This is a genomic window from Plantibacter sp. MMLR14_011 (assembly GCF_001865025.1).
Lineage (GTDB): Bacteria > Actinomycetota > Actinomycetes > Actinomycetales > Microbacteriaceae > Plantibacter > Plantibacter flavus_A.
In genome coordinates this window covers 165,482-220,030 of the sequence record NZ_MJGW01000028.1, presented here as the reverse complement: position 1 = coordinate 220,030, position 54,549 = coordinate 165,482, and the positions used below count along the sequence as shown (strand labels likewise).

At 69.5% G+C, this 54,549-nt stretch carries 58 protein-coding genes (2 of these 58 only partly in view); 27 read left to right on the top strand and 31 right to left on the bottom strand.

Annotation, left to right across the window (positions count from 1 at the left end; genetic code table 11):
• The 8 genes from BIU99_RS12315 to BIU99_RS12280 all read right to left on the bottom strand — a co-directional run.
• Nucleotides 1-113: the 5' portion of a CdaR family transcriptional regulator gene (locus tag BIU99_RS12315; protein WP_064295396.1), read on the bottom strand. 1,396 nt of this gene lie to the left of the window's left edge; the window shows 113 of its 1,509 coding nt (coding positions 1-113); the start codon lies at nt 111-113; the stop codon falls past the left edge of the window.
• On the bottom strand, nt 110-1,150 hold the full coding sequence (locus BIU99_RS12310) for a DUF917 domain-containing protein (protein ID WP_064295395.1): 1,041 nt from the start codon (nt 1,148-1,150) through the stop codon (nt 110-112). The genes BIU99_RS12315 and BIU99_RS12310 overlap by 4 nt, the downstream gene beginning before the upstream one ends.
• 9 nt (nt 1,151-1,159) lie before the next feature.
• On the bottom strand, nt 1,160-2,308 hold the full coding sequence (locus BIU99_RS12305) for a DUF917 domain-containing protein (protein WP_064295394.1): 1,149 nt from the start codon (nt 2,306-2,308) through the stop codon (nt 1,160-1,162).
• Complete coding sequence (locus BIU99_RS12300; RefSeq protein WP_064295393.1) at nt 2,305-3,408, bottom strand: DUF917 domain-containing protein; 1,104 nt, start codon at nt 3,406-3,408, stop codon at nt 2,305-2,307. Before BIU99_RS12300 ends, BIU99_RS12305 begins: the two co-directional genes overlap by 4 nt.
• Nucleotides 3,405-4,958: a hydantoinase/oxoprolinase N-terminal domain-containing protein gene (locus BIU99_RS12295; RefSeq protein ID WP_064295392.1), complete on the bottom strand. Its 1,554-nt coding sequence runs from the start codon at nt 4,956-4,958 to the stop codon at nt 3,405-3,407. Before BIU99_RS12295 ends, BIU99_RS12300 begins: the two co-directional genes overlap by 4 nt.
• An 81-nt stretch (nt 4,959-5,039) precedes the next feature.
• Complete coding sequence (locus BIU99_RS12290) at nt 5,040-6,392, bottom strand: cytosine permease (protein WP_071261444.1); 1,353 nt, start codon at nt 6,390-6,392, stop codon at nt 5,040-5,042.
• A 139-nt stretch (nt 6,393-6,531) separates the two neighbouring features.
• Nucleotides 6,532-7,260: an alpha/beta hydrolase gene (locus BIU99_RS12285; RefSeq protein ID WP_071261443.1), complete on the bottom strand. Its 729-nt coding sequence runs from the start codon at nt 7,258-7,260 to the stop codon at nt 6,532-6,534.
• Between the two features lie 62 nt (nt 7,261-7,322).
• A complete protein-coding gene (locus tag BIU99_RS12280; protein WP_071261441.1) occupies nt 7,323-7,610 on the bottom strand; it encodes a hypothetical protein in 288 nt (95 codons plus the stop codon).
• Between the two features lie 53 nt (nt 7,611-7,663).
• On the opposite strand from BIU99_RS12280, the gene BIU99_RS12275 reads away from it, so the two are divergent.
• Entirely contained in the window at nt 7,664-8,221 is a 558-nt protein-coding gene (locus BIU99_RS12275) for a GNAT family N-acetyltransferase (protein ID WP_071261439.1), read from the top strand.
• 169 nt (nt 8,222-8,390) lie between these two features.
• A complete protein-coding gene (locus BIU99_RS12270) occupies nt 8,391-8,594 on the top strand; it encodes a hypothetical protein (protein ID WP_124768057.1) in 204 nt (67 codons plus the stop codon).
• 43 nt (nt 8,595-8,637) lie between these two features.
• On the opposite strand, the gene BIU99_RS12265 is transcribed toward BIU99_RS12270, so the two are convergent.
• The 7 genes from BIU99_RS12265 to BIU99_RS12235 form a co-directional block, all read right to left on the bottom strand.
• A complete protein-coding gene (locus tag BIU99_RS12265; protein WP_071261438.1) occupies nt 8,638-9,618 on the bottom strand; it encodes a cyclase family protein in 981 nt (326 codons plus the stop codon).
• On the bottom strand, nt 9,599-10,390 hold the full coding sequence (locus BIU99_RS12260; RefSeq protein ID WP_071261436.1) for an IclR family transcriptional regulator: 792 nt from the start codon (nt 10,388-10,390) through the stop codon (nt 9,599-9,601). Before BIU99_RS12260 ends, BIU99_RS12265 begins: the two co-directional genes overlap by 20 nt.
• Before the next feature lie 65 nt (nt 10,391-10,455).
• Entirely contained in the window at nt 10,456-11,574 is a 1,119-nt protein-coding gene (locus BIU99_RS12255; protein ID WP_083397327.1) for an extracellular solute-binding protein, read from the bottom strand.
• An 89-nt stretch (nt 11,575-11,663) separates the two neighbouring features.
• Nucleotides 11,664-12,800, bottom strand: a complete 1,137-nt coding sequence (locus tag BIU99_RS12250) for an ABC transporter ATP-binding protein (RefSeq protein WP_217634996.1) — start codon at nt 12,798-12,800, stop codon at nt 11,664-11,666.
• An 8-nt stretch (nt 12,801-12,808) separates the two neighbouring features.
• Nucleotides 12,809-13,699 (bottom strand): ABC transporter permease, encoded by an 891-nt coding sequence (locus BIU99_RS12245; protein WP_083397326.1) that lies wholly within the window; start codon nt 13,697-13,699, stop codon nt 12,809-12,811.
• Nucleotides 13,696-14,574 (bottom strand): ABC transporter permease, encoded by an 879-nt coding sequence (locus tag BIU99_RS12240; RefSeq protein WP_071261433.1) that lies wholly within the window; start codon nt 14,572-14,574, stop codon nt 13,696-13,698. Before BIU99_RS12240 ends, BIU99_RS12245 begins: the two co-directional genes overlap by 4 nt.
• 4 nt (nt 14,575-14,578) lie before the next feature.
• Nucleotides 14,579-15,346 (bottom strand): IclR family transcriptional regulator, encoded by a 768-nt coding sequence (locus BIU99_RS12235; protein WP_071261432.1) that lies wholly within the window; start codon nt 15,344-15,346, stop codon nt 14,579-14,581.
• Between the two features lie 207 nt (nt 15,347-15,553).
• Between BIU99_RS12235 and BIU99_RS12230 the strand changes: the two genes are divergently transcribed.
• The 8 genes from BIU99_RS12230 (at nt 15,554) to BIU99_RS12195 (ending at nt 24,071) form a co-directional block, all read left to right on the top strand.
• Entirely contained in the window at nt 15,554-16,474 is a 921-nt protein-coding gene (locus BIU99_RS12230; RefSeq protein WP_083397325.1) for a DUF6282 family protein, read from the top strand.
• Nucleotides 16,474-17,406 carry a 3-keto-5-aminohexanoate cleavage protein gene (locus tag BIU99_RS12225; protein WP_071261430.1) on the top strand — a complete coding sequence of 311 codons (933 nt, stop codon included), beginning with the start codon at nt 16,474-16,476 and terminating at the stop codon, nt 17,404-17,406. The genes BIU99_RS12230 and BIU99_RS12225 overlap by 1 nt, the downstream gene beginning before the upstream one ends.
• A gap of 48 nt (nt 17,407-17,454) precedes the next feature.
• Complete coding sequence (locus BIU99_RS12220; RefSeq protein ID WP_083397324.1) at nt 17,455-18,372, top strand: hypothetical protein; 918 nt, start codon at nt 17,455-17,457, stop codon at nt 18,370-18,372.
• A 2-nt stretch (nt 18,373-18,374) separates the two neighbouring features.
• Entirely contained in the window at nt 18,375-19,160 is a 786-nt protein-coding gene (locus BIU99_RS12215; protein WP_071261429.1) for an HpcH/HpaI aldolase/citrate lyase family protein, read from the top strand.
• A 79-nt stretch (nt 19,161-19,239) separates the two neighbouring features.
• Nucleotides 19,240-20,019, top strand: a complete 780-nt coding sequence (locus BIU99_RS12210; protein ID WP_071261427.1) for an SDR family NAD(P)-dependent oxidoreductase — start codon at nt 19,240-19,242, stop codon at nt 20,017-20,019.
• 57 nt (nt 20,020-20,076) lie between these two features.
• Nucleotides 20,077-21,309 (top strand): iron-containing alcohol dehydrogenase, encoded by a 1,233-nt coding sequence (locus tag BIU99_RS12205; RefSeq protein ID WP_071261426.1) that lies wholly within the window; start codon nt 20,077-20,079, stop codon nt 21,307-21,309.
• Nucleotides 21,306-22,775: an NAD-dependent succinate-semialdehyde dehydrogenase gene (locus BIU99_RS12200; protein ID WP_071261424.1), complete on the top strand. Its 1,470-nt coding sequence runs from the start codon at nt 21,306-21,308 to the stop codon at nt 22,773-22,775. The genes BIU99_RS12205 and BIU99_RS12200 overlap by 4 nt, the downstream gene beginning before the upstream one ends.
• A gap of 108 nt (nt 22,776-22,883) precedes the next feature.
• Nucleotides 22,884-24,071 carry a cobalamin-independent methionine synthase II family protein gene (locus BIU99_RS12195; protein ID WP_071261422.1) on the top strand — a complete coding sequence of 396 codons (1,188 nt, stop codon included), beginning with the start codon at nt 22,884-22,886 and terminating at the stop codon, nt 24,069-24,071.
• Between the two features lie 21 nt (nt 24,072-24,092).
• On the opposite strand, the gene BIU99_RS12190 is transcribed toward BIU99_RS12195, so the two are convergent.
• A complete protein-coding gene (locus BIU99_RS12190) occupies nt 24,093-25,001 on the bottom strand; it encodes a cation diffusion facilitator family transporter (protein WP_064295386.1) in 909 nt (302 codons plus the stop codon).
• Nucleotides 25,002-25,070: 69 nt separating this feature from the next.
• Nucleotides 25,071-25,283: a DUF2945 domain-containing protein gene (locus BIU99_RS12185; RefSeq protein WP_064295385.1), complete on the bottom strand. Its 213-nt coding sequence runs from the start codon at nt 25,281-25,283 to the stop codon at nt 25,071-25,073.
• 147 nt (nt 25,284-25,430) lie between these two features.
• Between BIU99_RS12185 and BIU99_RS12180 the strand changes: the two genes are divergently transcribed.
• Nucleotides 25,431-25,637 carry a hypothetical protein gene (locus BIU99_RS12180; RefSeq protein ID WP_071261421.1) on the top strand — a complete coding sequence of 69 codons (207 nt, stop codon included), beginning with the start codon at nt 25,431-25,433 and terminating at the stop codon, nt 25,635-25,637.
• A 50-nt stretch (nt 25,638-25,687) separates the two neighbouring features.
• Nucleotides 25,688-26,962, top strand: coding sequence for a threonine/serine exporter family protein (locus tag BIU99_RS12175; RefSeq protein WP_071261419.1), 1,275 nt, complete (start codon nt 25,688-25,690; stop codon nt 26,960-26,962).
• Between the two features lie 51 nt (nt 26,963-27,013).
• On the opposite strand, the gene BIU99_RS20415 is transcribed toward BIU99_RS12175, so the two are convergent.
• The 3 genes from BIU99_RS20415 to BIU99_RS12155 all read right to left on the bottom strand — a co-directional run bounded on the left by BIU99_RS20415 (nt 27,014) and on the right by BIU99_RS12155 (nt 28,846).
• The gene (locus BIU99_RS20415) at nt 27,014-28,102 is read right to left on the bottom strand and encodes a GrpB family protein (protein ID WP_083397323.1); all 1,089 of its coding nucleotides are present in this window, start codon (nt 28,100-28,102) and stop codon (nt 27,014-27,016) included.
• An 85-nt stretch (nt 28,103-28,187) separates the two neighbouring features.
• Entirely contained in the window at nt 28,188-28,493 is a 306-nt protein-coding gene (locus BIU99_RS12160; protein WP_071261530.1) for a helix-turn-helix domain-containing protein, read from the bottom strand.
• A gap of 5 nt (nt 28,494-28,498) precedes the next feature.
• Complete coding sequence (locus BIU99_RS12155; protein ID WP_071261417.1) at nt 28,499-28,846, bottom strand: type II toxin-antitoxin system RelE/ParE family toxin; 348 nt, start codon at nt 28,844-28,846, stop codon at nt 28,499-28,501.
• 174 nt (nt 28,847-29,020) lie between these two features.
• Here BIU99_RS12155 and BIU99_RS12150 point away from each other — a divergent pair, with 174 nt between their 5' ends.
• On the top strand, nt 29,021-29,605 hold the full coding sequence (locus BIU99_RS12150) for an NADPH-dependent FMN reductase (protein ID WP_083397322.1): 585 nt from the start codon (nt 29,021-29,023) through the stop codon (nt 29,603-29,605).
• Between the two features lie 25 nt (nt 29,606-29,630).
• Here the strand turns inward: BIU99_RS12150 and BIU99_RS12145 are convergent, their stop codons facing one another.
• Nucleotides 29,631-30,746, bottom strand: a complete 1,116-nt coding sequence (locus BIU99_RS12145; protein WP_071261416.1) for a zinc-binding alcohol dehydrogenase family protein — start codon at nt 30,744-30,746, stop codon at nt 29,631-29,633.
• A 100-nt stretch (nt 30,747-30,846) separates the two neighbouring features.
• On the opposite strand from BIU99_RS12145, the gene BIU99_RS12140 reads away from it, so the two are divergent.
• The gene (locus BIU99_RS12140) at nt 30,847-31,413 is read left to right on the top strand and encodes a TetR family transcriptional regulator (RefSeq protein WP_071261415.1); all 567 of its coding nucleotides are present in this window, start codon (nt 30,847-30,849) and stop codon (nt 31,411-31,413) included.
• 66 nt (nt 31,414-31,479) lie between these two features.
• Here the strand turns inward: BIU99_RS12140 and BIU99_RS12135 are convergent, their stop codons facing one another.
• The gene (locus tag BIU99_RS12135) at nt 31,480-32,625 is read right to left on the bottom strand and encodes a hypothetical protein (protein WP_071261414.1); all 1,146 of its coding nucleotides are present in this window, start codon (nt 32,623-32,625) and stop codon (nt 31,480-31,482) included.
• A 73-nt stretch (nt 32,626-32,698) separates the two neighbouring features.
• Between BIU99_RS12135 and BIU99_RS12130 the strand changes: the two genes are divergently transcribed.
• Nucleotides 32,699-33,277, top strand: a complete 579-nt coding sequence (locus tag BIU99_RS12130) for a hypothetical protein (RefSeq protein ID WP_139205424.1) — start codon at nt 32,699-32,701, stop codon at nt 33,275-33,277.
• A gap of 29 nt (nt 33,278-33,306) precedes the next feature.
• On the opposite strand, the gene BIU99_RS19970 is transcribed toward BIU99_RS12130, so the two are convergent.
• Both BIU99_RS19970 and BIU99_RS12120 read right to left on the bottom strand, forming a co-directional pair.
• Nucleotides 33,307-33,576 carry a hypothetical protein gene (locus BIU99_RS19970; protein ID WP_175484387.1) on the bottom strand — a complete coding sequence of 90 codons (270 nt, stop codon included), beginning with the start codon at nt 33,574-33,576 and terminating at the stop codon, nt 33,307-33,309.
• A gap of 70 nt (nt 33,577-33,646) precedes the next feature.
• The gene (locus BIU99_RS12120) at nt 33,647-34,693 is read right to left on the bottom strand and encodes a LacI family DNA-binding transcriptional regulator (protein WP_071261412.1); all 1,047 of its coding nucleotides are present in this window, start codon (nt 34,691-34,693) and stop codon (nt 33,647-33,649) included.
• Nucleotides 34,694-34,852: 159 nt separating this feature from the next.
• Here BIU99_RS12120 and BIU99_RS12115 point away from each other — a divergent pair, with 159 nt between their 5' ends.
• The 5 genes from BIU99_RS12115 (at nt 34,853) to BIU99_RS12095 (ending at nt 40,753) form a co-directional block, all read left to right on the top strand.
• Nucleotides 34,853-36,148, top strand: coding sequence for a sugar ABC transporter substrate-binding protein (locus BIU99_RS12115; protein ID WP_064295792.1), 1,296 nt, complete (start codon nt 34,853-34,855; stop codon nt 36,146-36,148).
• Nucleotides 36,149-36,224: 76 nt separating this feature from the next.
• A complete protein-coding gene (locus BIU99_RS12110; protein ID WP_064295793.1) occupies nt 36,225-37,142 on the top strand; it encodes a carbohydrate ABC transporter permease in 918 nt (305 codons plus the stop codon).
• Between the two features lie 2 nt (nt 37,143-37,144).
• Complete coding sequence (locus BIU99_RS12105; protein ID WP_371263800.1) at nt 37,145-38,068, top strand: carbohydrate ABC transporter permease; 924 nt, start codon at nt 37,145-37,147, stop codon at nt 38,066-38,068.
• A gap of 2 nt (nt 38,069-38,070) precedes the next feature.
• The gene (locus BIU99_RS12100) at nt 38,071-40,053 is read left to right on the top strand and encodes a glycoside hydrolase family 127 protein (RefSeq protein WP_071261411.1); all 1,983 of its coding nucleotides are present in this window, start codon (nt 38,071-38,073) and stop codon (nt 40,051-40,053) included.
• Nucleotides 40,054-40,105: 52 nt separating this feature from the next.
• Complete coding sequence (locus BIU99_RS12095; protein WP_083397321.1) at nt 40,106-40,753, top strand: DUF805 domain-containing protein; 648 nt, start codon at nt 40,106-40,108, stop codon at nt 40,751-40,753.
• Between the two features lie 36 nt (nt 40,754-40,789).
• Here the strand turns inward: BIU99_RS12095 and BIU99_RS19965 are convergent, their stop codons facing one another.
• Both BIU99_RS19965 and BIU99_RS12090 read right to left on the bottom strand, forming a co-directional pair.
• On the bottom strand, nt 40,790-40,933 hold the full coding sequence (locus BIU99_RS19965) for a hypothetical protein (protein WP_153303341.1): 144 nt from the start codon (nt 40,931-40,933) through the stop codon (nt 40,790-40,792).
• Between the two features lie 22 nt (nt 40,934-40,955).
• Nucleotides 40,956-41,399 (bottom strand): YciI family protein, encoded by a 444-nt coding sequence (locus tag BIU99_RS12090; RefSeq protein WP_064295980.1) that lies wholly within the window; start codon nt 41,397-41,399, stop codon nt 40,956-40,958.
• Nucleotides 41,400-41,613: 214 nt separating this feature from the next.
• On the opposite strand from BIU99_RS12090, the gene BIU99_RS12085 reads away from it, so the two are divergent.
• The gene (locus BIU99_RS12085; RefSeq protein WP_064295795.1) at nt 41,614-41,817 is read left to right on the top strand and encodes a three-helix bundle dimerization domain-containing protein; all 204 of its coding nucleotides are present in this window, start codon (nt 41,614-41,616) and stop codon (nt 41,815-41,817) included.
• A gap of 20 nt (nt 41,818-41,837) precedes the next feature.
• Here BIU99_RS12085 and BIU99_RS12080 read toward each other — a convergent pair whose 3' ends face one another.
• A complete protein-coding gene (locus BIU99_RS12080) occupies nt 41,838-42,026 on the bottom strand; it encodes a hypothetical protein (protein ID WP_064295796.1) in 189 nt (62 codons plus the stop codon).
• A 188-nt stretch (nt 42,027-42,214) separates the two neighbouring features.
• Here BIU99_RS12080 and BIU99_RS12075 point away from each other — a divergent pair, with 188 nt between their 5' ends.
• Complete coding sequence (locus BIU99_RS12075) at nt 42,215-43,015, top strand: sugar phosphate isomerase/epimerase (protein WP_071261410.1); 801 nt, start codon at nt 42,215-42,217, stop codon at nt 43,013-43,015.
• A gap of 210 nt (nt 43,016-43,225) precedes the next feature.
• On the opposite strand, the gene BIU99_RS12070 is transcribed toward BIU99_RS12075, so the two are convergent.
• On the bottom strand, nt 43,226-44,515 hold the full coding sequence (locus BIU99_RS12070) for an HNH endonuclease signature motif containing protein (RefSeq protein WP_071261409.1): 1,290 nt from the start codon (nt 44,513-44,515) through the stop codon (nt 43,226-43,228).
• A 228-nt stretch (nt 44,516-44,743) separates the two neighbouring features.
• A complete protein-coding gene (locus tag BIU99_RS12065; RefSeq protein WP_071261408.1) occupies nt 44,744-46,780 on the bottom strand; it encodes a beta-galactosidase in 2,037 nt (678 codons plus the stop codon).
• Nucleotides 46,781-47,008: 228 nt separating this feature from the next.
• On the opposite strand from BIU99_RS12065, the gene BIU99_RS12060 reads away from it, so the two are divergent.
• The 5 genes from BIU99_RS12060 (at nt 47,009) to BIU99_RS12040 (ending at nt 52,927) form a co-directional block, all read left to right on the top strand.
• Complete coding sequence (locus BIU99_RS12060) at nt 47,009-48,310, top strand: ABC transporter substrate-binding protein (protein ID WP_064295800.1); 1,302 nt, start codon at nt 47,009-47,011, stop codon at nt 48,308-48,310.
• A gap of 60 nt (nt 48,311-48,370) precedes the next feature.
• Nucleotides 48,371-49,357 (top strand): carbohydrate ABC transporter permease, encoded by a 987-nt coding sequence (locus tag BIU99_RS12055; RefSeq protein WP_079000704.1) that lies wholly within the window; start codon nt 48,371-48,373, stop codon nt 49,355-49,357.
• A 4-nt stretch (nt 49,358-49,361) separates the two neighbouring features.
• Nucleotides 49,362-50,264, top strand: coding sequence for a carbohydrate ABC transporter permease (locus BIU99_RS12050; protein WP_079000706.1), 903 nt, complete (start codon nt 49,362-49,364; stop codon nt 50,262-50,264).
• A 73-nt stretch (nt 50,265-50,337) separates the two neighbouring features.
• Nucleotides 50,338-51,351 (top strand): LacI family DNA-binding transcriptional regulator, encoded by a 1,014-nt coding sequence (locus tag BIU99_RS12045; RefSeq protein ID WP_071261407.1) that lies wholly within the window; start codon nt 50,338-50,340, stop codon nt 51,349-51,351.
• A gap of 139 nt (nt 51,352-51,490) precedes the next feature.
• A complete protein-coding gene (locus BIU99_RS12040; RefSeq protein ID WP_083397320.1) occupies nt 51,491-52,927 on the top strand; it encodes a glucose-6-phosphate dehydrogenase in 1,437 nt (478 codons plus the stop codon).
• Between the two features lie 84 nt (nt 52,928-53,011).
• Here the strand turns inward: BIU99_RS12040 and BIU99_RS12035 are convergent, their stop codons facing one another.
• Nucleotides 53,012-54,193, bottom strand: coding sequence for an alcohol dehydrogenase catalytic domain-containing protein (locus BIU99_RS12035; RefSeq protein WP_071261406.1), 1,182 nt, complete (start codon nt 54,191-54,193; stop codon nt 53,012-53,014).
• Nucleotides 54,194-54,283: 90 nt separating this feature from the next.
• Nucleotides 54,284-54,549 carry the final stretch of a LysR family transcriptional regulator gene (locus tag BIU99_RS12030; RefSeq protein ID WP_071261405.1) on the bottom strand. 658 nt of this gene lie beyond the right edge of the window, so the window shows 266 of its 924 coding nt (coding positions 659-924); its start codon lies beyond the right edge, outside the window; it ends in the stop codon at nt 54,284-54,286.

The window sequence follows — 54,549 nt, the reverse complement described above, 5'->3', positions numbered from 1 at the left end:
TTCGTCTCGACCACCACGCCGGCCCAATTGGCGTCGGCCGGGCCGGCGACGAGCCGCACGCCACCATTGTCGGGGTGGGCGAGGAGTGCGCCCAGCTGCAGGCGATCGCTCATGCCGGGACCTCGTCGAGCTCGTTCAGGCCGTAGGCGGACGGGAGTACATGGCGGAGTCGCTCCGGGGAGCCGGACCACCATTCCGGACCGTCGACCCGGATGACGGCGACGTGCCTCGCCATCGAGATCGCCGTGACCTCGAGGATGTCCCGGGAGACCGCGTCGACCACGACGATGAGGTCCGGCGCGGCGGCTTCGAGTCGTCCGTCCGTCATGAACGCGAGCGTCTCGGAACGGGCGACGAGACGGTGCAGCGCGCCACTGCTCCCGTCGATCCCGAAGGTGAGGACGTGCGGGTCCCGGGAGTCCGGCTCGATGCTGCTGACCCGACCCTCCGCGAGGAGCCGTCCACCCAGCGACTCGGCCAGGGCGGTCAGCGGGCCGTCGATCCGCGCGAGGAACGCTCCGCCCAGCTCGAGCGCCCGGGCGGCGTTCCCGACGATGGCGTGCGCTTGGAGGTCGCCCACCGTGAAGCCCGCGAACACCATGCCGCCGCTCCCACCGGCCTGTACGATCGCCGCGCGGACGACGCGTTCGATGTCGAGGGCCCGCTCGGTCTCGACGAGGGCGACCCCGCCGGCACCGGTGTCGCAGGTGACGACGATGCCCGGGACCTCGTCCACGAGGATCGACATCTGGTCGAGCGAGGGGACGGCGCGTCCGGTCAGATCAGCGTCGACGATGGTCCGCCCTGCGGCGAACGCGAAGGGGGTGAGCCCGTTGACCCCGCCACCCTCCAACGAACAGATGGCCGGGATGCGGTGTCCGAGCCAGCGTTCCGCAGCTCCGATCAGCCGCCCGAACGGATCCGTGCCGGGGAGGCGCTCGCTGAGCAGCATCGTGGAACCGACGAAGCCGACGGCGAGACACGGGGTCTCCGGATCGAGGTCGTCGACGCTGTGGAGGTCGAACGGCCAGGCGCGCTCGTCGCGGAGCGCCAGCTCGAGCATCGTCGTCGCGCCGCCACCTCCCGAGCCCAGGATCGCGAACCCCGTCGCCAGGGCGGGGAGGCGATCGCGCTCGAGGAGGGTCGGCATGCCCTCAGCCTAGGCTCGGACCGCCTGACCAGCGGCGAACGCATCCGCGGCTTCCGCAGCCGCCGCCTCGCCCTCGACCGGGACGAACGGCTCCGTCAGCCCGAACGCGCTCGGCCCGAAGGCGCGCAGCGCGTCCGGCGTGCGCATGAGTGCCGGCGTCGAGATCCCGAGGACCCGCACGCGTTGGCCGTAGCGGAGGCCCTCTGTGGTGATCGGCTCGGCGGTCTCGTGGTCGACGATGCAGATGAGGTCCGGCACGATCGCGACGACCTCGCCGTTCCACCGGGCGATGAGGTTCTCGTTCTGGAACGAGATCTCGAGGCGTTCGGAGCTCGACGGGTCGGCCGACCAGATGACGGCCGTGCCCTTGGCGAAGCCCTCGGTGGTGCGGCGCTCGACGTCGGCCACTTTCCCGACGAACAGCTCCCGGACGTGGGAGTAGAGCGTCGTGGACAGGGTGTCGGCGATGGCGGCGAACGGCGAACGGTGTTCCTCGCGGGCGATCCGGATCGCCCGGCCGAGGGCCAGCGCCATCGAGATCGTCCGCGGTACCGCGGTGCGACGCACGTCCGCCCCGCTCATCGCGTACTCGGCGATGTGGGCGACGCCGCCGAGGCGGATCGCGATACCGCGCGCCAACCACTCCATCTGCCGGTCGTCGTCGCCGGTGTCGATGATCACGCGCTCGCCGCGTTCCCCGGCGATGGCGAGCGGCGAACCGTGCACGCCGTAGACCGCGAAGGTCTCCATGGAGAGCTCCGGGAAGGCCCGGCCCATGCCGTCGGCGTCGACGACCGGCAGCCCGGTCTCGGCGGCCACGATGAGCGGGATCATCGAGTTGATGCCACCGCACTCGATCGGCATGGTCGCGTCGGCGGTGCGCCCGAGGTGTTCCTCGAGCGTCCGTAGGGCGAGGGTCGGTTCGAAGCCGGCCGGGATCTTCTCGACCATGACCGTCGGAGCGCCCATCTGCGCGGTGGGGATGACGAAGAGGTCGTCGGCGAGCTCGTCGGGGTCGAGGATCGTGATGGAGCGGTCGCCGAGCACCTGTTTCACGAGCATCATGCCGATGTACGGGTCGCCGCCGCCACCGGTCCCGAGGAGCGTGGCGCCTCGGGCGAGGTCGGGCAGGTCGTCCGCGGTCAGCGTCCAGCTCATGCGGCGACCTCCGGCGAGTCAGGCGCAGGCGTCTCGGCCGTGCCGTCGAAGCGGTGCGACGGCACCTCGTACCCGAAGTACCCCGGCCCGACCATCGCGAGCGCCTCGGGGCTGTGCCAGCGGTCGTCGCTCGGTGCCGAGATCACGCGGACGCGCTGCCCGTACCGGAGCCCCTCGGTGGTGATGGGCTCGCCGGAATCGTGCTCGAGCACCATGATGAGGTCGGGCGTCGTCACGAGGGTGACGCCGTCGAGTGCCGCCATGAGGTGCTCGTTCTGGAACGACAGTTCCAGGCTCGCGTCGACGCCGTCGATGCGGGCTCGACCGCGGGCGAACCCGGTGGTGGTCGCGCGCTCGACGTCGACGACCTTGCCGGAGAACAGCTCGCGACCGCCGAGCAGCCGCACGGTCCGCTCCACAGGGTCGGCCTTCTCGGCTCGGGCCGCTTCGATGCCGTCGCCGATCTCGCGGCACAGCGACAGCGAATCGGCGACGAGCGCCTCGCGCGCCTGCGCACCGGACATCGGGAAGCCGGAGATCATGACCGAGCAGCCCATCTCGACACAGGCGACGCGGGCGATGCGTTCCGTCCAGCTGTTGTCGACGGTCGTGAGGACGCCCGTGTTCCCCTTCTCGTCGCTGAACGCGAGCGGGGAGGCGTCGATCCCGTACAGGGTCGGGAGCACCATCTGCAGCTCGGGGAAGGCCCGCCCCATCCCGTCGGCGTCGATGAGGGGGAGTCCGAGCGCTGCGGCCGCGGCGATCGGGATGGTCGAGTTCACGCCGCCGACCTCGGCGCACGCGATGTGCGTGACCGGGCGACCGAGGGACGCGCTGAGGGCGTGGACCGGTGCGACGACCTCGGTGAGGCTCGGCAGCTTCTCGACCATGACGGTCGGGGCGCCCATCATCGCGACGGTGAGGACGAGCGCGTCCCCGGGGACCTCGTCGAGGGTGACGACGGTGACGTCGCCGTGCTCGCGGAGCGCCTGCGCGGCGAGGAGCGCGCCGATGTACGGGTCGCCGCCGCCGCCGGTCCCGAGGACGGCCGCGCCACGGGCGAGGCCGGGGATGAGCTCGGCCGAGATGGTCCAGCTCATCGGAGGCCTCCCATGTCGAGGTCGCCGACGGCCTTCACCCGGATGCGCGTGGCGTTCCCCGGGAGATAGGGGATCGGGACCTCGTCGAAGTCGACGATCGCGACCGACGCGGGGGAGGCGCCGGCCGCGATCGCCTTGTCGATCGCCTCGGCACGGACCTCGGCGATCGCCTCCTCACGCCGGCCGGGTTCGATGGCGTAGACCTTGTCGATCTCGCCCCCGACCTGCGCGATGGAAGCACCGATGGCATTCGCCACGGCGTAGTTGTCGGGCCGGTGGACGGCGCCGAAGATGGGGAGTTCGTCGGAGAGCAGGATCGACCCACCGCCGACCGCCACCACGGGGATCGGCTCTGGGGACGTGCGCATGCGGTCGACGGCCTCGGCGATGCGTTCGCCGATCCGCTCGAGGACGCGCTCCACGAAGGCCGGGTCGAGGTGCGCGACCTTCGACGCGTCACCGATCGACGCGCGACCGGCGGCCACGGCGATGTCCGTCGCCGTGAGGGTGCTGCCGCCGAAGACGAGGGCCTCGGTCATGAGCTTGTACCCGACGGACGCCGGCCCGACCTCGGCGGTCTCCTCATCGACGATGCTGCCGCCGCCGATCCCGATGGACAGGACGTCGGGCATGCGGAAGTTGGTGCGGATGCCGGCGACCTTGACCTCGTTCGCCGTCTCGCGAGGGAAGCCGTTGATCAGCAGCCCGATGTCCGCCGTGGTGCCGCCGATGTCGACGACCGCGCAGGTCGCGAGTCCGCTCGTCAGTGCCGCCCCGCGCATCGAGTTGGTGGGGCCTGAGGCGAAGGTCGCGACCGGGTAGAGGCGCACGTAGTCCTCGTCCATGAGCGTGCCGTCGTTCTGGCTGAGGAAGATGGGCGCCTCGATGCCCTGCTTCCGGACGGCGGCGGTGAGCCCATCGACGATCTCCGAGGCGAGCTCGCGCAGGGCTGCGTTGATGATCGTCGCGTTCTCGCGTTCCAGGAGGCCGATGCGCCCGATCTCGTGCGAGAGCGAGATGGCGACGTCCGGGCCGAGGACCTCGCCGACGATCCGCGCCGCCTCGACCTCGAGGTCGTGGTTGACGGGGCTGAAGACGGAGGAGATCGCGACGGAGCGGATGCCGTTCGCACGCATGTCCTCGGCGTGTGCCCGCAGCTCGTCGGGGTCGATCGGCGAGATGGGGCGTCCGTCGAACTCGTAGCCGCCGTGCGCGAGGTAGCTGCGTGCACTGATCGCCTCGACGAGCTCGGCCGGCCAGTCCACGAGGGGCGGCAACGCGCGGGTCGCCGGGAGCCCGAGCCGCAGTGCCGCGGTGGGTGCGAGCCGCTTGGCCTGCACGAGGGCGTTGATGAAGTGCGTCGTGCCGATCATCACCGCGGTGATCTGATCACCGTCGAAGTGGTGGCCGCTCCGCAGTTCGCCGATCGCCTGGACGATCCCGTCGGTCACGTCCGGGGTGGTCGCGTGCTTGACGGCCGCCAGGGTGGTGGTGCCGTCCATGAGCACGGCGTCGGTGTTGGTGCCGCCGACATCGATACCGATGTGCATATGAGGGGTTCGCTTTCTGTTGGTGCGGTGGAGCGGTGTGCGGTGGAACGGTCTGACGGGGTGGAACGGACGTCCCGCAGGTTAGCTCGAGGCGGTGGCGGGGCTGTCCGTCGTCACGTCCGCCTCGATCTGGGAGGTGTGGGCGACGCCGACACCTCGGACCAGGCCGAGCTTGCCGGCGGCGATGTACAGCACCATCGAGAGGATGAGCGACAGGACGGCGGGGATGCCCCAGGTGACGAAGTAGCCGGTGATCGCGGACACGGCCCAGATGATGATGGTCGCCGGGACGATGCGCGGGGCGGTCGTGGGGAGGCGGCCCGAGGCGCGCGTCTCGTCGAGCTCGCCGCGCCAGCGCTTCACGATGAAGTACTCGGCGACCATGATGCCGGCGATGGGCGGGAAGGCGACGCCGAGGATGATGAGGAAGCCGGAGAACTGCCCGAGGATGCCGACCGCCGCGAGGATGGAGCCGACCACACCGAGCACGATGGTGGTGGTCACGCGGTTGAGGTTCTTGCCGAACGCGGTCGAGATGAAGTTGACCAGGCCGAGCGTCGACGAGTACAGGTTCCAGTCGTTGATCTTGAGCGTCCCGGTGATGACGATGATGAGGCCGATGAGGCCGACCGAGGACGTCACGATCGCGACGACGTTGCCAGAGGCGGCGGCGTGGGCGAGCAGGACGCCCGAGAGGCCGATGACGAATTCACCGAGCGAGACGCCGACGACGGTCTGCTTGATGACGTCGGCGCGGGACCGGTTGAAGCGGGTCATGTCGGCGGTGATGATGGCGCCGACGATGAGGCCGCCCGCGACGATGCCGGTGCCGGCCCAGACGCTCATGGTGGGGCCGGGTGCCGGGCCGGTGACGAGTTCCATGAAGTCGTGCTGGGTGGGTTCGCTGATGATCGACCAGCCGACGAGGATGAGGAACAGCGGGACGGTGATGTTCGCGAGCCACTGCATGCCCTTGAACCCGTAGGCGACGATGGCGGTGACGGCGAGGCCGAAGATGAGGCTCCAGGCCCAGACCGGCATGAAGCCGGGCAGGAGGGCGTCGAGCGATTCGGCGGAGATCGCGCTCTGAATGCCGAACCACCCGATGAGGCTGATGCCGATCGCGAGTCCGACGAGGGAGGCGCCGACCTCTCCGAAGCCGGTCCAGCGGGCGAGGAGCGCGGTGTTGAGGCCCTCCTTCTGGCCGATGATGCCGACGATGCACATGATCACCTCGAGGATGATCGAGCCGAGGAGCAGCGCGAGGAACGCCTCACCGAAGGTCATGCTGTAGCCGAGGGTGGCGCCGAGGAGGAACTGGGACAGGGCCGACACCTGTCCGAAGCGCTGGACGGCGATGCCGAACCAGGGCTTCTGTGCGTCGGGACGGACGCGGGACAGGGCGAAGTCGTCTGCGTGTGCCATGCGAGCCATGCTGGTCTCCAGAAGTGGGGGAGGGAGCGGTGCGGGTGGCGGCAACGTTACTGACGGCCCGCCCGCAGCAGAATGTGCATGATGCAGGAATTCGATCCTCGAACCGGCACTCTGCACAAGTGCTCCTGTCCGCTGACGCTCAGAGCGAGGCCTGGATCACCTCGAAGGTCCGTGCCCCGTCGAGCGCCGCCATGTCGTGGCGGATCCCCGGGAACCGCGTGACGGTCCAGCCCAGCTGTTCGTAGCGAGGGACGTGGCTGCTCGGAAGGACGAGCTTCGCGTCGTCCGACAGCACCAGCGTCGAGGGGACGGCCGGCGCCGCCGGGGTCACCGGATTCGCTGCGACGTCCTGCAGCACCTCCGCGACCATCGAGCGGTCCCACGCGGCATGGGCGGCCTCGGCGAGCGCGACGTTCGCGGGACCCGTCGCGGGATCCGTGCGGTCGTACAGCCAGGCCAAGAGCCGCGGCAGCCCGGGGATGCTCCAGAACAGTCGTGCGCCGAGGCCTCGGCCCGGCAGTTTCAGGCCGAACCCGGGATCGAGGTAGATCGCGCGCGCCGGACGGAGGGGGCCGACGATGTCGATGACGAGCCGCCCGCCGAGGGAATGGCCGACGATCGCGTCGAGGCCGGTCGGCAACGTCTCGACGAGGTCGGCCGCGAGCGAGGCGATGTCGTACCGCTCACCCCGGGTGCGATCGGCGCGTGGGCTGGAGCCGTGACCGCGCAGGTCGACGAGCAGGAACGTGTACCGCTCCGGGTCGGACGCTGCGACGACGTCGGTCCAGGCGGCCCCGTCGGCCAGGAACCCGTGGATGAGGGCGATCCGGACCGGTCCGTGACCGTGTTCCTCGACGTGCAGTCGCATGGCCCTCCTCCGTCGGCGCTGGGGACGACTCTACGCGGCGACGCCGCGCTGCGTCGCTGCACTCAGGAGCGCACGAGCAACCAGGCGAACGCGGCGAACGACACGAGTCCGAGTGCTCCGCCGACGATCGACCCGATGAGGCTGAAGGTGGGCCAGGGCGCTCCGGGTTGGCGACTCATCCTGATGCCCTGGGCGGCGAACAGCAGCGGCACGAAGCAGGCGAGCACCGAGAACGTCCATGAACCGCCGTCTCTCGCCGTCGCGGCGACGAGGTAGATGGAGAACGCGGCGATGGCGATACTGAGGATCGCGCACGCGCGCGCCGAGATCGGTTCGTTCTTCGCAGCCATGGGCTCAGGGTATCGAGTGGGGCAGCCGTCGACCAGACCGCAGAATGGAAGGCATGACCGACGCGACGCCGCCGACCCTGACGGAACGACTGACGCTCGCCCGCCCCACCGAGCGCGACCTGCCGGAGCTCCACGAGCTCCATGCCGACCCCGCGGTCTGGACGCACCTGCCGTCCGCCCGACACACGGCGCTCGCCGAGACCCGCGACCTGATCGAGCGGTACCAGGCCGGCTGGGAGGCGAACGGTCTCGACGTGTGGGTCGCGCGCGACACCGCGACGGGTGCCCTGGTCGGCATCGGTGGCCCGAGCCTGCGGGGAGGGCTCGCCTGGAACCTCTACTACCGTCTGGCGCCCGCGGCCTGGGGGCGCGGATACGCACAGGAGCTCATCGCGGCCGCGCGAGCCGCGGCATCGGCGTCGGCACCGGATCTGCCCGTGGTGGCGTTCCTCCTGGAGCACAACGAGGGATCACGACGGGCTGCCGAGCGCGCGGGGTTGGAGGTCGTCTGGCGTGGCCCCGACGCGGGCAACCCGGATCCCGATGCCGTGCGCCTCGTGTTCGCCGACCGGACGCTCAGCGACGAGGCGCTCCGCGTGTTCGTGGGCTGAACGACCGCTGCGCTCGATCTCAGAGGGTGTCGAAGGACGCCGCTTCCGGGCGCGACCGGGTATTTTCGGGCAAGTGGCCGTGAAACGCAATGAGCGTGCGCAGTCTGTTCACCGACTGCATTCCTCGATACGGTTGGAAGATATGTCAGCCACCGTCGAGATGGAACACATGAGTCAGGTAGAACGCGAACGCCCGCTCCTGCGCAAGGGGAGTGAGGCGAGTTTCGTCCGGTGGGCCTTCGACGGTCGCTCCTGGTGCGCCGACCTCGTGAGCGGACAGTACCGAGGCGCGACGAAGACCGGTTGGCTCTTGCAGACCGAGAACGAGCAGCGGGAACTCTCCAACCAGGAGTGGGCTCCCTGCATGGCGTGAGGACCCGCGCCTGAGTGCTTGTGCACGGGCGTCACGCGTCCGTTCACTTCATCGCGATCGCGTTCGGCGGTGAACCCACCCCGCCCGGGATGTAGAGCGGCTCACAGGTGACGAAGCACTCGTAGACGCCGTCGGCCGCGCAGTCGGCCGCGAGTTCGTCCAGCCGCCAGAGCTCGCCGAGCGCCATGCCCAGCAGGGCGATGAGTGGTCGGTGGAGCATGCCGCTGTGGTCGACTCCACGCTCGGGCGGCAGATCGTCCGGCGACCGGAAGTCGCTCTCCACGACCGGATCCGCCTCGACGGCGAGGTTGTCCGCGGCCACCAGGGCGATCTCGTGATCCCACAGCCAGCGCAGCACGGATGTCCGCTGCGCCAGCCCCGGCGACCGTCGCCACGGGGTGGCAAGGCGCTCCGCCGGCGTCTTCGCGAGGTACTGCTCGGCCCACGCGGTCCGGAGGAGGAGCAGCTCCCCGCCGCGCCAGACCACGCCCTGATGCTCGGCGATGGCATCGAGGAGCGGCGCGTCGATCGCGATCGTCGACGACGGGTCGTAGGCCCGGCCGGTGGCCTCGAAGTATCGCGGGATGTCCAGCAGCACCCCGCGACCGGCGATGCCGGCGTCGGCCCAGTTGTGCACGCCGAGACGGGTCGACGTCGCATCGTTCGCCTCCGGACTCAGGTCGTTGTAGAAGCCGTGCTGCGGGTGGCCGATGTGCCGGAGTGCATCGATCTGCGACGACGACTGGAGGTAGAAGGAGTCCAGGTAGTCGTCTCGGTGCCACTCGTTGTTCGAGAACACGTGGTGCTCGAGCGGGCGTCGGGTACCCGTCGGGTAGGGCTCGAACGCGGTGACCGGATGGTCGAGCCCGAACCGTCGACCGGTCCGGACGAGGCCGGCGGCCGCCGCGACGCGTTGCGGCGTCAGGAAGTTGACGGTTCCCAGCTCGTCGTCCGGCCCGAAGACGGACCAGCTGGATCCGGGCGGGGTCGCTCTGGTGAGCTCGTCATAGTTCGGAGTGGTCATCGGTGGATCCGTCCGGTCTGCCGCGGAGGTCGTCGCTCAACGCGGTCGTCGTGCGCAGGAGCGCGGTGATGATGGGGGAGCCGGCACTGAGGTCGGCGTCGGGGTCGGCACCGAGCAGTCCGACGGTCGCGGCGATGCCGTAGTCGTCGAACACCGGTGCTGCGGCGGTGAAGACGCCGCCGGACTGGGAGGCGATGCAGTAGCCGGAGCGACGCGCGGTGTAGACCGCCGCCTCCAGCTCGGCTCGCTGCGCCGAGGTCGACCCCTCGGTCATCCAGCCGAACGCGCGCTCGTCCGTCAGGTGCGCCAGGAACACCCTGGTCTGGGCGGCGGTCGCATCGAGCAGGGTGCCCGCCCGGACCGTCACGACGGCGGAGCGGGTGCGGTCCTCCTCGACGAGCGTGACGACCGGCCCGCGTGCTCCCCAGAGGCTGAGCACCGCCGTCATCCGGACGGCGGCACTCAGCTCGGCGAGGTGTGGTGGTGCGACCTCGGTGACCCGGCGGCGGCTCAGGGCGTGGATACCGAGCTGGAGCATGAGCCCGCCGAGGACGAAGGTGCTGCGCCGCGGGCCGCGGTCGAGGATTCCGGCGGACACCATCGATGCGCAGTAGCGGTACGCGGTGGTGCGGTTGAGTCCCAACCGCTCGGCCACCTCCGCCGCCGTCAGCTCGGTGGTGTGAGGGCCGAACAGGGAGCAGATCTGTCCGACCCGGTCCACCGCCTGGATGTCCGATCCGGATGCTTCGCCCGTTCCCTCGATGTTCGCCATGACTGAATCGTAGTTCAGCTGGAGAACATCCCCGGGTGGGTGGAGCCTCGGCGCGGGTCACGGGATCACCCCGCGAGCCAGGTGGTCAGCTTCGTCGTCGTGTCGTTGAAGTTGTCCGTGTACCAGTCGATGTCCTGGAGCACGGTCTCGCCGGTGTTGGTCGGACCGTACACCTCGACCTGCTCGGTGAACTCGTCCAGCTTCGGCTTCGCGGCCGTGTTGACGGGGGCGACCCCGAGCAGCTCCGAGATCTTCGCGACCTGCTCGGGCTCGACGACGCTCGAGATGAAGTCGACGGCGGCCTGCTTGTTCGGCGCACCCTTCGGGATGGCGAAGGCGTTCAGCGAGGCGACGGTCACGTCCCACACGATCGTCATGTCGAACCCGCTTTGGAGCAGCGGGACGAGCCTCGAGTCGGGCAGGAGGAACATGTCCACCTGGTTCGCCTCGACCGCCTGCTGCAGGGCACCCACGTTCGGTGCGAAGGTGGTGACGTCACGGATCTCGTCGAGCTTGTCGAGGGCGCGGTCCACGTCGAGCGGGTAGAGGTCGTCGGGCTTCACCCCGTCGGCGAGGAGCGGGTACTCGAGGATGCCGTTCTGCAGGTTCGTGACGATGCCCCGCTGGCCGGGGAACTGCTCGGCGTCGAAGAAGTCCGCGACCGTCTTCGGGCCCTTGCCCTTGGGGAAGGCGTCGGTGCGGTAGGCGATCGGGGTGGCGTTGATCCAGTTGCCGAGGTAGCACTCGCCGACGGTGCCTTCGACGAGGTCGGTCTGATCGACATCGCTGAGGTCGAGCTTCTCGAAGAGCGTGCCGCAGTTCTGCTGGGCCGCGTAGGGTGCCGTCGCCATGACGTCCCACTGGACGGAGCCGCTCTCGACCTGCGCCTTCACCTGGGCGACGTCGGGCGGGGAGGTGTTGACGAAGGTGACGTTCGGGTGCGCCTTCGTGTACGGCTCCTGCCAGGCCTCGATCTGCGCGTCCTGTCCGCCGCCGCCGTAACCGACGAAGGTGATCGTGGCGGCCGCGTCGTCGCCCGCTGACGATGAGCCGCTCGGGGCGGCGTCGCCGCCGCTCGCGCAGCCCGACAGCAGTGCAGTGATCGCGACGGCGCTCACGCCGATGACGAAGCGGGTGCGGGGCTTGGTGTTCCTGGTGGATCTGGAGGTGGAGCTGGGCGCCATTGTCGTCTCCTCTTGATGGGCGCTCCGACGGAGGTCGGGCGCAGGGTGGGTGTTCGGGTGTGCAGCTGGTGTTGGGCGTGGGTTGCGGCTCAGGCGGCGACGATGCGCTGCCGCTCCGGCTTCCACCAGGCGGTGACGGTGTCGCCGATCGCGTGGGCGGAGTCGAGCGCATCGATCCGGGCGCGGCCGAGCTGACCCGATCGTCCGAGATCGAGCATCGCCGTACGGTAGGAACCCATGTACTCGAGGTCACGGACGACCGCTTGCACGGTGTTGCTCCCCACGGGGACGGCGGCTGCGTCCTGGGTGATGCGCACGTCCTCCGGCCTCACGACGACCGCGCCGTGGACGCCGACGCCGGGGTGGTCGGCAACTGTCGTCGGATCGATGGACCAGGTGTTGCCCTCCCAGCCCGCCTCTGGGCCGAACGCCGATCCGCCGAGGTCGAAGACGTTCGAGTCGCCCAGGAAGGTCGCGGTGAAGAGGGTGTCCGGCTCACGGTAGAGCCGCTCCGGAGAGCCGACCTGCTCGATTCGACCGCTGTTGAACAGGGCGATGCGGTCGGAGAGGTTCATCGCCTCCTCCTGGTCGTGCGTGACGAAGACGAAGGTGGAACCCACCTCGCGGTGGATGCGCCGGATCTCCATCTGCAGCGCGCCCCGGAGGTTGCGGTCGAGGGCGCCGAGGGGTTCGTCGAGCAGGAGCGCCGCCGGGTTGAAGACGATCGCTCGCGCGAGGGCGACACGTTGCTGCTGTCCGCCGGAGAGCTGGGACGGGTAGTTGCCGTCCCGCCCTGGGAGCTGGACGAGCTCGAGCACCTCGGCGACACGGCGGGTGATCTCCGCCTTCGGCAGCTTGCGCTCGCGCAGCGGGTAGCCGACGTTCTGGGCGACCGTCATGTGCGGGAAGAGCGCGTAGTTCTGGAAGAGCATGCCGAGGTTGCGCTTGTGCGGCGGCAGGGAGCCGACGTCGGTCCCGTCCAGGTCGATGGTCCCGGCGGTCAGCGTCTCGAACCCCGCGATGAGGTTGAGCGTCGTGGTCTTCCCCGATCCGCTCGGGCCGAGCAGGGTCATGAACTCACCCGGCTGGATCGTGAGCGAGATGTCGTCCACCGCCGGGATGGCGAGACCGTAGTCCTTGGTGACGCCCGAGAGGCGGATCTGGGTGCCCTGCCGGGAGGCGGTCTCCTGGGCGGGTGCGGTGGTGTCTGATCGCGAGATGGTCACGACGGCTCCTAACGGTTCTTGGTGCGGCTGCCGATGAGCATGGGCACCAGGAAGATGACGGTGACCGCGACGACGACGAGGCTCGACGACGCGGAGATGGTGGGGTCCAGCTCGAAGGTGACGCTGTTGTACATCTGCACAGGCAGCGTTTGGAAGGTGGGTGAGCGGAGGAACAGCGCGATGACGACCTCGTCGAAGGAGGTGACGAAGGCGAAGATCGCCCCGGTGAGGACGCCGCGGCTGATGAGCGGCATCGTCACGGTGATGAACGAACGTAGGGGTGAGGCGCCGAGTGATGCGGAGGCCCGGAGCAACTTCGGGTCGAACCCGCCGAGCGCCGTGGTGACGGAGACGAGGACGAACGGCACGCCGAGCGCCGCGTGGGCCAGGACGTAGCCGAGCAGGCTGCCCGTCAGGTGCCATTGGAGGAACGACACGTACACCGCGACGGCCACGACGATGGCGGGCGTGACCATCGAGATCATCAGCAGCGTGCGGAGGAAGCCGGCGAGCCGACCGGTCAGTCGGTTCAGGCCGACCGCCGCGGCCGTGCCGACGAGCGTCGCGATGGCGGCCGCCAGGATCGCCACGAGGAAGGAGTTGCCGAGCGAGGAGAGCCATTTCGGGTCGGTGAAGAAGTTCTCGTACCAGCGGAGGGAGAACTCCGTGGGCGGGAACTGGAACGCCGACGCGGCACTGAAGCTCAACGGGATCACGATGAGCGTCGGCAGGATGAAGTACAACGCCACGAGGGTCCCGATGACGATGAGCCACCACGGCACCGGGTCGATGCCACGGTCCTTGCGCCGTGCCCGGCGCGCTTCCGGTGAAGCAGACGGTCCGCGTGCGGTGAGGACGCTGCGGGTGTCGAGGTCGTCGACGTCGCTCAGCGCGGTCATGACTGCTCCTTGCTTCGGGCGGTGCTGGTGACGCCGATGGCCGAGATGGTCCCGCCGAAGCGGTTGGCCCAGGCGACGAGGGTCAGGGTGACGACGAGGACGAGGACGCCGAGCGCCCCGGCCCCGGCGAAGTCGAGCAACTGCGTGGTCCGCTGGGCGAGCAATTGGGCGATGAGCGACTGCTGTGGGGAGCCGAGCAAGGCCGGCGTGACGTAGAAGCCGAGGCTCAACGTGAAGACGAGGATGAGGCCGGACACGACGCCGCCACGCGAGAGCGGCCAGTAGATCTTCCAAAACGCGACGAGCGGCGAGGATCCGAGGCCTCGGGCCGCGAGGAGCAGCTTGCGGTCGATGCCGCCGAGTGAGCTGTACAGCGGGAGGACCATGAACGGGAGGAGTACCTGGCTCATCGCGATCGTGACGCCGACGACGCTGCCCTGGAACGTGACGTCCCCCAGGCCGAAGAACTCGAAGGCGCTCTGCACCGGCCCACCACGCTGCAGCAGCACGATCCAGGCGTAGTTGCGCGCCATGACCGAGGTCCAGAACGGGATGAGCACGATCACGAGCAGGATCCCGCGCAGCCGCGGACCGACCCGCGTCATCAGGTACGCGTAGGGGTAGCCGAGCAGGAACGCGACGACCGTGACGATGACCGCGGTCGACGCGGTCCGGCCGAGAACCGTGAGCGTCACCCCGTCGGTGAAGAGGGAGGCGTAGTGGTCGAGGGTGAGGTCGGGGGCGCCCAGACTGCGCACGAGGCTCTGCCCGAGCGGCACCAGTAGCACCGCGGCGAGCAGGCCGAGCGCGGGCACCAGCATGAGCCAGGTCGGGCGCGGGAGTCGCCTGGTGGAGCGAGGGGAGGTGGTCGTCATGTGGTCATCCGTTCAGCATGGCGCTCAGCTGCTCGGCAGCCTCGCGGAGCATGGTCACGCGCTCCTCGGATTCCGTGGAGGACGGGAGCATGGTCGTGGTGCCCAGGACGGCCATGGCCGCCTGGACGTCGTCGGCGCCGAACACGGGCGCGGCCACCGAGGCCAGCCCGACCCGGCCGAGGTCCGCCCAGGCGATGCGATCGCGTCGCGCGAGGGCGAGCTCGGCGTACTCGCGCTGTGCTTCCGCCGGCGGCAGACCGGCGTGCAGGCGGGACACGACCGCAGGGTCGGACTGGAAGGCGAGGAGCACGCGCGACTGCGCGGCCTTGATCTCGAGCACCGTCCCGACCCGCACGGTCAGCACGATGGTGCCCTCGTTCGCCTCCTCGACGTGGCCGACGACGGCGCCGGAGCGGCCGAGGAAGCTCACGACCGCGGTGAGGCCCGTCCGATCGGAGAGCTGGCGGAGGAGCGAGGGGGCGAGGGTCATGATCTGCTGGCGCGTCGAGACGAGTCCGGAGAGTTGGTCGATGAGCGGGCCCGGGCCGTAGGAGGCGTTGAGGAACCCCGACGCCTGCATGGAGAGCAGGTATCGGTGCGCCGTCGTGCGGTTCAGGCCGAGTCGCTCGGAGACGAGCGTGGGCGAGAGGGTGCGAGTGTGCTGGTCGAACAGCGCGAGGACCATCGCCGCACGTTCGATCGACTGGATGGACCCGCGGTCGGCGTCGGGCAATGGGACCGGCTGGGTGATCCCCGCGATCGCGTCACTCATGTCACTCACCTCCTCGTCGAGGGTCGAAGCTGCTGGTGTCGATCAGTACAGCAGGTGTCTGTTCATAATGCAATCATCATTTTCGCATCATGAACAGCGCGTGTCGCTCGATCACCCTCTGGTTCCGCAACTTTCACTGGACACCGTGATCGCAATGTGCGTAATCTGAACTAAAAGTACGCAATCCGAACACAAGGAGGTTCTCGGATGCTCGCCACCGAAGACGCACTGATCCCGTCGCCCGCCCTGTTGAAGGTCCTGGACGGAGCCGTCGATCTGCACGTGCACTCCGGCCCCAGCCCGTTCCCTCGTCGGCTCAACCATGTGGAGGCGTCCTACGACGCGGCCCGCATCAACCTGCGGGCGATCCTCATCAAGTCGCACCACCACAACACCGTCATGGACCTGCTCGCCATGCAGGACCTCTTGAAGGACGCACCCACGCCGGCCTACGGCGGTGTCGCCCTGAACTCGGAGGTCGGCGGGGTCAACCCCTCCGCCGTCGCCGTCGCGATCCAGATGGGCGGTCGCGCCGTGTGGGGGCCGACGGTCTCCGCCGGCCAGCACATCCGAGCGCACAGTCACGACGACGGCTTCCCCACCGCGGGCTCGAACCTCGAGGAGCGGGAGGAGTCGATCTGGGCTGCGGACGGCAACGTCTCGGCCGAGACGGTCCGCGTCACCCAGCTCGTCGGCGAGGCCGGCATCATGCTCTCCGGCGGACACCTCGACGCCGAGTCGATGAAGGCGCTGTTCGCGACGGCGAAGGACAACGGCGTCACCCGGCTCCTCCTGCACCACCCGGACTTCATCGTGAACGCCTCCGACACTGACGTGGAGGAGATGCTGGGCTACGGCGCCTTCGTCGAGCACGAGATGTCGATGTACCACCCGGGCGTCCCCGCGCCCGGTTTCCCGATCAGCCGGCTGGTCGATTGGATCGAGAAGGTCGGTCCGGAGCGGACGGTGATCGACTCCGATCTCGGGCAGCTCACGAACCCTCTTCCGGTGGACGGGTACATCTACGTCATCCAGCAGTTGCTCGACCACGGGGTCGCCGAGCGCGACATCCGCCAGATGATCTGCCGGAACACGGCCTTCCTGCTGGGGCTCGAGGAGAGCAACTGATGCGCGCCGCCGAGCAGGTCATCATCAGTACAGCGGTCACAGGATCGGTCAACGTCCCCTCGCAGAGCGACCACCTGCCGCTCAGCGCCGACCAGGTCGTCGCGTCGGCACTCGAGGCGGTGGCGGCCGGCTCGGCGATCATCCACCTGCACGCCCGTCACCCCGACGGCCGCCCCGCGTGGGAGGCCGAGATCTACGAGGAGATCGTCCCACGCATCCTCGACGAGACCGACGTCGTCATCAACATCACGACCGGTGGTTCGTCGGCCATGACCATGGAACAGCGACTGGCCGGGGCGATGCGGTTCGCCCCGGAACTCGCCTCGCTCAACATGGGGTCGATGAACTTCGTCTACTCGGGGATCGCCGACAAGGTCACCGATTGGAAGCACGACTGGGAGCGCGAGTACGTGCTGAACACCTACTCGCAGCCTTTCATCAACTCCTTCGACCGCATCGAGCACACCCTGCGGGAGTTGGGCGACGGTCTCGGCACCCGCTTCGAATACGAGTGCTACGACATCGGTCACCTGTACTCACTCGCCCACTTCGCCGATCGGGGGCTCGCGAAGGCGCCCTTCCTCATCCAGGGCGTCTTCGGCATCCTCGGCGGGATCGGGGCCGACCACGAGAACCTCACGCACATGGTCGCGATCGCGGACAAGCTCTTCGGAGTCGACTACTCCTTCTCCGCCTTCGCGGCCGGGCGGGGGCAGATGCAGTTCGGAACGCACAGCGCGTGGCTCGGCGGACACGTCCGTGTCGGTCTCGAGGACAGCCTCTGGATCGGCAAGGGCGAGCTCGCGACGAGCAACGCTCAACAGGTGCGGAAGATCCGCGCCGTCGTCGAAGACCTGGGCAAGACGATCGCGACGCCCGCCGACGCCCGCCGCATGCTCCACCTCAAAGGGCTCGACCGCGTCACCCGCTGACCCGGTCCTCACACTCACGACGTCCTCCCTCTCACGCAAGGAACCCCCATGACGATGTATGCCAACGACGACATCCGCTCACGACTGGCCACGACGACACCCCCGTCCGCGTCGGCGGTCGATCCGGGCACTCCGGTGAAACCGTCGCAGTGGATCGCGTTCCATGACGTGGAACCCACGGAGACCAGTCCGGCCGGCGGTCGCACCTGGATCGCCAGAGCGGCCAACCTCGTGATCGCCTACTCCGACGCCCGCGCCGGGGACCGGCTCGCCCGCACCGGGCAGCCCGACGAGTACGCCGTCCTCCTGTACTCGGACAGCGCCGCGCTCCGGATCACGGCGGGAGCGACGGACGTCACGGTCGACGAGGAGGCGTTCGTCGTCGTCCCACCCGGCGACAGCGAGATCGAGGTCCTGGCCGACGGCCCGGTCATCCGCTTGTTCTCCACCCGCGCCGAGGACCTCCTGCAGCAGGCCTCGAACGCCGACGCGTACGCCGAACCCGACGAACGGGCCGCGCCACTCGTGCCGTGGCCCGACCCGGTCGGCGGCTTCGCGCTGCGGGTGTACCGCCTCGCCGACACCCCGATCGCCGAGGGACGGTTCGGCCGCATCTTCCGGACGACGAACCTGATGGTCAACTTCCTCGCGGAGGAGCCCGCGCCGCGCGACGCCCACAAGCTCTCGCCGCACTTCCACGACGACTTCGAGCAGATCTCCTTCGGGGTGAAGGGCCGCTTCCGGCACCACATCCGCTACCCCTGGGGACCCGACTCGGCCACCTGGCGCGAGGACGAGCACGCCGAGATCGGTACGCCGTCGATCTGCATCATCCCGCCGCCCACCGTCCACACCACGCAGGGCGTCGGTGAGCACCAGCAGCTGCTCGACATCTTCGCTCCACCGAGGGTCGACTTCTCGGCCTCCGGCTGGGTGTTGAACGCCGACGACTACCCGGCCGCGTGACCATGACGACCAAGCGCTCGAGCCGGTTCCGCGCCGCGCTCGCCGACCCCTCCGGACCCGCCCTCGGCACCTGGGTGAAGCTCCCCGCGATGGAGAGCATGGAGCTCGTGGCGCTCGCCGGTTTCGATTTCGCGGTCATCGACCTCGAACATTCGCCGTTGAGCATCGAGACGGCCTCGCAGCACATCGCGGTGGCCTTGCTGGCCGGGGTCTCACCCATCGTCCGTATCCCGTCGCTCGACGGCGGGATCGTCCAGCGGGTGCTCGACGCCGGTGCGGAGGGGATCATGCTCCCGCACGTGGACTCGGTCGAGCAAGCAGAGGCCGCCGCAGCCGCCGTCCGCTTCCCACCCCTCGGTACGAGGGGGGTCGGCAGTACGAGTCGGGCCGGTGCCTGGGGTGCGACCTCACGGGAGGAGTACCTGCGGTTCGGGCAGGAGGAGGTCGTCCTGATCGCCCAGATCGAGAGCGCCGCCGCTGCACGGGCCGCCGGCGCGATCGCAGCCGTCGCCGGTGTCGACGCCCTCCTCATCGGCGCCGCCGACCTCTCCACGAGCGAGGGCCGCAGCGAGACGGACCCGGTCGTCGCCGCGCTCATCGCCGATGCCGTCCGCGAGACCGTCGCGGCAGGGAAGCCCATCGGCAACGCGGGCGGTGCGTCGGCGGCAGCCGTCCGGGCCTCCGTCGACGCCGGCTACCGCTTCACGGTGATGAGCAACGATGCCAGTCTGCTCGGAGGCGCGGCGTCCGCGGCGGTGCAGGCGGGCCGAACGGTGCGGTACGCCTGATGACCGCAGGACACCTCTGCTCCCGATCCGACCGACTCACCGCACGCAGCTCGCAACCCATCCGCTGGAAGGACTCCTCATGACCACAGCAGCCACCACGACCCAGCAGCCCCTCCTCGCAGGCAAGGTCGTCCTCGTCATCGGTGCGAGCGCCGGGATCGGTGCCGACGCCGCGCGGGTCTTCGCGCGGCACGGTGCCTCCGTCATGCTCGTGGCGCGGACCGCAGGACCGCTCGCGGCGGTGACCGAGGACCTCATCACCGCCGGGTTCGACGCCGCGTCGACCACCGGTGACATCAGCGTCGGTGCCGACGTCGCGCGGATCGTCGACGCCACCGTGGAACGGTTCGGCAGGCTCGACGGCGCGTTCAACAACGCGGCGCTCACCCAGGCCGGTCGCCTGGACGAGGTGACCGAGGAGGACTTCGACCGCATCCTCGCCGTCAACGTGAAGGGCGTGTGGCTGTGCATGCGCGAGGAGCTCCGCGTCATGCGGGAGGCCGGAGTCGGCTCGATCGTCAACGTCAGCAGCATCGGCGGACTCCGCGGCAGCTCCGGCATGGGCGCCTACCAGGCCACGAAGCACGCCGTGATCGGCCTCACCCGCACGGCCGCACACGACAACGGGCCGCTCGGTATCCGCGTGAACGCCCTTGCGCCCGGACCGACCGAGACACCGATGCTCGACCAGACCCGCGCCGCCATCCCCGGCGGGGTGGAGGCGCGGATCGCCGCGACGCCACTCCGCAAGGCCGGGACGGGCGCCGAGGTCGGCGAAGCTGCCGCCTGGCTCCTGAGCGACCTCGCGAGTCACACGAGCGGCGTCGTCCTCCCCGTCGACGGCGGCTTCAGTGCCTGACGCCGATCACCGACCGCCCGCCCGACCCGCACCCATCGACCAGACAGGATCCCCCGCATGACCGAGACCGGAACCCTCCGGCTGCCGCCCCGCATCCACGTCGGCTTCGGCGTCCGCCACCAGCTCCCGGTCATCATCGGGGAGCACGGGAGGCGGGTGTTCGCCGTCGTGGACCCGTTCCTCGCCGGTTCACCCGACTTCGTCGCGATCGTCGACGCGCTACGAGCCGGCGGGTCCGAGGTCGTCGTGTACACCGACGTCCTTCCGGAACTCCCGGTCGACTCGCTCACCGAGGCCGGTGTCGTCGCCGCGGCCTTCGCTCCCGACGTCGTCCTGGCCTACGGCGGGGGCAGCGCGCTCGACGCAGCGAAACTCGTCGCCGTGCTCGTCGCACACGGCGGGGTGCTCGCCGACTACTACGGCGAGAACAACGTGCCCGGACCCATCCTCCCCATCGTGGCCGTACCGACGACCGCCGGGACGGGGTCCGAGGTGACGCCGGTCGCGGTGATCTCCGACCCGGACCGGGAGATGAAGATCGGTGTCTCCAGCCATCACCTCATCCCGGTCGCGGCGGTGGTCGACCCGGAGCTGACGATCGGGGCGCCGCCCTCGGTCACCGCGTACGCCGGCATCGACGCGCTCGTGCACGCCCTGGAATCGTTCACGGCAGCGGACCTGCCGCTCGACTGGGCGTCTCAGCTGCCCGTCTTCACCGGACAGAACCTCTTCGTCCGGCACCTGGCGCTCGAGGCGATCCGACGGATCGCGCCGAACCTGCCCCGGGCCGTCGCCGACGGGACGGACCGTGAGGCCCGAGAGGAGGTCGCTTACGGCAGCCTGCTCGCCGGCATGTGCTTCGGCCCGACCGGCACGCACCTCTCGCACGCGGTGCAGTACCCGGTCGGTGCGATCACCAAGACGCCACACGGGCTCGGTACCGGGCTCATGATCCCCTACGTCCTCCAAGCGTGCGTGCCCCTCATGCCTGAGCGGCTCGCAGCCATCGGCGCCGCCCTCGGTGGGACCGAGTCGGACGTGCGGGCGGCCGCGCAGGACGCCGTGGACCGGGTCGCCGAGCTCTGCCGCACCATCGGTATCCCGACGAGCCTCGCCGAGATCGGCGTCCGGGCCGACCAGCTGCCGCGCATCGCGGAGCTGACGCTGCAGTCGAAGCGACTCGTCGACATCTCACCGATCGGCTCCGACCCGGAGCTCATCGACACCATCCTCCAGGCCGCCCACGCCGGCGACCGATCAGCCCTCCGAGCAGACACGGACGCACGATGACCACCACCACACCAGCCACGACCCTCAGCACCACGCGGACGGAACCGATCGCGCAACTCTTCATCGACGGCGCCTGGCGGCCCGGTTCCGACGGAGGGACCTTCCCCGTCGTCGACCCCGCCGACGGCAGCACGATCGCCGACTTCGCCATCGCGACCCGCGAGGACTGCCTCGCCGCCGTCGAATCCGCCGCACGCGCCCAGACCTCCTGGGCAGCGACGTCCCCGCGGGAGCGCAGTGAACTGCTCAGGGCGGCCTACGAGCTCCTCACCGAGGAGGTCGAGACGCTCGCCGAGATCATGATCCGGGAGAACGGCAAGTCCTACCGCGACGCCATCGGTGAGGCGAACTACGCCAAGGAGTTCTTCCGGTGGTTCGCCGAGGAGGCCGTGCGCATCCCCGGCGACTACCGACTCTCCCCGAGTGGCGACAAGCGGATCGTCGTCGACCGGCAGCCGATCGGCGTCTCCCTCCTCATCACCCCGTGGAACTTCCCCGCCGCCATGGCGACGCGCAAGCTCGCGCCCGCGCTCGCCGCCGGATGCACGGTCATCCTCAAACCTGCGCGGGAGACGCCGCTGGCCGCCGCGTTCGTCGTCGACGTCCTTCGCCGGGTCGGCTTCCCGCCCGGCGTCGTGAGTCTCGTCACGCCCGTGCCGACCGGCCCGATCGTCGCGGAGATGCTCGCGCACCCGGCTGTGCGGAAGCTGTCCTTCACGGGATCGACGGAGGTGGGGCGGGAGCTCCTGCACGCCTGCGCCGACACCGTCGTGAGCGCATCGATGGAGCTCGGCGGCAACGCGCCGGTCGTCATCCTGCCGGGGGCGGACCTGGAGCTCACCGTCCGCGAAGCGCTGCTCGCCAAGATGCGGAACGGTGGGTCCGCCTGCACGGCGGCGAACCGGTTCTACGTCCACACGAGTGTCCATGACGCCTTCGTCGCTCGGATGGCCGAGGCGCTGGCGGAGGTCCGGGTCGGACCTGGACTCGACCACGACAACGACCTCGGAGCGCTCGTCTCGGTCCACGAACGGGACAAGGTGGCCGGGCTCGTCGATGGGGCGGTGCGCGATGGTGCCACCGTGATCCAGGGCGGCCGCAGCTCGGAGGACGGGGCGTTCTACGACGCGACGCTCGTGACCGGTGTCCGCCACGGATCGGAGATCACGACCACCGAGATCTTCGGACCGGTCACCGCCGTGGTGCGGTACGACGACATCGACGAGGCGGTCCGCATGGCGAACGACACCGTGTTCGGGCTCATGGCCTACGTGTTCGGCGAGGAGCGGGAGGCGGTCGCGGTCGCGCGCCGCCTCGAGGCGGGCATGGTGGCGATCAACCGCGGCGTCGTGAGCGACCCGGCGGCCCCGTTCGGCGGCGTCAAGCAGAGCGGACTGGGACGCGAGGGGTCGAGCGAGGGGATCCTCGAATTCCTGGAGGAGCAGTACATCGCACTGACGGCGTAGCGGGGGCAGGCTGGCGGCGTCGGGAGCGATACGGCATCGTGGGAGGCCGGACCTGCTCTCGACAGCCGCGTCCACTTCCACCTCCGCCACGCACCGAGGAGCTCACGCATGACCGACCGCATCCTGACCACGCACGCCGGGAGCCTGCCGCGCACGCCCGAGCTGACCCGGCTGCTCGTGGCCCGCGACCAGCGGCGGCCGTTCGACGGGGCCGAGCTGGAGGAGGTCACGGCGGATGCGGTGGCCTCGACGGTCGCCGCACAGCTCGCCACCGGTCTCGATCTCATCAACGACGGCGAGGTGCCGCGCGTCGGGTTCTCGACCTACGTCCTCGAACGCATCGAGGGCTTCGGCGGGGCAGGGCACCGCAAGCCGACGCTCGATTCCGTGCGGTTCCCGGACTATGCGGCGTTCCAGGCGAAGCAGATCGTCGAGGGTGCGGACGTCGCGCGGGTGTGGGATCCGCCGATGGCTCAGGGGCAGCTCGTGTACGACCCCACGCTCGCCGGCATCACCGCCGATCTGGACGGCTTCGAGCGGGAGCTCGCCGTGCAGGCGGACCAGGGACGCACACCTGCCGGCACCTTCTTCTCGGCGGCGACGCCCGGAATCGTGTCGACGACGCTGCTGCTCGACGCCGCGAACCCCTTCTACGGCGACGACCGCGCCTACGTGTTCGCGCTCGCCGAGCAACTGCGGATCGAGTACGAGGCGATCGTCGCCCGAGGTCACGTCCTGCAGCTCGACGCCCCGGACCTCGCCATGGAGCGGGTCATCCAGTTCGGTGACGCGACGCTCGAGGAGTTCCTCGCGGCCGTGGACCTGCACGTCGACGCGCTCAACCACGCCATCCGGAACATCCCCCGCGAGCAGGTCCGGCTCCACGTCTGCTGGGGCAACTGGCAGGGCCCACACCAGGACGACGTCCCGGTCGACGTGCTCCTCCCGCACCTCTACCGGGCACGGGTCGGTGCGTTCAGCATCCCGCTCGGCAACCCGCGGCACCAGCACGAGGCGCCGGCGTTCCGCGAGCATCCGCTCCCCGAGGGCGCGCTCCTCATCCCGGGGGTCGTCGACGTGACCACCAACTACCTGGAGCACCCGCAGGTCATCGCGAACCGCATCGTGGAGGTCGCCGAAGCGGTCGGTGACCCGACGCGCGTCATCGCGGGCACCGACTGCGGGCTCTCCACCTTCGCGAGTTACGAGTTCGTCGCGACCGATGTCGCGTGGGCGAAGCTCGGTGCGCTCGTCGAGGGCGCTGCGATCGCGTCGAAGCGGCTGTTCGGCGCCTGAGTCCTCGGCTCGGCGTCGCGCTCAGACGGTGATCGACGGCTCGTCGCTCACCGAGAGCGTGAGCACGGCCTTGCCGATGAGGTCGTCCTGCTCGAGGTCGCCCTCGAGTCGGCGGAGCTGGCGCGCGACGTCGTTCTCGCGGTCGTCACCGACGAGGTCGACCGACGCGACGAGGAAGAGGCGTTCCGGCCCGCTGAACTCGAGGTACAGCGCCGTGACCCGTTCGATCTCCGGGTGCGACAGGAGCGCGGTGACGGTCTGTGCGCGGTACGCGGGGCTCGGTGAGGCTCCGAGAAGATAGCGCCGGTTGCGGTTGATGAGCAGCAGCGCGACCCCGCCGAGCAGGACACCGATCGCGATCGAGCCGATCGCGTCCCACACCGGGTCGCCGGTCACCTGGTGGAGGCCGATGCCGGCACCGGCGATGATGAGGCCGAGCAGTGCTGCGGAGTCCTCGAAGAACACCGAGCGGAGCGTCGTGTTGGAGCCGTTCACGATGTAGTCGAAGAAGCCGCGGCCGTACTTCCTCGCCGTGCGCCGGCCCTCGAGGATCGACTGGGTGAAGGAGAAACCCTCCAGGAGGAAGGCGACACCGAGCACGAGGTAGCTGAGGGCGTAGTCCTCCATTGCCTCCGGTGCAGTGAGGCTCTGGATGCCGTGCTGGATCGAGACGACCGCACCGACGGTGAAGATCCCGAAGGCGGCGAACAGCGAGAAGATGTACGCGTCACGGCCATAGCCGAGCGGATGTGCGGCGTCGCGTCGCTTGTCGGCCCGTTTGTCGGCGATGAGGAGGAAGATCTCGTTCCCCGCGTCGGCCCACGAGTGCGCGGCCTCGGCCAGCATCGACGCCGACCCGGTGAGCGCGGCGACGATGGACTTGGCGATGGCGACGATGACGTTGGCCAGGAAGGCGATCACGACGGTCATGCGCCAACGCTACGCCCAGCCGGGGTGCGCCGCGTACGCCCGGACATCCGGACGACCGCGGTCAGGGCCTCAGGACTTCAGGACGCGCAGCGCGGAGCCCTTGTGGGCGGCCTTCGCGCCGGTCTTCTCGGACTCCACGATGAACGCGGGCTCGTCCTTCGACGCCGTGAAGTGCTGGCCGTCGAACTGGAAGTCCGCGGTCTTCCGCTCGACGACCTTCCCCTGCGTCCGCCCCTGCGAGGTGCCCCACGACACGCGGTCGCCCACTCGTACGTCTGCCATGCTGCCTCCTCGGCGCTCACACGCCGCGAGCGAGCGACGTGTGAGCGAGGATGCCAGCGTGACGGCGGCCGCACAAGCGCTTGCGTCGCGCGAGGGAAAGGGGATATCCCCCGGGCTCCGCGAGCCCCGCAGGTCTAGCGTGTCCCCATGGCCTCGTTCACCCCGGGAAGACCCCGACTCGCGCTCGGCATCGGCATCGTCGGAGTCGTACTCGGGGTGGCACTCATCCCGGTCGCCGTCGCGAACGCCCACGGCGAGCACGGCTTCCATTTCTGGTGGATCGTCATCGTCCCGATCTTCGGCGGCCTGTACTTCGGTGTGGCCGGAGCCGTCGCGCTCCGCAACCGCCGCTGAGGTCCGCGGCGGCCCCAGGCGTCCCTGGAATCTCGCGTACCGTTGGCGGGATGAATGACGCCGCCGCGACCGATGAGCACCGCAGGACGGCTGCGCACGCCTACAGCGCGCTCGGCTGCCTCCTCCTCGACGCCGGCACCTCCGTCACCGACGTCCGGGACTCCCTGGAGCGCGCCACGGTCGCATCGGGCGACGAGGGTCTGGCCTTCTCGGTGCTGCCGCAGCTCATCATCGTGAACGACGTGCGCACCGGTGCGGTGCTCGCGGCCGGCAACACCCACGGCGAGCTGTCGTTCCGCGGCGCGGCGCGGGCGAACCGGCTCATGCGCGAGCTCGAGCTCGGACACTGGCCGGTCGGTGACCTGCCGGCCCGCATCCAGTCGATTCGGGAGACGCCGCGCCCGCATGCGTCGATGCACTGGGTGGTCGGGAACCTGCTGCTCGCGGGAGGGCTCGCGCTGCTGTTCCGCTGCCCATGGTGGGCGATCGTCGCATCGATGCTCGTCGGCGCCTTCGTCGGCCTGGTCATCACCCTGCTGGCACGGTGGCGGGGAGCGGTCGCGATCGCCCCGTTCGTGACGGCGTTCGTGTCGACGACGCTCGTCGGGACGCTCGCATCGGCCATGGATCTCGGCCCAGTACCGCTGTTCGCCGTCTGCGCGCCGATCGCGATCCTCGTCCCCGGCGCACTCATCACCAACGCCCTGCTGGAGTTGACGGCGACCGACATCGTGACGGGCTCGGCACGCCTGATGTACGGGCTCATCGTGCTCGCCTTCATGGCGGCCGGAATCTCGGCCGGGGCGCTGCTCACCGGCCTGTCGATCGACCCCGAATCGACGGCGCTCGTGGGTCAGGTCGTCCGTGGGAGTTCGGACCTGGTCGGGTGGGAGTCGGTCCCGCCGCTGTGGTTCACGTGGATCGGCGTCGTGATGCTCGCGGCCGGGATCGGGATCGCGTTCGGCTCGGGCCGCTCCCTGACGCTGCTGACCATCTGCGTGATGGCGCTGACCTACGCGGGCATCGTCCTGTTCGCCCCGCTCGTGGGGAACGCGGTCGCGACGGGGCTCACCGCCGGGCTCGTGTTCGTCGTCGCTCGCATCGTCGAGCGGTACTCGGCGGCGGTGCCGTCCAACGTCACGTTCCAGCCGGCCCTCCTCATGCTCGTGCCGGGCACCGTGGGACTCGTGTCGCTCGCGACGCTCGAGGGCTCAGCGGTCACGGCGGCGCTGACGGTCTTCATCAGCCTCTGCGTCGGCGTCAAGACGGCGGCGGTCCTGACGGGGGTCGTCATCCCGCCGGTGCGTGCGACCGCCCGTCCCTGAGTCGCCCGGAATGGTCCGACACGGTGCCGAATTCGTGCAGACTCGGGCGAGTCAGCGGCTCCGCGCTGCCCGCGCTCGCGCCTTGATCGCGACGATGACCTCGGTCTTCGCGTCGGCGTAGTCGTTCATGTCGTCCCAGGGCCTCCCGAGCAGCTCCCGCTTGGTGCGCTCGTACAGCGCGCGGTCGTCGGCGTCGGACCGCAGGTGGTCGCGGAGGAGGAGGTACTCGCCGATCTCCGGCGCGCCCTGCTCGTAGAGGTGCACGTGGACGTCGCGCTCCGGCGTCCGCACCATCCGATGGCGGGGTTCACGGACGCGCAGCACGTAGCCGGCGGCCAGCAGGGGGTCGAGGTAGTCCTCCTCCGCGGTGATGTCCTCCACGGCGACCACGATGTCGACGATCGGCTTCGCCGCGAGTCCGGGCACCGAGGTCGAGCCGATGTGCTCGATATCGACCGTACTGGTCCGGCCCGCGTTCGTCTCGAGGGCCTCGATGATCCGTTGCCGGTGCTCCCGGTACCGTTCGGGCCACTCCGGGTCGGCCTCGTGCAGCTCGACCCGGACCGGCTCGGGGCCTCCGACCAGCTCGAGCGTCGTGACGTCCGGGCGGCGGGGGCGTCGGCGCAAGCCGCTCTGGATGGCACGGATGTTGTCGCCGAGCACTCCCGAGGCCAGCAGCCCGGTGCCGAGCGGACCCGAGGAATCCGTGCCGAGCGCCGGCAGGAGGCGGAGCGCCGACCGGACCGCGTCGCTCAGGTGGTCGAGCTGCCAGGCGATCTCGGCTGCGCCTGCTCCGGCCTGACGCAGCTCGGCGGCCTTCACCGCATAGGCGGCGGCGCCGAGCGCATGGGCTCCCATGTGCGCGACACCCGCGGCCTGCCCGGCCGACCACGCGGCGGCCTTGGCGGCGGGTGAGGACACCGCCTGCGAGGCCCGGTTGGCGACGAAGCGTCGGCGGATCTCCCCGGCGGTGTCGAGGTCGCCGGCGGCGAACGCGCGGGCGCGGGCGATCGCGTCACGTGGGCGATCGTCGTCCGGCGCCTCCGCTTCGAACAGCGGCAGGACCCGCTCGGCGCAATCGGCGGCCCACGAGGCGACGAGACGGCGGTCGGCTTCACTGAGTGACTGCGGCGAGAGCATGTTCCACCCTCGCACACCCGCCGGGTCCACCGTGGGGTGTCACCGGTTACGGCGATTGGGCCGCGAAGCGCTGGGGCCTCCTCCGTCAGGCGACCTGGACGCGCTGGTCGCCAGAGACGTACTCGATGACCAAGCCGCCGCCGACGGCCTCGAGGTACTTCCGGATCGTGCCGATCTTCGCGTTGTCGAGGTCTCCATGCTCGATCTTGGAGACCTGGCGCTGTCCGACACCGATACGCTCTGCAAGCTGAATCTGCGTCAGACCCATTGCTTCACGCAGTTCCCGTAGCTGATGCGCTCGGATCTCACCAAGCATCCGGGTTTTGTGAGCATCCACGCGTTCGCGGTCGACGGGGCGCTCCGCGAGAAGCTGCTCACGTGTCAGAGCCATGATGCTCACTCTCCTTGGGACTTCATTCGTTGTACGTGGGCGTCGAACAAGTCGTCTGCGACAGGAATGTTCTTCGTGTACCAGGACTTCCAGTTGCCGGCTTTGTCGCCGGCAACCAGCAGAATCGCCTGCCGACTGGGATCGAAGGCGAACAGTATCCTCAGTTCGGATCGCCCTGACGAGCCTGGCCGCAGCTCTTTCATGTTCTTGTGTCTGGAGGCCTTCACCGTGTCTACGATCGGACGACCCAGTTGAGGGCCGCGCTCCTCGAGCAGCTCGATCGCGGCGATGACCTGCTCGTAGGAATCCGAGTCGAGAGACGTCAACCAATGTTGTATCGGTTCGAGGTTCACGCTCCACGCAGGTTCAGTTTAGACCCTACGAGGTCTGCATGCAATGCATGCCGCGCCTGGCGGCGTGACGGACCAGACGGCGGTCGGCTTCACTGAGTGACTGCGGCGAGAGCATGTTCCACCCTCGCACACCCGCCACGCTCGCCGTGTGGGCTGCCGGGCTAGCGTAGAGGAATGGCCGCTCTGAACCTGCCCGTGATCTCCTGCAGCCTCGATCCGTCGAGTCGGAGCCGGACCCTCGCTTCGGCGAGCAGCGAGCTCCTGCGCGAGCAGGGTCATGACTCGTCCGTCATCGATCTGGCCGAGATGGAACTGCCGCCGTTCGACAACGATCGGGTCTTCGAGAGCCCTGCGTTCCGTCGACTGCATGCATTGATCACGGCTGCCGACGGCGTCGTCCTCGCATTCCCGGTCTACAACTGGGCACCGGCCGCGACGGTGAAATCGCTCATCGAGGCGACCGGCGCGACCGGCGAGGACGGCAGGGTCGCCGCCTGGTTCGACAAGGTCGTGACCTTCGTCTGCGCCGCCGGCCTGCCGCACAGCTACATGGCGACCGCCACGCTCGGGCAGTCGCTCATGCTGGACTTCAAGTGCGTCATCAACCCGTACACGGCCTACCTGTCGGAGCGGGACTGGGAGCGTCCCGACGTGCTGAAGGCGGACCGCGCCGAGCGGCTCGCCAAGACGATGACCGTACACGCGGAGCTGTCGGGGCTCCTCGCCGAGCGGAGCTACCGCTCGGTCTGGGAAGTGTGAGGGCGGAGCGCCACGGTCCCGCGCCTCACAACCGCACGACGAGCTTGCGGGCTGAGACGCCGCCGTGGAGTCGGTCGAGGGCCGGCTGGATCGCTTCGAGGCCTTCGCCGACCACCTCGGGGGCTGGCGCGCAGACGTGTCGTCCGTCGGCGAGCGCGCCCGGCAGGTAGTCCTCCCACAGCATCGGCCCGACCTCGTTGGTCATGAGCGAGCTGCCCCACACGTACCGCGCCGAGATCCCCGCCCGACGGGCACGGATCTGGAGCGCGACGTTGGCCGCCACGAGCCGGGTCATGGTGCGGACGAACGTCAGACTCGGGCCGGCCCGACGCGGCAGCGACCCGAACGACACCGACGGGCTCGCGAGTGCGACGCGGCGTGCCCCGGTGGCGGTGGCGACGGCGACGGCGGGTTCTGCGGAGCCGGTCCCGACGGCGAGGACCCCGACGACCGAGGAACCATGGAGGGCGCTGACGAGATCCGTCACGACGTTCGGGCTGCGGTAGTCGAACACGAGGTCGGCACCGAGCTCGCGCATCCGGTCGTGGTTGTGCGGCGAGGCGGTGGTCGCGACCCGGTGGCCGGAGGCGACCGCGAGCTGGATGGCGTTGCTCCCGACGCTTGTTGCGCCGCCCCAGATGACGACGGTCGTCCCGGTGGGTGTGGGGTGCTCCGAGGGGTGGGGGAGTGCGAGGTGGTCGCGCTGGAAGAGGGCGGTCGCGGCCGTGGAGATCCCGAGCGGTAGGACGACGGCGTCTTCGTCTCGCAGACCGTCCGGGATCGGGGCAGCAAGGTCCGCCCGCACGACGGTGAACTGCTGGAACCCGCCCTCGGCGTCATGGCGCCGACCGCGCTCCATGCCGACCGCGTAGGCCACGACGCGGTCGCCCACGGCGAAGCGACGGACGTCCGACCCGACGGCCACGACCTCGCCTGCGACGTCCTCACCGAGCACGGCGGGCACCGGCAGCCACCGGTACATGAGGTTCCCGGTCCGCTGCTTGACGTCGTCGAGCGGGTTCACCGCGACCGCACGGTTCCGGATGAGGAGTTCGCCCGGGCCGGGTTCATGCATCGCGGCGGTGCCGACGACGAGGTCGGCGCGAGGTCCTGGCAGCCAGGCTGCGGTGTTCGTCGGCATGGGGTCTCCAGGAAGCATGCGGGTGGATGTCGTGATGACGACATGATGTGCCATCACTCTACACCTGACGACACGACGTGTCATCGGCTATCCTGATCGCATGGCACGCTGGGCACCCGACGCCGCTCTCCGACTCGAGAGCGCTGCGATGGCGCTGTTCGCCGAGCGGGGCTTCACGGCGACGACCGTCCCGGAGATCGCCGAAGCCGCCGGGCTCACCACCCGCACGTTCTTCCGCCACTTCGCCGACAAGCGCGACGTGCTCTTCCTCCGCGAGCGAGAGCTCCCGACCGTGGTCGGACGGCTGGTCGCTGCGGCGCCACCAGGACTCGACGCGCTCGCGCTCGTGATGTCCGGCCTCGAGACCGTGGCTGCCGGCGAGCTGCAGCGCTGGCGGGACGACATCGCCGCCCGCCGCGCCATCATCCGGTCGGAGCCGCAGCTGCGCGAGCGGGAACGGCTGAAGTCGGCGGTCCTCACCGACGCGATGCGCGACGCCCTCGTGGAGAGTGGTGTCACGTCAGCCGACGCGGCGCTCGCCGCGTCCATCGGTTCGGCACTCTTCGACGCCTCCCTCGAGCAGTGGCTCGCCGGACCGGACGACGTGCTCCTCGTCGACGTGCTCCGTGCGATGCGCGCCCGACTGGGCGAACTCGCGGGTCGCTGATCACCAGGGCGTCGACCGAGCGAGGTTCGGCGCGCCCCGGCCCGGTTCACGCCGACGTGACCCTCCTCACTCGTGCCGACCGACACCCGGACAGGCTGGCGCCTGGGCGAGCCACCAGGCTGCGATCGCCCGGTCAGCCTCGCTGGGGTCGCGTGGTGCGTCCAGCTCGTCGTCGGCACTCCCGCACGGCTGGGCCGTGAAGCCGGCGATCCGCGGATTGTCAGCGCTCATCGTGAACGAGATGGTCGTCTCCGAGGTGTTCGCGAGCGTCGTCACCTGCTGGTAGGCCGCCCACTGCGGACTCGCCTGCAGCTCCGCGAGGGGCGCTCCTCCGAGTCGCGCGTCCTCGAGGAACGCGACCGCGATGCGGAGCTCATCGGGCCGGTCGCGGCCGCGATCATGCTGCTGCCCGTACCAATCGATGGCTGTCACCGAGCCCCCGACGGGTCCGAGGGCGGCGGTCGTCCCCTCGATCGCCGCGATGGTCTCCAGCACGGATGTCGGTACCGGCAGGCCCCATGCCAGGACGTGCACGCCTGCGGATCCGGGGTCGGGGTTGGTCAACACGAGCGAAATGTCCGCGGACGCCAGCGGCTTCGGGAGCTCTGCCTGGAACCCGCCCACCAGTCGCGCGGCATCCGTCGGCGTCAGCGGGTCGGCGTACAGGAACAAGACCTTGAGCTCGGACGATGCCGGCCGGTTCTCGCGGGCGGAGATCGCGATGAGCTCGACCTCGACTGATGCGACCTGGACCGCATCGACCGCGACCGGATCGGGGTCGGCCGCCCAGTCGCGCCAGGCCGTCACGGTCGCGTCGATCGTCTTCCGCGGTGCACCGGTGTCGAATGTGACCGAACCACCCGCGGCATCCTCCACGATCACCTCGCCGGATTCCTTGCCATCGGTCGACCGGGCAGCCGCCGTCGCGACGTCGGTGTAGGACTCGGGCGGAGCGCCGTCGTCCATCTCGACGGTGATCCTGGCGTTGTAATACGTCTCCAGCCCGCCGCCGTTCGACGCTTCGACCGTTCCGGTGACGTCCGCCACATCGGGCAGGCCCTCGACGGCCTCGATGATCGACGCTCGTGCCGCGTCGGCGCCGGCGCTCGAACCGCATCCGGTGAGCAGAACGGCGGTTGTGATCGCGCCGAGTCCGACGGCGATCGCCCGACGTGCGTTCCGGCGCGCGCGGGCGCCTCGTGATTCCCCCATGCAGGGAGGCTATCGCGACGCCGCGCTCGTCGTCCGGCGGGCGGCGGGGCCTCCGATGGTCGAGGATGGAGCCATGCCGAACCGGGAATCGTCCACCGCCAACCCGTACCGGATGAGTCGACGGCGCATCACGACGTGGACTGGCGCGCTCATCGCCTCCGTGGTGCTGCTCGTCGTCGTCGCTATCGTCTTGGCCGCCATCGGCGGCGACAGTGCAGAGTCCTGGGTCGCGATCGTCCTGTTCGTGGCGTTCGGCGTGCCCGTCGCTGCGGCAGCGGTTCTGGGCGGGTTGGCGATCGCCTCATGGGGGTGGGTGGCCGGCACGGTGTTCGGTGTGGGGTGGCTGACGCTGCTCGTCGTCGTCGTGAACAACGGGTTCCATCTGCTCTTCGACGGTCAGGCCGTCGGGCCCGTGATCTATGACGAGGCGATCTGGCAGGTCGTCGGGGTCGCCGGACTGGTCGTCGGCGGGGTGCTGTTCTTCGTCGCCGGCTGGGGGAGTGGGGTGCCGATGTGGATCGGTGGACCGGCAGGCGGCGTCGACGTCTCGCGCCGGAAGCGCTCGGGCGAGGGGGACGCGGTTGTGCCGCCATCGAAGCGCAAGCCGCGCACGAAGCCGAAGCGCCGCTCGAAGCAGCAGCGACGCCGCTGATCGGCCGAGGTGATCACGGAGTCGACCGCTCAGTCGCCGCCGCCCCCACCGCCCCCGTCTCCTCCGCCGCCGGAGTCGCCACCGCCGCCGCCGTCCCAACCGCCGGAGTCGGAGCCGCCGTGGTGGCCACCGCCGTGGTGACCGTCGCTGCCGACGATGAACGGCATGCCGGAGTCCGACGTCGTACCACCGCGATGCTTCGACCCGCCGGCACGTCGTCCGGCCTGCACGGTGATCGTGACGACGATGACCGCGACGACGGCGAGGACCACGATCATGATGACGGTTGAGCTGTCCATGGCTCGACCGTAGCGATGTCCGACGGCTGTCGCATCACCCGCGCGGCGAGTATCGGCGTCAGGCCGGACCTCAGCGCCTCGGGATCGTGGAACCGCGGAGGACGAGGCGGCCCGGCAGATACTCGACACCCTGCGCGACGTCCGTGCCCTCGATCGCCTCGAAGATGCGGGTGGCGGCGAGTCGGCCGAGCTGTTGCAGGTTCGCGTCGATCGACGACAGCTCCGGCCGCGAGTTGGTGGCCAGGATCTCCCAGTTGTCGAAGCTGACGACGGCGACGTCGCTCGGGACGTCGCGCCCGAGGTCGCGGACGGTGTCGAGGACGCCGCGGGCGATCTGGTCGGAACCGGCGACGATGCCGTCGATCTCCGGGTGTTGTGCGAGCAGCAGCGCCGCCGCATCGCGACCCCAATGCTCGGTCCACTCCGAGAACATCGGCGTGCCGACGAGGTCCAGACCCGCCGCGGCGAGGGCGTTCTGCACGCCCGTCACGCGGTCCCTGGCCGCCGCGTACTGCGGTTCGCCCGTGATCATCGCGATGCGGGAACGGCCGCACGCGATGAGGTGCTCGACGGCCAGGCGCCCGCCGTCGCGGTTGTCGGGGGTGATCGACACGTCGGTCGGGTCGTCGGACGGCGCGTAGGCGTAGACGACCGGGACGGGCAGTTTGTGGCCGAGCGAGGGGCGTGGGTCCGTCGTGCGGCCCACGACGATGATGCCGTCGACGCGCCGGGTGAGGAGCGCGTTCAGGTGGTGCTGTTCGCGGATGGCGTCCCCGCGGGCGTCGCACAGGAACACGTTCACCTGCCCGGCGCCGAACGCGTCCTCTGCGCCCATGAGGATGGGGATGACGAAGCGGCCCTCGAGGTCGCTCGTCAGGAGGCCGACGGTGCCGGTGCGCCCGTTGATCAGGCTCCGGGCGAGTTCGTTGGGGGTGAAGGCGACCTCCTTCGCGGCGTCGAGCACCCGCTGTCGCGTCTTCGGGGCGACCTCGCTCCGTCCGTTGATGGCCTTTGAAGCGGTGGCCATCGAGACGCCTGCGATCCGGGCGACGTCGCCCAAGGTCGCCGCTCGGCCGGGGGTACCGGTCACCGAAGCACCGACATCACTGTCTGGCATTGCTCCCCCTCTTCGTTTCCGAAACGTTACCGGACTTCGCTCTTGACGCTACACCGATCCCAGGCTAGCTTTACCGAAAGGCGTTTCGATAGTTTCGAAAACCTCCCATGTACCGCCGGGCCCGACCGGTCCGCTCAACGATGAGTCAGAGGAGTCACCATGCGCAGCACGCACACCAGACGGATGCAGCGGGTCGGAGGGGTGTTGGCCGCCAGCGCCCTCCTCGTCGGCCTCGCCGCCTGTTCCTCCGGGGGCGGTGGCAGTTCCCCACTCGCCAGCGCCGGGCCCGAGGGCGTCGACGATGGATCCGAGCTCACGCTCTGGACCCGCGCCCCACTCGAGAAGCAGGCGAAGCTCCTCGTCGAGGCCTACAACGCCTCGCACGAGAACCAGGTGAAGCTCACCGTGGTCCCGAACGACGACTACGTCGCGAAGGTCGGTGCGGCGGCCGGCTCCGACAGCCTCCCCGACCTGTTCGCCGCCGACATCGTGTACGTCCCGAACTGGGTCGAGCAGGGCCTGTTCCAGGACCTCACCGCGAACATCGACGGGCTCGACTTCAAGGACGAGATCAACCAGGGCCACCTCGCCGCCGGCACTTCCGACGGCAAGGAGCACGTCCTCCCGTTCGTCCTCGACCTCTCGATGCTGTTCTGGAACAAGGAGCTCTACAAGGAGGCCGGGCTCGACCCCGAGCAGGGCCCGACCACGCTGGCCGAGTTCGCCGAGGATGCGAAGGCCGTCCAAGCCCTCGACAAGCCCGACACCTACGGCACCGCGACCGGCCTCAACTGCGGCGGTTGCCTCGTCTTCACCTGGTTCCCCAGCGTGTGGGCCGACGGCGAGCAGGTCATGAACGAGGAGGGCACCGAGTCGCTCCTCGCCGAGGACGGCGCCAAGGAGGTCTACAGCACGTGGGCCGACCTCTGGAAGTCGGGCGCCGTGCTCCCGTCCTCGAAGGACGAGGCCGGACCCACCTGGACCGCCGGCTTCACCGAGGGCAAGGTCGGCGTCATGCCGTACCCGGCGACGCTGCTCTCATCCACCCCGTTCGACGTGGGCGTGTCCGGCATCCCGGGCCCGAAGGGCGGCGACTCGACCTTCGTCGGCGGTGACGGGATCGGCGTCTCGAAGGACAGCAAGAAGGCCGCACAGTCGTGGAACTTCCTCAGCTGGCTGATGTCCGAGGACGCGCAGGTCGGTGTCCTCGCGAAGGACAACGACGTCGTCTCCCGCTCCGACCTCGCCGAGAACGAGTACTCGAGCAAGGACCCGCGCCTCGTCACGATCAACGAGGTCGCCTCGAAGGGCGACACCCCGTACTCGCTGAACTTCCAGGAGGCCTTCAACTCGCCGACCAGCCCGTGGCTGACGCTCGTGCGGAACGCGGTCCTCGAGGGCTCCGACACGGTCGACGCCGACAACGACGCGATCACGGACGTGCTCTCGCAGTAGTCCGATCCGCCGGTGCGCCGCCGCATCCCTCACTGCGACGGCGCACCGGCACCAACTCGTCTTGAAAGGTCCACCCATGAGTACCACCCTCGCCAGACGAGGCCCGACGGACTCGGTCGGTGCCAGGAAGCGTCGCGCCGTGCACGCCCGCACCGGCTGGTTGTTCGCGCTCCCCACCGCCGTGTTCGTCATCCTCCTGTTCCTCGTCCCGCTCGGTCTCGTGTTCCAGATGGCCGCCTCCGACTGGCCGCTCCTCGGTGGCAACCAGGGGTGGAACCTCCCCGAGAACTTCCCCAAGGCGATCGACAACCGGTTCTTCCTCGACTCGGTGGTCTTCACACTCAAGTACACGGCCATCGCGACGGTCCTGCTCATCGGCCTCGGCCTCGGCCTCGCGCTCCTCGTGCAGGAGTCCAGCCGGTGGAAGGGCTTCCTCCGCACCGCGTTCCTCATCCCGAGCGCCCTCGGCCTCGCCTCGGCGTCACTCCTCTTCTACGTGCTGTACTCGCCGATCGCGGGCCCGTTCGCCGACCTCACGAAGGCCATGGGTTTCACCTTCCTCGGGACCCCGGACGCGGCGCTCTGGTCGACGGTGTTCCTCATCGTCTGGCGCTTCGCCGGGTTCTACATGCTGCTCATGCTCGTGGGCCTGCAGGGCATCCCGGAGGAGGTCTACGAGGCGGCGCGCATCGACGGTGCATCCCGCTGGCAGACCTTCCGCGACATCACCGTCCCGCTGCTGAAGCCGACCCTCGCCCTCACGACGGTGATGTGCGTCACCGGCTCACTCCTCGCGTTCGAGCAGTTTTACATCCTCACCAAGGGCGGTCCCGACAACAGCACGATCACCATCGTGCAGCTCATCTACAACGTGGCGTTCCAGGGCCCGAACAACCTCGGCGTCGCCGGCGCGCTGTCGGTCATCGTACTCGCCGCGCTCATCGTCATCAACATCGTGCAGATCCGCGCGTTCAGCAAGAAGGTCGAGGACTGAGCATGACCATCACCCGAAAGGAACCGGCCACCGTCACCTCGACGATGCCCGATGTCCGTGGTCACGGGCGCACGCGCGGCCGCGGACGCGACGGGAAGCCGACGAACTTCTTCGGTATCGCCATCCGGATGCCGTTCTGGATCTTCACCGCGGCGCTCGCCGTGATCTTCCTCTACCCGCTCGTCTGGACCGCCGTCCGCTCGGTGTCGCCGCTCGCCGGTACGAACCAGACCGAGGGGTGGGGGCTCGGCAACTACATCACCCTCGCCGGGTACCAGGACGGCATCCTGCAGTACATCGGCAACTCCGTGTTCGTCTCGTTGCTGACCGTGATCCTCACGCTCGTCATCTCGCTGTTCGGCGGGTACGCGTTCGCGAGGTTCCAGTTCCGCGGCAAGAACGCCCTGTTCCTCGCCACCATCGCGATCCTGATGGTCCCGTACGCGACGCTGCTCATCCCGCTCTACGTGCTGCTCAACCTGGTCGGGCTCTCCAACTCGCTCGTCGGCGTGGCGCTCGTGCTCACCATGTTCCAGCTGCCGTTCTCGACCTTCATGATGCGGATCGCGTTCGAGTCGATCCCGAAGGAGCTCGACGAGGCCGCGATGGTCGACGGCTGCACGTCCTGGAGCGTGCTGTGGAAGGTCCTCGTGCCGGCCGTGAAGCCGGGGCTGATCACGGTCGGCCTGTTCGCGTTCCTCGCGGCGTGGAACGACTTCATGGCGCCACTCATCCTCATCAACGACTCGGCGAAGATGACCCTGCCGCTCGCGGTCTCGAACCTGCGCGGCCAGGTCCAGGGCGTCGTCGACTACGGCGCGACCGAAGCCGGCGTCGTGGTCCTCGCGCTGCCGTGCATCCTCCTCTTCCTCATCCTCCAACGTCACTACGTGCGCGGCTTCATGTCCGGCGCCTTCAAGGGGTAACCATGAGCACCACCACCACCACCAGCACCACGCCCACTACGCCAACGACGTCGGTGACCGTCGCAGCCCCGGTCGTCCCCACCACCGGCGCGCTCACGCCGCTCGGCCTCGACGAGGTGCGCATCACCGACGGCTTCTGGGCCGACCGCCAGCAGGTCAACGGCACGGCGACGCTGCCGCACGTCGAGCACTGGCTCGAGCGGGAGGGGTGGCTCCGCAACTTCGACCTCGCCGCCGCCGGGACCCTTCCGGAGGGGCGCCGCGGACGCGAGTTCGCCGACTCCGAGGTCTACAAGTACCTCGAGGCCGTCGCGTGGGAGCTCGGACGGCTCGGCGGTGACGAAGCGCTCGAGTCGCGGTTCCGCGCGATCGTCGACCGGGTCGCCGCCGCGCAGGAGGCCGACGGGTACGTGAACACCCGCTTCGGTCGCCCGGGTCAGGGTGAGCGCTGGTCGGATCTCGAGTGGGGGCACGAGCTGTACTGCCTCGGCCACCTCTTCCAGGCGGCCGTCGCCCGGGAGCGGACGAGCCCGGGCTCCGACGACGGGCTCCTCGGGATCGCGACGCGGGCTGCGGACCTCATCTGCGAGGTCTTCGGCACCGACGGCATCCAGTCGGTGTGCGGGCACGCCGAGGTCGAGGTGGGGCTCGCCGAGCTGTCACGGGTGACGGGCGAGCCGCGCTACCTCGAACTCGCGTCGCTGTTCGTCGAGCGTCGCGGCACCGGCGTGCTCCAGGACATCGAGTGGGGCCGCGCGTATTTCCAGGACGACGTGCCGATCCGCGAGGCGGAGGCGTTGCGGGGCCATGCGGTCCGCGCGAACTACCTCGCGGCCGGTGCCACCGACATCGCGGTCGAGCACGGCGACGACGGCCTGCTCGACGCGCTCCGCGGCCAGTGGGGCCGGACGATCGCGCGCCGCACCTACCTGACCGGCGGTCAAGGATCGCACCACCAGGACGAGGCGTTCGGCGAGGACTTCGAGCTGCCGTCCGACCGCGCGTACTCCGAGACCTGTGCGGGCATCGCATCGATCATGTTCAGTTGGCGGCTGCTGCTCGAAGACCGCGACGTCCGCTACGCCGACCACATCGAGCGCGTCCTGTACAACGTCGTCGCGACCTCGCCGTCGGCCGCCGGCACCGCGTTCTTCTACGCCAACACCCTGCACCAGCGCACGCCGGGGGAGTCGAGTCCGGACGACGAGGTGTCGCCGCGGGCGTCGTCCTCCGAGCGTGCGCCGTGGTTCGACGTGTCGTGCTGTCCACCGAATGTGGCCCGGACGCTCGCGAGCCTGGCGGCGTTCGTCGCCACGAGCGACGACCGCGGCGTGCAGATCCACCAGTTCGCGTCGGCGACGATCGACACGGTCATCGACGGCGAGCACGGAGGGCGCTTCCGTGCGGAACTCGCGACGGACTATCCGCGATCCGGCGTCGTCACCGTGCGCATCGTGGAGGCGCCGAGCGCACCGGTGACCGTCTCGCTGCGCGTGCCGTCGTGGGCTGATGACGCGGTGGTGACCGTCCGACCCGTCGACGGTGCCTCCGTGGATCGTGCCGTCACCCCTGGTTACGCCGACGTCGAGCGGTCCTTCGTCCCCGGTGACGTCGTGGAGCTGACGTTCAGCGTCCGTCCGCGGGTCACCCTGCCGGATCCTCGCGTGGACGCCATCCGTGGCAGCGTCGCGATCGAGCGCGGACCCGAGGTCTACTGCGTCGAGTCGGTGGACCTCCCGGGCGGTGACGAGACGATCGCCCGCATCGAGGTGGGGGAGGGTGTCGTCCCCGTCGAGGACGCGGACGGTCGGCTGTCGATCGAGCTGCGCACCCGGAGTCTCGCCGACACCGCCTGGCCGTACGGCGACGCCTTCGTCGCGACGGGAGCCGACGAGACGTTCACCGCGAGCATCGCGCCGTACCATTCCTGGGCCGAGCGCGGGCCGTCCACGATGCGTGTCTGGATCCCGATCGCCCGGGCGTGAGGGCGGAGCGCGTCATACTGGTGTCTCGTCGACCAGCGATCCGGAAGCAGCCATGACGTATCCTCCGAACCCTCAGGTCCCTTCTGGCCAGCCGCCGTATGGCCAGGCACCCTACGGCCAGGCGCCGTACGGCCAGGCGCCGTACGGCCAGGCGCCGCACGGCCAGCCGCAGTGGGTCGCGCCCCCGCCCCGGGGCGCCAGCTCGCCGGACGACCTGACGCTGCCGCTCTACGGGGCGACGTTCCGTCAGGCGACCAAGCGGTTCTTCAAGCAGTACGCGAACTTCTCGGGTCGTGCATCGCTCAGTGAGTACTGGTGGAGTTCGCTGCTGACGACGCTCCTGATGCTCGTCCCGACGCTGCTGATCACCGTCGGCGCGATCATGACCGCTGTCTCCGCGGCAGCGGCCGCTGCAGAGGAGCGAGACCTGTCGGGGAGCGGATACGACTTCGCGGACCCTGGGCCCATGGGGTTCGGCGTGCGCGTCCTGCTCATCGCCGGCGTCGTGCTGCTGCTCGTCGCCTGGGTGGCGCTCATCGTGCCGAGTCTGGCGATCGCCTGGCGGCGCCTGCACGATGCAGGGTTCCCCGGCCCCTACTACTTCCTCACCCTCGTGCCGTCGGTCGGGAGCATCATCGTCCTCGTCCTCATGCTGCTGCCGTCGAAGCCCGAGGGGCAGCGCTTCGATCGCCCCTCATAGGTGTCGTCCGGACGCTGAGGTCGCAGGAGACGCGATTCACTGCGGTAGTGCGGCGACCTTCCGCAGCAGGACCTCACGCTCGCGGTCGTTCGCTGCGAGGTGCGCGGCGGTCAGGAGGTCCGAGCGCGCCTCCTCGTCGTCGTCCTCCGCGCCGGTGCCGGTCCTGCCGGCGCCGGTCATGTCCGTCTCGCGCCGGTCGTGCTCAGGCCGGGTCGACCGACGGCTTCGCCACACCTTCCTGCGCCCGCCACTCCTTCTCCTTCTGGAGGTACTCGTTGTCGGCGTGGTCGGCGAAGTCCGTCTCGTCGGTCACGCGGCGCACCTCGATCTTGTTGCCGGGGCCGAGCGGAGCGCGGCTCGCCCATTCGATGGCCTCCTCGCGCGTGGCGACCTCGATGGTCCAGAACCCGTTGAAGAGCTCGTGGAGTTCGCCGTAGGGGCCGTCGGTGACGATCGGCGCCTCGGTCGTGAACTCGACGACGGCACCCTGCGCGGCATCGGTGAGGCCGTCACCGCCGACCATCACGCCGGCGTCGATCATCGACTCGTTGTAGGCGCCCATCGCGTTGATGACCGCTTCGAAGTCCATGTCCTCGAGTTTCTCGACGGACTCACTGTTGCGCATGATGAGCATGTATCTCGACATCGTCTTCTCCTGTCGTCGGGGGCGCCGATCGCCCGCCTCACTCTGACGTCGAACGGCGAACTCGGAGATCGACATCGCGGTCAGAATATCCTCGGCGGGTGCCCGACGGGGAGGGTGAACGGAGCGCGGCGATCAGGTGTCCGGCCGGAGAACAGCGGCGGACGGAGGTCGACGTTCACAGCCCAGGCAACAACTGTGGGTCGATACTGGGTCCATGGCAACTGAGATCGACCACGAAGAGATCATCCGTCAGCTCACCGCGAAGTTGAGCGAGAAGTACTCGGGGGTCGATTCCGCTCGGATCGGTGAGCTCGTGCGCGAAGAGGTCAGCGCGCTCGCTGAGCGTCCGGTCCAGGATTACGTGACCGTCCTCGCCGAGCGTGCGGTCAAGAAGTCGCTCAAGCGCTCCGAGAAGTAGCGGTCCCGGCCCGAGTCGGACTACGGCCGGTGGGGTCTGCTCGTCAGCGCCTCGATCGCGACCACGATGACGATGCAGACGACGAGCAGGGTGAACACGTTCGGGTTCAGGGTCAGCGCATAGACGACGACGGCGACCAGGACCAGGACACCGATGATGACGATCGCACGGCGTGGTGATCTCCGCCTCGTCCGGTCCAGGTCTGCCATGGTGCCCCCTCGCTGATGGTCGGTCGAATCTCCAGACTATGAGTGCCCGGCCACCCGCGCGTCCAGTCTCAGTCGGTAGACTCACCTCGGGTACTTTTGTCGACGAGTCGACAGAAGCGGTTCCGTGCCGTGTGAGACAGGTGGGGAAGCGCCCGTCGGTGCCCGCCCGAAGCTACGAAGGAGTACCCATGAGCGCACCGTCCGTGCAGCTGTACACCGTCCGCGACGCCATCGCCGAGGACCTGCAGGGCGCCGTCGCCCGCATCGCCGAGATCGGTTTCACGAAGGTCGAACCTTATGCGTTCGTCGAGCGTGCGGCCGAGTTCGAGACCGCCTTCGCCGCCGCCGGCGTCACGGCCCCGTCCGGCCACGCGCCCGTCATCGACGCCGCCGACCCGGCGGTCGCGTTCGATGCGGCGTCGCGGCTCGGGGTCGGGACGGTCATCGACCCGTTCATCCCCACCGACCGCTGGCAGACCGCCGACGACGCGGCACGTCTCGCCGAGCGCGTCAACGAGCTCGCCGTCCAGGCGGCGGCGTCCGGCCTGAAGTTCGGCTACCACAACCACAACTGGGAGTTCTCGACCCACGTCGACGGGCGCCCGATCTTCGAGCTCTTCGTCGAGCAGCTGTCGCCCGAGGTCGTCCTCGAGATCGACACCTTCTGGTCGACGGTCGGTGGAGCGGACACCCCGGCGTTCCTCCGTTCGCTCGGGGACCGCGTGCAGTTCCTGCACATCAAGGACGGCATCATCTCCGGTGACATCGCCACCGCGCTGCCGAGCAGCGAGAGCGCGCTCGTCGTGCCCGACGCGCTCGCCCAGGCGTTCGCGAACCAGCAGCCCGCGGGTCAGGGCCAGGTCGACATCCCGGCGATCCTCGCCGCCGCACCGCACGCGACCCGCGTCGTGGAGTTCGACGGCTACAGCAAGGAGATCTTCGGCGGCGTCGCCGAGTCCTACGCCTGGCTCGCCGAGCACGACAAGTAGGCGCGCAGCACCTCGACAGGCTCGGTGGCCCGCGGGGATGCGTGTTCTAGGCGTGGACGAGTGTTCGGGGCACTTCGACAAGCTCAGTGACCGAGACACCCGTTCCCTGAGCCTGTCGAAGGGCCCACGGTGTGGCGTGTTCTGGGCGTGGAGGTGTGTTCGGGGCACTTCGACAAGCTCAGTGACCGGGGTCGGTTCGGCGGCCGGCACTCAGAACGGCGGGACCGCGTCCGGTTCCGTGCGGTGTCGCCTGCCGTCGGGTGTGGTCCACTCGAGGACGCCATCGGGTCGATGGTCGAGCGACCACCCGGGCAGATGCTTCAGTCGGTGGTGATGTCGGCAGACGCACGCCAGATTGCCGACACTCGTCGTGCCTCCCTCGGCCCAGGCGACGGAGTGGTCGAGATCGCAGGCCCGAGCCCGTCTCCCGCAACCCGGCGCGCGACAGGTGACGTCGCGGAGGCGGACCGCTCGCTGCAGATCTGCCGGCACGCGGTACTGCTGCCGCCCGACGGAGACGACCGCACTCGTCTCCGGGTGCGTGAGCACCCTCGTCATCGAGGGGGCGTTGACCGCGAGCCGCGCCGCGGTCTCGGCGTCGATCGGGCCGTAGCCGTCGAGGGTCGCCGGGGCCTCGCTCAGCCCCAGGAGGCTGAGCACGGGCACGGTGAGGTTCACCGTGGGCTGGATGTCGTCGAGCACCTCCACCGGCCGGGCGATCGGTGAGCGCCGGCCCTCGGGGTCGGTCTGGTCGGCCGAGGTGGTACCGCTGATGCAGAGCGAGCCGAGCGCGTCGGCGCGCAGCTGCTGACAGGTGCGGTCGTCGTCCGTCAGGTGGGCGGCACCGACGAGCGCGTCGAGGCGTTCTCCGATCGCGACGGCGACGGGCGCCGTGGTGAACAGATGAACCCACGCCATGCCGTCTGCTGCAGGCTCGATCTCCACCCGACGGTCGGCCTCGGACCGGGCCGCCCGCACGGTGATGGACTCCGGGTGCAGTCGCTCGCGGAGGGTGCGGGCCTGGTGCTGCAGTCGTGCGACGGTGGACTGCTCCGCGATGGAGAGGACCGTTTCGAGGAACGCGGCTCGCCCGTGCACCGGGATGTCTTGGAGTTGGTCGGTGATGGTCCGCGCGTGCCGGCTCGAGATGCGACCGTCTTCCAGCGCACGGAGGACGGCCGGGGCATCGGCGACGAGCCGTTCGGCATCGCCGGTGGCTCGGTGCAGGGTCTGCTCGGAGGCACGCGTCGCCATGGCGAGCGTCGCACAGGTGGAACGACGGATGAGCGCCTTCCGCTGTGCGGGCGTCTCGTCGTGCGACACGAGGCTGTCCGCCATGGCGTCGGCCAGGGCTGCCGACCTCGCGAGGAGACGAGCCTCCCGGGCGTCGAGTGCTGCACGCTCGCGCGCGATGCCGGCGAACTCGTCGGACAATTGCGCGAGGCGCTCTTCGAAGACGTCCACCGCGCGCACCGGGAGGGTGGTGGAGGTCTCGGTCATGACTCCAGTCCACCACGGACCACTGACATTCGAGATGGTCAGTGACGAGGCCCCGACGGATTCGACGAGCGGTCGGGATGTGGAGCGGGGTCGCACTTCGACAGGCTCAGTGACCGGGTGTGTGGCTCAGTGACCGGGACCCCGGTCCCTGAGCTTGTCGACGGGTGTGATTGTGAACGGGAATCCGGTCCCCGAGCCTGTCGACGGGCGCCCGAGCCCGCTCCTCGCTCAGCCGCCGAGCGGGGTCCGGATCACGCGGAACGCACCCGCCGGGATGACCACCGCACCCGAGACCACCGGCTCGCCCGTCAGGAGCTCGACCGCACCGGTCGTCGTGAGCTGCGCATCCTCGTCGCCATGGTTGATCGCGATCGTGAACGACGCCTCCTCGCCCCAGCGGGTCACGATCTCCAGCCCGAGCGGCGGTACCGGCGGCGCGTCGACGGCTGCCTGCTCCAAGGCTTCGGACAGCAGCTCCGACAGTCCGGCCTCGTCGAGCTTCGTGGAGACGTACCAGGCGGTGCCGGCGCCGAACCGGTTGCGGGTCACCGCGGGCTGACCGGCGGCGGGGCCGGTGACGTAGCCCGACACGGCCCCGGCTCCCTCGAGCACGATGTCGTCGCTCCAGCTCGAGCCGGTCCGTCCGTCGTCCAGCTGGACGGTCTCTCCCTCGTGCAACGGCAGGAACTCCGGGACCGAGAGGCCCAGCACCCGACGAAACGCTCCCGGTGCGCCACCCTCCCAGACGGCGTCGTGCTCGTCGACGACGCCCGAGAAGTACGACACGACGAAGGCGCCGCCGCCCTCGACATACGCGGTGAGGTTCTCGGAGGTCTCGCGGTCCGCCAGGTACAACGACGGGGCGAGGACGAGGCGGTAGCCGCTCAGGTCGTCGTGCGGGTGCACGAAGTCGACGGTGACGCCAGCCCGCCAGAGGGCGGCGTAATAGGCCTCGACACGCTCGCGATGGTCGAGCTCGACCGACGGGCGCCACTCGAGGTCCTGGGCCCAGAACGACTGCACGTCCCAGAGGATCGCGACCTCGCTGCGCACCCGGGAGCCCACCAGCTCGTCCAGTTTGCCGAGGTCATGACCGAGAGCCATGACCTCACGCCAGATACGACTCTCCGTGCCGGCATGGGGGAGCATCGCCGAGTGGAACTTCTCCGCGCCGTACCGCGAGGCGCGGAACTGGAAGTAGAGGATCGCGTCGGCCCCGCGGGCCAGGTGGCTGGCGCTGTTGCGGGCGAGTTCGCCCGCGCGCTTCGCGATGTTGCGCGGCTGCCAGTTCACCGCCGAGGTGGAGTGCTCCATGAGGATCCACGGGTCGCCGCCGGCGAGCGAGCGGGTGAGGTCCGAGTCGAGCGCGAGCAGGATGTGGTTGTCCTCCCGCTCCGCGACGAGGTAGTAGTCGTTGGCGACGATGTCGACCTCGCGGCTCCAGGCCCAGTAGTCGATCGAGCGACAGTTCGTGGCCATGAAGTTCGTCGTCACCGGGGTCTCCGGTGCGTACCGCTTGATGATGTCGCGCTCGGCGACGTAGCACTCAAGCAGGATGTCCGAGGTGTAGCGGGCGAAGTCGAGTCGCTGCGTCTGGTTGACGACGGAGGCCGAGACGCGCGGTGCGTCGATCTCGTCCCAATCGCCGTAGTCCTGCCCCCAGAAGCGGGTGCCCCAGGCGGCGTTGAGTGCTTCGATCGAGCCGTAGCGCCGCTGCAACCACGCCCGGAAGGCGAGCACCGAGCCGTCGGAGTAGTCCTCGCTGATCGGTGCGCCGTACTCGTTGTGCACGTGCCAGAGGACGACGGCCGGGTGTGATCCGTAGCGGGCGGCGAGCTGCTCGGTGATCGCGGCTGCGGCGCGACGGTAGGCGGGGGAGCTGGGGCTCGCGATGCCGCGTGAGCCGTGGCCGAGCCGCAGTCCCTCGCGGGTGACCGGGTGAGCCTCGGGGTGGCGCTTCCAGAACCAGGCCGGTGGCACCGTCGTCGGTGTCGCGAGGTCGACCGAGATGCCGGCCTCGTGCAGCAGACCGATGATGTCGTCGAGGAAGCTGAAGTCGTATTCGCCCTCGCGCGGTTCGAGGACCGCCCAGGAGAAGATCCCGACGCTCACGAGGTCGACACCGGCCGCCTGCATGAGGGCGATGTCCTCGAGCCAGGTCTCCCGCGGCCATTGCTCGGGGTTGTAGTCGCCGCCGTAGCGGAGGCCGGTGGTGCCGGGGATCCAGGTGGCCCGTGCGGTGAGCGGGTCGAGCTCGATGGTCATGCTGCGTCTCCTGTGACTCAGTGGGCCGAGAGCGAATCCATTCGATCGCCTGGCTGTGTGCGCTCCCAGTTCTATCACAGACTCGTGCGACACATTTCGAAGGATTTTCGATGTTGACAACGTGAAACGGTTGTGAATAACTGTAACCGCTCACAGGTACAACGACGTTCTCCATCGAAGCGTCGCTGCCCCGCACCAGAGCGCCCCAGCTTTCGACAAGGAGGACGAATGCGCAGCACGCTTCGCCACATCGGCATCGCCACGGTCGCCACGACGGCCCTACTGCTCTCCGGATGCTCGGCATCCTCGGGCGGCACGGAGTCCGGCCCCGTCAAACTCACCTACTGGGCCTGGGCGCCCAACCTCGAGCAGGTCGTGGAGCTGTGGAACGAGGACCACCCCGACATCCAGGTGGTCGTGCAGAAGCAGGACGGCGGCGACCCCGCCATCACCAAGCTGCTCACGGCCATCAAGGCCGGCAGTGGCGCTCCCGACCTCATCCAGGCCGAGTACCAGAAGATCCCGACGCTCGTGGCGTCCGACGCGCTCGCCGACATCTCGAAGCAGGGCGCAGCCGATCTCAAGGACGACTTCTCCGACGGCGTGTGGAACTCGGTCACGCTCGGTGGCGATGCGGTCTACGCCGTCCCGCAGGACTCCGGCCCCATGATGGCCTACTACCGCACCGACATCCTCGACAGCCTCGGCCTCAGCGTGCCGACGACGTGGGACGAGTACGCACAGGTCGCCCGGGCCGTCCACCAGGCCGACCCGACGAAGTACCTCGGCACCTTCTCCGCGAACGACGCCGGCTGGTTCGCCGGACTCGCGCAGCAGGCGGGTGCTTCGTGGTGGTCGATCGACGGCGACAGCTGGGGAGTCGACATCGACGCCGGCCCGACCGAGCAGGTCGCCTCGTACTGGGGCGGACTCGTCGAGGAGGGCGCGATCGACAACAAGCCGATGTACACGCCCGAGTGGAACGCCGGGCTGAACGACGGTTCGCAGGTCGGTTGGATCTCCTCCGTCTGGGCACCCGGCGTCCTCGGCGGCAACGCCCCCGACACGGCCGGCAAGTGGACCGCGGCCGAGCTGCCGCAGTGGGACGCCTCGAAGCCCTCCAACGGCAACTGGGGTGGGTCGTCCACCGCGGTGACGACTCAGTCGAAGCACGCCGAAGCCGCGGTCGAATTCGCCACCTGGTTGAACACCGACCCGAAGGCCGTCGCCGCGCTCGCCGACGTGTCCGGGGTCTACCCGGCCGCGACGAAGGTCGCCGCCGACGCCCTGAAGACGTCGCCCGAGTTCTTCAGCCAGCAGAGCGACTTCTACGACATCGCGTCGAAGGCCTCCGAGACCGTCGCGCCGTTCACCTACGGCCCGAACGTCAACGTCGCCTTCAGCGCCTACAACGACGAGTTCGCGAAGGCGGCCGAGGCGAAGACCGCGCAGGCGTTCTCCGACGCCGTCGCCGCGATGCAGTCCATCACCATCGACGACCTGAAGAAGAGCGGCTTCTCGGTCAAGTAGTCCCACGGGGCCGGCTCATCGAGCCGGCCCCGCTCCCCGCCCTCGACCCAAGGAATCGGCATGGCTGCACCATCCGCGCTGGACACGATCCGGCCCACCCAGGATCCACCGACGGGCTCGCGCCCGCCGGCCCGATCGCGCAAGAACCTGAAGAGTCGGGTGCTCATCCCGTACGCGATGCTCGCCCCCGGCATCATCCTGTTCCTGGTGTTCATGGCGGCGCCCATCGTCTACACGCTGTTCCTGAGCTTCCAGAAGAAGCAGGTCACGGGGCTCGGCCTCGGCTCCGGCGCGCGCACGACCGCCTTCGCGGGCTTCGAGAACTACCTCGGCGCTTTCAACGACCCGGAGTTCGCGGCGAGTGTCGGACGAGTGCTGCTGTACGGCCTCATCCTCATCCCGTGCATGCTCGGACTCGCCCTGCTCTTCGCCCTGCTGCTCGACTCCCGTCGTACCCGGGCGGTCTCGTTCTCGCGCATCTCGATCTTCCTGCCATACGCGGTGCCCGCGGTGATCAGCTCGCTGCTCTGGGGCTTCCTCTACCTCCCGGCTGTGAGCCCCTTCTACGCGATCTTCGACAGCCTCGGCTGGGACGCCCCGGAGATCCTGTCCTCGGGGACCATCATCTTCGGCATCGCGAACATCGCGCTCTGGGGTGGCGTCGGCTTCAACATGATCGTCATCTACACCTCGCTGAAGGCCGTGCCGAGTGAGATCTACGAGGCCGCCCGCATCGACGGCGCGAGCGAGATCCAGATCGCACTGCGGATCAAGATCCCGATCGTCGCCCCAGCGCTCGTCATGACGGCCCTGTTCTCGATGGTCGCCACCCTGCAGGTGTTCGCCGAGCCGACGACGTTGCGGCCACTCACGAACAGCCTCTCCACGAGCTGGTCGCCGCTCATGCTCGTCTACCGCGACGCGTTCACCCGTGACGACATCTACTCGGCCGCCGCGACCTCGATCATCATCGCCGTCGCCACCTTCATCGTCTCCTTCCTCTTCCTCCGGGTCGTGCAGAAGCGAGCCTTCGGTCAGGAGGACTGACACCATGACCACGCTTCGACTCGACCGACCCGCCGGTGCGCGACGCCGCGAACGCGCCGGCAGCACGACCATGCGCTCCGACCGGCCCAGCGGCATCTCGACGGGCATCCTCATCCTCGGCGCGATCTACTGCCTCTTCCCCGTCTTCTGGGTGCTCATGGCCTCCACGAAGAGCAGCGGCGAACTGTTCTCCACCTTCACCCTCGTGCCGAGCACCCATCTGTTCGACAACATCGTCGAGCTGACCCAGTACCGCGACGGACTCTTCTGGCGCTGGATGGTGAACACCGCGCTCTACGCGGGCATCGGCGCCATCGCCTCCACCTGGGTCTCCGCGATCTCGGGCTACGTGCTCGCCAAGTTCGACTTCCCGGGCAAGCGCACCGTCTTCAGCATCCTGCTCATGGGCGTGCTCGTGCCGGGGGTCATCCTCGCGATCCCGCAGTACTTCCTGCTGGCGAACGTCGGGCTGACGAACACCTTCTGGGGTGTGCTCCTGCCGCAGATCATCAGCCCGTACGGCATCTACCTCGCCCGCATCTACGCGGCCGCAGCGGTGCCGACCGACGTCATCGAGGCGGCCAGGACGGAGGGCGCGGGCGAGTTCCGCATCTTCGGACGCATCGCGATGCCGATGATGTTGCCCGGACTCGTGACGATCTTCCTGTTCCAGTTCGTCGCCATCTGGAACAACTTCATGCTGCCGTACATCATGCTCGGCGACGACTCGCTGTTCCCGATCACCGTCGGCCTCAACGGGCTGCTCAACCAGGGCGCCTCCGCCCCCGCGCTGTACACCCTCGTGATCACGGGTGCCCTGCTCGCCATCGTGCCGCTCATCCTGATCTTCCTCATCCTGCAGCGCTTCTGGCGGGTGGACCTCGCGGCCGGTGCCGTGAAGGCGTGAGCCGCCGTGGCCCGCGCGGTGGCAGCAGAACGTGCCGCCGTCGTGCGCGAAGCCTCAGCACTAGGCTGACGGGATGACCACCGTCCCGTCCCGTCGGCGCCCGACGATCGACGACGTCGCGGAGGCCGCCGGTGTCTCCCGCGGCACGGTGTCGCGGGTGCTGAACGGCGGGCGTTGGGTCAGCCAGGACGCGAAGGCGGCGGTGGACGCGGCGATCCGGAAGACCGGCTACCGCGTGAACCCGCACGCGCGGAGCCTCGCGACGAACCGCACCGGATCGGTCGCGTTCCTCCTCACCGAGGACCACCAGCTGCTCTTCGAGGACCCGAACTTCTCGATGCTGCTGACGGGGGCCGCGCAGGCGCTCGCCGAACGGCAGCTGTCGCTCGTGCTCATCATGGCGGGCAGTGCTGCCGAGCAGGAGCGGGCTCTCGCCTACATCGAGGCGGGTCACGTCGACGGCGTGCTGCTCGTCTCGGCGCACAGCGGACAGCGGCTCATCAGCGACATCGTGGACTCGAAGGTCCCGGCCATCGCGTGCGGCATCCCGCTCGGGTTCCAGAAGCGCCTCGGGTACGTGGCCGCGGACGACCTCGAGGGCGCCCGAGAGATGGTCGCGCACCTGCGTGGGCTCGGCCGGACGCGGATCGCGACGATCGCCGGACCCGAGGACACCCCGGGCGGCGTCACACGGCTCGAGGGCTACCGGCTCGAACTCGGCGAGGCGTACGACGACCGGCTCGTCCGGCACGGCGACTACGGCCGCGCGAGTGGTGAGGCGGCGATGCGCGAGCTACTCGAGGCCGACCCGACGATCGACGCCGTCTTCGTGGCCAACGACCGCATGGCCGCCGGCGCCATCGACGCTCTGCGAACCGCCGGCCGACGCGTGCCGGAGGACGTCGCCGTCGGCGGCTTCGACGACTCGAGCATCGCGGTCGGCACCGACCCGGCCCTCACGACGATGCGTCAGCCGTTCGAGCGGATCAGCGCCGAGATGGTGCGACTGCTCCTCCAGGTCATCGAGGGCGAGCGGCCCGCGGCGATCACGCTCCCGACGGAACTCGTGGTCCGCGACTCGGCGTAGCGCGGGCGGCGTTCCGGTCCCTGCACTTCGACAAGCTCAGTGACCGAGTGGGGCTCGGTGACCGAGTGGGGCTCGGTGACCGGGGTGCGGGCGTGCGCAACCCCACGACGATCCTCCGGCGCTCGGTCAGGATGGAACCATGAGCGACCAGTCCGACACCACCACCCAGCCCGATCCCGACACCGTACCCGGCATCCCGGACGCGGAGTCGCTGGAACCGACGAAGCGCACCATCGCGATCCTGGGTGCCAATGGCGACCTGGCCAAGCGGCTCCTGATCCCCGGCCTCGGCGAGGTCGTCGACGCCGCACGCGACATCTCGCTACAGATCATCGGTGCCGCCCGCACGCCGCAGCCGAACGAGGAGTGGCGTGCGACCGTCCGCGCCAGCCTCGAGGACGCCGGGATCGGGGCCCGGACCGTCGACGCGCTGGTGTCGACGACGGAGTTCATCCCGACCGACGCCTCCGACCCCGACGAACTGCGTGCACTGCTCGACGCCTGCACCGGCTCACCGATCCTCTACATCGCGCTCCCGCCGTCCGCCGGGCGCAAGGTCGCCGAGGCGCTCGCGCAGATCGACCTGCCCGACGACCTCCTCATCGCCATCGAGAAGCCCTTCGGCGACGACCTCGCCGACGCCCAGGCGCTCAACGCGGCGCTCGCCGACGTCGTGCCGGAGGAGCGTCTGTGGCGCATCGACCACTTCCTCGGCAACGCGACCGTCCTCGGGATGCTCGGCCTCCGCTTCGGCAACCGACTCCTCGAGGCGGGCTGGAACGCGGAACAGATCGAGAAGGTGGAGATCCTCTACGACGAGGAGCTGGGGCTCGAGGGTCGTGCGGCGTTCTACGACCAGACCGGCGCGCTCCGCGACATGCTGCAGAGCCACCTGCTGATGGTCCTCGCGCTCACCGCGATGGAGCGGCCGGACGCGGTGACGCCGACCGACGTCCACGACCGCATCGCCGAGGTCCTCGGCGCCGTCCGGCTGTGGAAGGACGACCCGTCGACCGCCCGTCGCGCCCGGTACACCGAGGGTCGGGTCGGCGACCGGCTCTTCCCCTCCTATGTGGACGAGCCCGACGTCGACGCCTCCCGTGAGACGGAGACGCTCGCACAGCTCCTGCTCCAGGTCGACACCCCGCGCTGGCAGGGGGTGCCGTTCGTCCTGCGCTCCGGCAAGGGGATCGGCGGCCCGCGCCGCGAGGTCGCCGTCCACTTCCGCCGCTCGGCCGCGCCGACGGGGCTCGACGCTCCCGACGGACACGCCGACACCGTCCTCCGGATGTCACTCAAGGGCGGTGCGGTGCACCTCGACCTCATCGTGACCGGGGCCGATGACGTCGACGGCCTGCGCCGGGTCGAGCTCGAGGCGGACCCTGGTGCCGCGACCCTGAGCGCCTACGCGCAGGTGCTCGCCGGCCTCCTGCAGGAGAACACGCTGCTGTCGGTGCGCGGCGACATCGCCGAGCAGTGCTGGCGCATCGTCACCCCGGTCGTCACCGCCTGGGCCGCCGGCGAGACGCCGCTCGAGGAGTACGAGGCGGGGAGCGCCGGTCCGACGGACTGGTGACCGGGCTCTGACGCACTGCTGACCGCCTGACACGAAACGACCCGCGCCGAATGATCGGCGCGGGTCGTTTCGTACAGTGGGCGGTTACGCCGACGGCTTCAGGACGACCTTGATGCAGCCGTCCTCCTTCTTCTGGAAGGTCTCGTACATCGCCGGAGCCTCGGCGAGCGGCACGCGGTGGGTCGCGAGGTCGAGCACGCCGAGCGGGTCGGTGCTGTCCTCGACGAGGGGGAGCAGCGTCGGGATCCAGCGGGCGACGTTGCACTGACCCATCCGGAGCGACACCTGCTTGTCGAACATCGACTTCATCGGCATGATGTCCGCCTCACCGGCGTAGACGCCGCTCAGGGACACGACGCCGCCACGGCGGACGAGCTCGAGCGCGGTGTGCAGGGCGGCGAGCCGGTCGATGCCGGCGTGCTCCATGGCCGGTCGCGCGAGCGCGTCGGGCAGCACGCCGACGGCCGTCTGTGCCGCAGCCGCGATCGGTGACCCATGGGCCTCCATGCCGACGGCGTCGACGACCCCGTCCGGGCCGCGTCCACCGGTGGCGTCGCGGAGCTCCGCGACCAGGTCGTCCGAGAGGTCGAGGGCACGGATGCCGTGGCGCTCGGCGAGGGCACGGCGCTCCGGCACCGGGTCCACGGCGAAGACCTCGAGACCGCGGTGCTTGGCGATGCGAGCCGCGAGCTGGCCGACCGGGCCCAGGCCGAGCACGGTGATCGAGCCGCCGTCCGGCACCCCGGCGTATTCGACGCCCTGCCAGGCGGTCGGGAGGATGTCACTCAGGTAGAGGTAGGACTCGTCGGGCAGGTCGCGACCGACGACGATGCAGTTCGCGTCTGCGAGCCGGACCTGCAGGAACTCGGCCTGTCCGCCCGGCACCTGGCCGTAGAGCTTCGTGTAGCCGTACAGGGAGGCGCCGCTGCCGTGCTCCTTCACCTGGGTCGTCTCGCACTGCGACTGCAGCCCGTTGCGACACATGAAGCACTCGCCGCACGCGATGGTGAAGGGGATGACGACCCGGTCGCCGACCGCGACGCGGGTGACCTCGGAGCCGACGGCCTCGACGACACCCATCGTCTCGTGGCCGAGGACGTCACCGCGGTCGAGGAACGGGCCGAACAGTTCGTAGAGGTGGAGGTCGGAGCCGCAGATGGCCGCCGAGGTGACACGGATGATCGCATCGGTGGGGGCGGTGATCGCGGGGTCCGGGACGGTCTCGACCGACACCGACCGGCGACCCTGGTACGTGAGTGCGCGCATGGATGCTCCTTCGTCGTTGTCCGTCCACCCTGCGCCTCCCTGGCGTCGGGCGACTGGGGGTGGACGTCTCGTCGGAGGGCTGATACGAGCTCAGCGTGCCGCGTCGGCGGCCACGCGCTGGAGACTGGCGAGCACCGACCGGACCGCGGACCGCGCCATCGCCTCCGGTCTGGCCAGGACGTCGACGTGCCGGGCGAGGACCGCGCCGGCGACCGGTCGGAGGATCATGCCGTCGACGGCCAACGGCGCCGCCGTGGTGCGCGGCATGACGGCGATCGCAGCTCCGGTGCGGACCACCTGGGCGGCGACCGAGAACTCGTTGATGCGGTGGTCGATCCGCGGCGCCCGTCCGCTCA

Excerpts from the sequence above, each read along its gene's own strand:
- BIU99_RS12135 (WP_071261414.1), bottom strand. The coding sequence starts at position 32,625 with ATGGGGGAATCACGAGGCGCCCGCGCGCGCCGGAACGCACGTCGGGCG.
- BIU99_RS12145 (WP_071261416.1), bottom strand. The coding sequence starts at position 30,746 with ATGCCGACGAACACCGCAGCCTGGCTGCCAGGACCTCGCGCCGACCTC.
- BIU99_RS12100 (WP_071261411.1), top strand. The coding sequence starts at position 38,071 with ATGAGCACCACCACCACCACCAGCACCACGCCCACTACGCCAACGACG.
- BIU99_RS12230 (WP_083397325.1), top strand. The coding sequence starts at position 15,554 with ATGCTCGCCACCGAAGACGCACTGATCCCGTCGCCCGCCCTGTTGAAG.
- BIU99_RS12075 (WP_071261410.1), top strand. The coding sequence starts at position 42,215 with ATGAGCGCACCGTCCGTGCAGCTGTACACCGTCCGCGACGCCATCGCC.
- BIU99_RS12035 (WP_071261406.1), bottom strand. The coding sequence starts at position 54,193 with ATGCGCGCACTCACGTACCAGGGTCGCCGGTCGGTGTCGGTCGAGACC.
- BIU99_RS12150 (WP_083397322.1), top strand. The coding sequence starts at position 29,021 with ATGGCCGCTCTGAACCTGCCCGTGATCTCCTGCAGCCTCGATCCGTCG.
- BIU99_RS12310 (WP_064295395.1), bottom strand. The coding sequence starts at position 1,150 with ATGCCGACCCTCCTCGAGCGCGATCGCCTCCCCGCCCTGGCGACGGGG.
- BIU99_RS12095 (WP_083397321.1), top strand. The coding sequence starts at position 40,106 with ATGACGTATCCTCCGAACCCTCAGGTCCCTTCTGGCCAGCCGCCGTAT.
- BIU99_RS12085 (WP_064295795.1), top strand. The coding sequence starts at position 41,614 with ATGGCAACTGAGATCGACCACGAAGAGATCATCCGTCAGCTCACCGCG.
- BIU99_RS12180 (WP_071261421.1), top strand. The coding sequence starts at position 25,431 with ATGGCCTCGTTCACCCCGGGAAGACCCCGACTCGCGCTCGGCATCGGC.
- BIU99_RS12220 (WP_083397324.1), top strand. The coding sequence starts at position 17,455 with ATGACGATGTATGCCAACGACGACATCCGCTCACGACTGGCCACGACG.
- BIU99_RS12080 (WP_064295796.1), bottom strand. The coding sequence starts at position 42,026 with ATGGCAGACCTGGACCGGACGAGGCGGAGATCACCACGCCGTGCGATC.
- BIU99_RS19970 (WP_175484387.1), bottom strand. The coding sequence starts at position 33,576 with ATGGACAGCTCAACCGTCATCATGATCGTGGTCCTCGCCGTCGTCGCG.
- BIU99_RS12255 (WP_083397327.1), bottom strand. The coding sequence starts at position 11,574 with ATGGCGCCCAGCTCCACCTCCAGATCCACCAGGAACACCAAGCCCCGC.
- BIU99_RS12140 (WP_071261415.1), top strand. The coding sequence starts at position 30,847 with ATGGCACGCTGGGCACCCGACGCCGCTCTCCGACTCGAGAGCGCTGCG.
- BIU99_RS12040 (WP_083397320.1), top strand. The coding sequence starts at position 51,491 with ATGAGCGACCAGTCCGACACCACCACCCAGCCCGATCCCGACACCGTA.
- BIU99_RS12275 (WP_071261439.1), top strand. The coding sequence starts at position 7,664 with ATGACCGACGCGACGCCGCCGACCCTGACGGAACGACTGACGCTCGCC.
- BIU99_RS12060 (WP_064295800.1), top strand. The coding sequence starts at position 47,009 with ATGCGCAGCACGCTTCGCCACATCGGCATCGCCACGGTCGCCACGACG.
- BIU99_RS12185 (WP_064295385.1), bottom strand. The coding sequence starts at position 25,283 with ATGGCAGACGTACGAGTGGGCGACCGCGTGTCGTGGGGCACCTCGCAG.
- BIU99_RS12260 (WP_071261436.1), bottom strand. The coding sequence starts at position 10,390 with ATGGCGAACATCGAGGGAACGGGCGAAGCATCCGGATCGGACATCCAG.
- BIU99_RS12200 (WP_071261424.1), top strand. The coding sequence starts at position 21,306 with ATGACCACCACCACACCAGCCACGACCCTCAGCACCACGCGGACGGAA.
- BIU99_RS12225 (WP_071261430.1), top strand. The coding sequence starts at position 16,474 with ATGCGCGCCGCCGAGCAGGTCATCATCAGTACAGCGGTCACAGGATCG.
- BIU99_RS12065 (WP_071261408.1), bottom strand. The coding sequence starts at position 46,780 with ATGACCATCGAGCTCGACCCGCTCACCGCACGGGCCACCTGGATCCCC.
- BIU99_RS12290 (WP_071261444.1), bottom strand. The coding sequence starts at position 6,392 with ATGGCTCGCATGGCACACGCAGACGACTTCGCCCTGTCCCGCGTCCGT.
- BIU99_RS12175 (WP_071261419.1), top strand. The coding sequence starts at position 25,688 with ATGAATGACGCCGCCGCGACCGATGAGCACCGCAGGACGGCTGCGCAC.
- BIU99_RS12120 (WP_071261412.1), bottom strand. The coding sequence starts at position 34,693 with ATGCCAGACAGTGATGTCGGTGCTTCGGTGACCGGTACCCCCGGCCGA.
- BIU99_RS12055 (WP_079000704.1), top strand. The coding sequence starts at position 48,371 with ATGGCTGCACCATCCGCGCTGGACACGATCCGGCCCACCCAGGATCCA.
- BIU99_RS20415 (WP_083397323.1), bottom strand. The coding sequence starts at position 28,102 with ATGCTCTCGCCGCAGTCACTCAGTGAAGCCGACCGCCGTCTCGTCGCC.
- BIU99_RS12110 (WP_064295793.1), top strand. The coding sequence starts at position 36,225 with ATGAGTACCACCCTCGCCAGACGAGGCCCGACGGACTCGGTCGGTGCC.
- BIU99_RS12245 (WP_083397326.1), bottom strand. The coding sequence starts at position 13,699 with ATGACCGCGCTGAGCGACGTCGACGACCTCGACACCCGCAGCGTCCTC.
- BIU99_RS12105 (WP_371263800.1), top strand. The coding sequence starts at position 37,145 with ATGACCATCACCCGAAAGGAACCGGCCACCGTCACCTCGACGATGCCC.
- BIU99_RS12240 (WP_071261433.1), bottom strand. The coding sequence starts at position 14,574 with ATGACGACCACCTCCCCTCGCTCCACCAGGCGACTCCCGCGCCCGACC.
- BIU99_RS12265 (WP_071261438.1), bottom strand. The coding sequence starts at position 9,618 with ATGACCACTCCGAACTATGACGAGCTCACCAGAGCGACCCCGCCCGGA.
- BIU99_RS12295 (WP_064295392.1), bottom strand. The coding sequence starts at position 4,958 with ATGCACATCGGTATCGATGTCGGCGGCACCAACACCGACGCCGTGCTC.
- BIU99_RS12090 (WP_064295980.1), bottom strand. The coding sequence starts at position 41,399 with ATGTCGAGATACATGCTCATCATGCGCAACAGTGAGTCCGTCGAGAAA.
- BIU99_RS12045 (WP_071261407.1), top strand. The coding sequence starts at position 50,338 with ATGACCACCGTCCCGTCCCGTCGGCGCCCGACGATCGACGACGTCGCG.
- BIU99_RS12215 (WP_071261429.1), top strand. The coding sequence starts at position 18,375 with ATGACGACCAAGCGCTCGAGCCGGTTCCGCGCCGCGCTCGCCGACCCC.
- BIU99_RS12205 (WP_071261426.1), top strand. The coding sequence starts at position 20,077 with ATGACCGAGACCGGAACCCTCCGGCTGCCGCCCCGCATCCACGTCGGC.
- BIU99_RS12235 (WP_071261432.1), bottom strand. The coding sequence starts at position 15,346 with ATGAGTGACGCGATCGCGGGGATCACCCAGCCGGTCCCATTGCCCGAC.
- BIU99_RS12115 (WP_064295792.1), top strand. The coding sequence starts at position 34,853 with ATGCGCAGCACGCACACCAGACGGATGCAGCGGGTCGGAGGGGTGTTG.
- BIU99_RS12300 (WP_064295393.1), bottom strand. The coding sequence starts at position 3,408 with ATGAGCTGGACCATCTCGGCCGAGCTCATCCCCGGCCTCGCCCGTGGC.
- BIU99_RS12160 (WP_071261530.1), bottom strand. The coding sequence starts at position 28,493 with ATGGCTCTGACACGTGAGCAGCTTCTCGCGGAGCGCCCCGTCGACCGC.
- BIU99_RS12070 (WP_071261409.1), bottom strand. The coding sequence starts at position 44,515 with ATGACCGAGACCTCCACCACCCTCCCGGTGCGCGCGGTGGACGTCTTC.
- BIU99_RS12270 (WP_124768057.1), top strand. The coding sequence starts at position 8,391 with ATGAGTCAGGTAGAACGCGAACGCCCGCTCCTGCGCAAGGGGAGTGAG.
- BIU99_RS12285 (WP_071261443.1), bottom strand. The coding sequence starts at position 7,260 with ATGCGACTGCACGTCGAGGAACACGGTCACGGACCGGTCCGGATCGCC.
- BIU99_RS19965 (WP_153303341.1), bottom strand. The coding sequence starts at position 40,933 with ATGACCGGCGCCGGCAGGACCGGCACCGGCGCGGAGGACGACGACGAG.
- BIU99_RS12195 (WP_071261422.1), top strand. The coding sequence starts at position 22,884 with ATGACCGACCGCATCCTGACCACGCACGCCGGGAGCCTGCCGCGCACG.
- BIU99_RS12130 (WP_139205424.1), top strand. The coding sequence starts at position 32,699 with ATGCCGAACCGGGAATCGTCCACCGCCAACCCGTACCGGATGAGTCGA.
- BIU99_RS12190 (WP_064295386.1), bottom strand. The coding sequence starts at position 25,001 with ATGACCGTCGTGATCGCCTTCCTGGCCAACGTCATCGTCGCCATCGCC.
- BIU99_RS12280 (WP_071261441.1), bottom strand. The coding sequence starts at position 7,610 with ATGGCTGCGAAGAACGAACCGATCTCGGCGCGCGCGTGCGCGATCCTC.
- BIU99_RS12210 (WP_071261427.1), top strand. The coding sequence starts at position 19,240 with ATGACCACAGCAGCCACCACGACCCAGCAGCCCCTCCTCGCAGGCAAG.
- BIU99_RS12050 (WP_079000706.1), top strand. The coding sequence starts at position 49,362 with ATGACCACGCTTCGACTCGACCGACCCGCCGGTGCGCGACGCCGCGAA.
- BIU99_RS12305 (WP_064295394.1), bottom strand. The coding sequence starts at position 2,308 with ATGAGCTGGACGCTGACCGCGGACGACCTGCCCGACCTCGCCCGAGGC.